General features: G+C 38.9%; 57 protein-coding genes and 1 riboswitch (2 of these 58 running past the window's edge). Of the genes, 13 read left to right on the plus strand and 44 right to left on the minus strand.

Going from position 1 to position 57,671, the window contains the following annotated elements:
* Both BLV55_RS01075 and BLV55_RS01080 read left to right on the plus strand, forming a co-directional pair.
* A protein-coding gene (locus tag BLV55_RS01075; RefSeq protein WP_093310047.1) for a 2-oxoacid:acceptor oxidoreductase subunit alpha crosses the window boundary here: on the plus strand, positions 1-1,311 show its 3' portion. It extends 375 nt beyond the left edge of the window; the window shows 1,311 of its 1,686 coding nt (coding positions 376-1,686); its start codon lies beyond the left edge, outside the window; it ends in the stop codon at positions 1,309-1,311.
* Positions 1,312-2,169: a 2-oxoacid:ferredoxin oxidoreductase subunit beta gene (locus BLV55_RS01080; protein ID WP_093310049.1), complete on the plus strand. Its 858-nt coding sequence runs from the start codon at positions 1,312-1,314 to the stop codon at positions 2,167-2,169.
* Positions 2,170-2,222: 53 nt separating this feature from the next.
* On the opposite strand, the gene grxC is transcribed toward BLV55_RS01080, so the two are convergent.
* From grxC to BLV55_RS01095, 3 genes are read right to left on the minus strand one after another with little or no spacing between them, the layout of a single operon-like run.
* Positions 2,223-2,474: a glutaredoxin 3 gene (gene grxC, locus BLV55_RS01085; protein WP_093310051.1), complete on the minus strand. Its 252-nt coding sequence runs from the start codon at positions 2,472-2,474 to the stop codon at positions 2,223-2,225.
* A 50-nt stretch (positions 2,475-2,524) separates the two neighbouring features.
* Positions 2,525-2,968: an acyl-CoA thioesterase gene (locus BLV55_RS01090; RefSeq protein WP_093310054.1), complete on the minus strand. Its 444-nt coding sequence runs from the start codon at positions 2,966-2,968 to the stop codon at positions 2,525-2,527.
* A 12-nt stretch (positions 2,969-2,980) separates the two neighbouring features.
* Complete coding sequence (locus tag BLV55_RS01095; protein ID WP_093310545.1) at positions 2,981-3,337, minus strand: RidA family protein; 357 nt, start codon at positions 3,335-3,337, stop codon at positions 2,981-2,983.
* A gap of 219 nt (positions 3,338-3,556) precedes the next feature.
* Between BLV55_RS01095 and BLV55_RS01100 the strand changes: the two genes are divergently transcribed.
* From BLV55_RS01100 to BLV55_RS01120, 5 genes are all read left to right on the plus strand, one after another.
* Positions 3,557-4,801 (plus strand): deoxyribodipyrimidine photo-lyase, encoded by a 1,245-nt coding sequence (locus BLV55_RS01100; RefSeq protein ID WP_207645997.1) that lies wholly within the window; start codon positions 3,557-3,559, stop codon positions 4,799-4,801.
* Between the two features lie 263 nt (positions 4,802-5,064).
* On the plus strand, positions 5,065-6,084 hold the full coding sequence (gene hutG / locus BLV55_RS01105) for a formimidoylglutamase (protein WP_093310057.1): 1,020 nt from the start codon (positions 5,065-5,067) through the stop codon (positions 6,082-6,084).
* A gap of 133 nt (positions 6,085-6,217) precedes the next feature.
* A complete protein-coding gene (locus tag BLV55_RS01110) occupies positions 6,218-6,526 on the plus strand; it encodes a PadR family transcriptional regulator (protein ID WP_093310096.1) in 309 nt (102 codons plus the stop codon).
* 23 nt (positions 6,527-6,549) lie between these two features.
* Positions 6,550-7,476 carry a PfkB family carbohydrate kinase gene (locus BLV55_RS01115; RefSeq protein WP_093310099.1) on the plus strand — a complete coding sequence of 309 codons (927 nt, stop codon included), beginning with the start codon at positions 6,550-6,552 and terminating at the stop codon, positions 7,474-7,476.
* Positions 7,473-8,423: a pseudouridine-5'-phosphate glycosidase gene (locus BLV55_RS01120; protein WP_176968199.1), complete on the plus strand. Its 951-nt coding sequence runs from the start codon at positions 7,473-7,475 to the stop codon at positions 8,421-8,423. Before BLV55_RS01115 ends, BLV55_RS01120 begins: the two co-directional genes overlap by 4 nt.
* A 111-nt stretch (positions 8,424-8,534) precedes the next feature.
* Here the strand turns inward: BLV55_RS01120 and BLV55_RS01125 are convergent, their stop codons facing one another.
* Positions 8,535-9,455 (minus strand): AraC family transcriptional regulator, encoded by a 921-nt coding sequence (locus tag BLV55_RS01125; protein WP_093310101.1) that lies wholly within the window; start codon positions 9,453-9,455, stop codon positions 8,535-8,537.
* Between the two features lie 239 nt (positions 9,456-9,694).
* Here BLV55_RS01125 and BLV55_RS01130 point away from each other — a divergent pair, with 239 nt between their 5' ends.
* Together BLV55_RS01130 and BLV55_RS01135 are read left to right on the plus strand one after the other, a co-directional pair.
* A complete protein-coding gene (locus BLV55_RS01130; protein WP_093310103.1) occupies positions 9,695-10,348 on the plus strand; it encodes an ABC transporter ATP-binding protein in 654 nt (217 codons plus the stop codon).
* A complete protein-coding gene (locus tag BLV55_RS01135; protein ID WP_093310105.1) occupies positions 10,336-11,121 on the plus strand; it encodes an ABC transporter permease in 786 nt (261 codons plus the stop codon). The genes BLV55_RS01130 and BLV55_RS01135 overlap by 13 nt, the downstream gene beginning before the upstream one ends.
* Before the next feature lie 20 nt (positions 11,122-11,141).
* On the opposite strand, the gene bioA is transcribed toward BLV55_RS01135, so the two are convergent.
* Genes bioA through BLV55_RS01150 form a run of 3 tightly spaced genes read right to left on the minus strand, consistent with a single transcriptional unit; the run spans position 11,142 to position 13,856 of the window.
* Positions 11,142-12,518: an adenosylmethionine--8-amino-7-oxononanoate transaminase gene (gene bioA / locus BLV55_RS01140; protein ID WP_330386548.1), complete on the minus strand. Its 1,377-nt coding sequence runs from the start codon at positions 12,516-12,518 to the stop codon at positions 11,142-11,144.
* Between the two features lie 24 nt (positions 12,519-12,542).
* Positions 12,543-13,250: a dethiobiotin synthase gene (gene bioD, locus BLV55_RS01145; protein ID WP_093310107.1), complete on the minus strand. Its 708-nt coding sequence runs from the start codon at positions 13,248-13,250 to the stop codon at positions 12,543-12,545.
* A 36-nt stretch (positions 13,251-13,286) separates the two neighbouring features.
* On the minus strand, positions 13,287-13,856 hold the full coding sequence (locus BLV55_RS01150) for a biotin transporter BioY (protein ID WP_093310110.1): 570 nt from the start codon (positions 13,854-13,856) through the stop codon (positions 13,287-13,289).
* Positions 13,857-14,054: 198 nt separating this feature from the next.
* Here BLV55_RS01150 and bioB point away from each other — a divergent pair, with 198 nt between their 5' ends.
* Positions 14,055-15,011 (plus strand): biotin synthase BioB, encoded by a 957-nt coding sequence (bioB, locus tag BLV55_RS01155; RefSeq protein WP_093310112.1) that lies wholly within the window; start codon positions 14,055-14,057, stop codon positions 15,009-15,011.
* Between the two features lie 667 nt (positions 15,012-15,678).
* Positions 15,679-16,977 carry an anaerobic C4-dicarboxylate transporter family protein gene (locus BLV55_RS01160; RefSeq protein WP_093310114.1) on the plus strand — a complete coding sequence of 433 codons (1,299 nt, stop codon included), beginning with the start codon at positions 15,679-15,681 and terminating at the stop codon, positions 16,975-16,977.
* 68 nt (positions 16,978-17,045) lie between these two features.
* Here the strand turns inward: BLV55_RS01160 and BLV55_RS01165 are convergent, their stop codons facing one another.
* The 12 genes from BLV55_RS01165 to BLV55_RS01225 form a co-directional block, all read right to left on the minus strand.
* Positions 17,046-17,831, minus strand: a complete 786-nt coding sequence (locus BLV55_RS01165) for a response regulator transcription factor (RefSeq protein WP_093310117.1) — start codon at positions 17,829-17,831, stop codon at positions 17,046-17,048.
* Positions 17,832-17,849: 18 nt separating this feature from the next.
* Complete coding sequence (locus tag BLV55_RS01170; protein WP_093310120.1) at positions 17,850-19,583, minus strand: cache domain-containing sensor histidine kinase; 1,734 nt, start codon at positions 19,581-19,583, stop codon at positions 17,850-17,852.
* Positions 19,584-19,701: 118 nt separating this feature from the next.
* The gene (locus tag BLV55_RS01175; protein WP_093310122.1) at positions 19,702-21,477 is read right to left on the minus strand and encodes a flavocytochrome c; all 1,776 of its coding nucleotides are present in this window, start codon (positions 21,475-21,477) and stop codon (positions 19,702-19,704) included.
* Positions 21,478-21,609: 132 nt separating this feature from the next.
* Positions 21,610-21,837, minus strand: a complete 228-nt coding sequence (locus BLV55_RS01180) for a DUF2798 domain-containing protein (RefSeq protein WP_093310125.1) — start codon at positions 21,835-21,837, stop codon at positions 21,610-21,612.
* A 63-nt stretch (positions 21,838-21,900) separates the two neighbouring features.
* The gene (locus BLV55_RS01185; RefSeq protein ID WP_093310127.1) at positions 21,901-25,155 is read right to left on the minus strand and encodes a type I restriction endonuclease subunit R; all 3,255 of its coding nucleotides are present in this window, start codon (positions 25,153-25,155) and stop codon (positions 21,901-21,903) included.
* A 345-nt stretch (positions 25,156-25,500) separates the two neighbouring features.
* Positions 25,501-26,772 carry a restriction endonuclease subunit S gene (locus BLV55_RS01195; RefSeq protein WP_093310130.1) on the minus strand — a complete coding sequence of 424 codons (1,272 nt, stop codon included), beginning with the start codon at positions 26,770-26,772 and terminating at the stop codon, positions 25,501-25,503.
* Positions 26,762-28,285, minus strand: a complete 1,524-nt coding sequence (locus BLV55_RS01200; protein WP_093310132.1) for a class I SAM-dependent DNA methyltransferase — start codon at positions 28,283-28,285, stop codon at positions 26,762-26,764. The genes BLV55_RS01195 and BLV55_RS01200 overlap by 11 nt, the downstream gene beginning before the upstream one ends.
* A 44-nt stretch (positions 28,286-28,329) precedes the next feature.
* The gene (locus BLV55_RS01205) at positions 28,330-28,923 is read right to left on the minus strand and encodes a helix-turn-helix domain-containing protein (RefSeq protein WP_093310133.1); all 594 of its coding nucleotides are present in this window, start codon (positions 28,921-28,923) and stop codon (positions 28,330-28,332) included.
* Between the two features lie 301 nt (positions 28,924-29,224).
* Positions 29,225-30,592 (minus strand): 23S rRNA (uracil(1939)-C(5))-methyltransferase RlmD, encoded by a 1,368-nt coding sequence (rlmD, locus tag BLV55_RS01210; protein WP_093310135.1) that lies wholly within the window; start codon positions 30,590-30,592, stop codon positions 29,225-29,227.
* Between the two features lie 66 nt (positions 30,593-30,658).
* Positions 30,659-31,423 (minus strand): class I SAM-dependent methyltransferase, encoded by a 765-nt coding sequence (locus BLV55_RS01215; RefSeq protein WP_093310137.1) that lies wholly within the window; start codon positions 31,421-31,423, stop codon positions 30,659-30,661.
* Positions 31,424-31,440: 17 nt separating this feature from the next.
* Positions 31,441-31,992: a DUF6648 family protein gene (locus BLV55_RS01220; RefSeq protein ID WP_093310139.1), complete on the minus strand. Its 552-nt coding sequence runs from the start codon at positions 31,990-31,992 to the stop codon at positions 31,441-31,443.
* Between the two features lie 137 nt (positions 31,993-32,129).
* A complete protein-coding gene (locus BLV55_RS01225) occupies positions 32,130-32,645 on the minus strand; it encodes a CDP-alcohol phosphatidyltransferase family protein (RefSeq protein ID WP_093310140.1) in 516 nt (171 codons plus the stop codon).
* A gap of 200 nt (positions 32,646-32,845) precedes the next feature.
* Between BLV55_RS01225 and fba the strand changes: the two genes are divergently transcribed.
* Entirely contained in the window at positions 32,846-33,775 is a 930-nt protein-coding gene (gene fba / locus BLV55_RS01230) for a class II fructose-1,6-bisphosphate aldolase (RefSeq protein WP_093310142.1), read from the plus strand.
* A 3-nt stretch (positions 33,776-33,778) separates the two neighbouring features.
* On the opposite strand, the gene BLV55_RS01235 is transcribed toward fba, so the two are convergent.
* From BLV55_RS01235 to BLV55_RS01270, 8 genes are all read right to left on the minus strand, one after another.
* The gene (locus BLV55_RS01235; RefSeq protein ID WP_093310144.1) at positions 33,779-34,468 is read right to left on the minus strand and encodes a metallophosphoesterase; all 690 of its coding nucleotides are present in this window, start codon (positions 34,466-34,468) and stop codon (positions 33,779-33,781) included.
* 16 nt (positions 34,469-34,484) lie between these two features.
* Entirely contained in the window at positions 34,485-35,306 is an 822-nt protein-coding gene (locus BLV55_RS01240) for a GTP pyrophosphokinase (protein WP_093310146.1), read from the minus strand.
* A gap of 155 nt (positions 35,307-35,461) precedes the next feature.
* Positions 35,462-36,478, minus strand: coding sequence for a type I glyceraldehyde-3-phosphate dehydrogenase (gene gap, locus BLV55_RS01245; protein ID WP_093310148.1), 1,017 nt, complete (start codon positions 36,476-36,478; stop codon positions 35,462-35,464).
* A 149-nt stretch (positions 36,479-36,627) separates the two neighbouring features.
* Entirely contained in the window at positions 36,628-37,047 is a 420-nt protein-coding gene (locus tag BLV55_RS01250) for a hypothetical protein (protein WP_093310150.1), read from the minus strand.
* A 106-nt stretch (positions 37,048-37,153) separates the two neighbouring features.
* Positions 37,154-38,077: a tRNA modification radical SAM protein MnmL/YtqA gene (locus BLV55_RS01255; protein ID WP_093310152.1), complete on the minus strand. Its 924-nt coding sequence runs from the start codon at positions 38,075-38,077 to the stop codon at positions 37,154-37,156.
* Positions 38,078-38,098: 21 nt separating this feature from the next.
* The gene (locus tag BLV55_RS01260; protein WP_093310155.1) at positions 38,099-38,485 is read right to left on the minus strand and encodes an adenine nucleotide alpha hydrolase family protein; all 387 of its coding nucleotides are present in this window, start codon (positions 38,483-38,485) and stop codon (positions 38,099-38,101) included.
* A 102-nt stretch (positions 38,486-38,587) separates the two neighbouring features.
* Positions 38,588-40,201 (minus strand): peptide chain release factor 3, encoded by a 1,614-nt coding sequence (locus tag BLV55_RS01265; RefSeq protein WP_176968200.1) that lies wholly within the window; start codon positions 40,199-40,201, stop codon positions 38,588-38,590.
* 71 nt (positions 40,202-40,272) lie between these two features.
* Positions 40,273-41,187 carry a DMT family transporter gene (locus BLV55_RS01270; RefSeq protein ID WP_093310158.1) on the minus strand — a complete coding sequence of 305 codons (915 nt, stop codon included), beginning with the start codon at positions 41,185-41,187 and terminating at the stop codon, positions 40,273-40,275.
* Between the two features lie 147 nt (positions 41,188-41,334).
* On the opposite strand from BLV55_RS01270, the gene BLV55_RS01275 reads away from it, so the two are divergent.
* Positions 41,335-42,546 (plus strand): 6-phosphofructokinase, encoded by a 1,212-nt coding sequence (locus BLV55_RS01275; RefSeq protein WP_093310159.1) that lies wholly within the window; start codon positions 41,335-41,337, stop codon positions 42,544-42,546.
* A 4-nt stretch (positions 42,547-42,550) separates the two neighbouring features.
* Here the strand turns inward: BLV55_RS01275 and ndk are convergent, their stop codons facing one another.
* The 17 genes from ndk to BLV55_RS01360 all read right to left on the minus strand — a co-directional run.
* The gene (gene ndk, locus BLV55_RS01280) at positions 42,551-42,961 is read right to left on the minus strand and encodes a nucleoside-diphosphate kinase (RefSeq protein ID WP_093310161.1); all 411 of its coding nucleotides are present in this window, start codon (positions 42,959-42,961) and stop codon (positions 42,551-42,553) included.
* A 28-nt stretch (positions 42,962-42,989) separates the two neighbouring features.
* Complete coding sequence (ribH, locus tag BLV55_RS01285; RefSeq protein WP_093310163.1) at positions 42,990-43,451, minus strand: 6,7-dimethyl-8-ribityllumazine synthase; 462 nt, start codon at positions 43,449-43,451, stop codon at positions 42,990-42,992.
* Between the two features lie 25 nt (positions 43,452-43,476).
* Positions 43,477-44,685, minus strand: coding sequence for a bifunctional 3,4-dihydroxy-2-butanone-4-phosphate synthase/GTP cyclohydrolase II (locus BLV55_RS01290; protein ID WP_093310165.1), 1,209 nt, complete (start codon positions 44,683-44,685; stop codon positions 43,477-43,479).
* A 13-nt stretch (positions 44,686-44,698) separates the two neighbouring features.
* Positions 44,699-45,340 (minus strand): riboflavin synthase, encoded by a 642-nt coding sequence (locus tag BLV55_RS01295; RefSeq protein ID WP_093310166.1) that lies wholly within the window; start codon positions 45,338-45,340, stop codon positions 44,699-44,701.
* Entirely contained in the window at positions 45,325-46,443 is a 1,119-nt protein-coding gene (gene ribD / locus BLV55_RS01300; protein WP_093310169.1) for a bifunctional diaminohydroxyphosphoribosylaminopyrimidine deaminase/5-amino-6-(5-phosphoribosylamino)uracil reductase RibD, read from the minus strand. Before ribD ends, BLV55_RS01295 begins: the two co-directional genes overlap by 16 nt.
* Positions 46,444-46,561: 118 nt before the next feature.
* Positions 46,562-46,678: riboswitch (FMN riboswitch) on the minus strand.
* A gap of 58 nt (positions 46,679-46,736) precedes the next feature.
* Complete coding sequence (gene recO / locus BLV55_RS01305) at positions 46,737-47,477, minus strand: DNA repair protein RecO (RefSeq protein ID WP_093310172.1); 741 nt, start codon at positions 47,475-47,477, stop codon at positions 46,737-46,739.
* A gap of 11 nt (positions 47,478-47,488) precedes the next feature.
* On the minus strand, positions 47,489-48,379 hold the full coding sequence (gene era / locus BLV55_RS01310) for a GTPase Era (protein ID WP_093310174.1): 891 nt from the start codon (positions 48,377-48,379) through the stop codon (positions 47,489-47,491).
* The gene (locus BLV55_RS01315) at positions 48,369-48,791 is read right to left on the minus strand and encodes a cytidine deaminase (RefSeq protein ID WP_093310177.1); all 423 of its coding nucleotides are present in this window, start codon (positions 48,789-48,791) and stop codon (positions 48,369-48,371) included. The genes era and BLV55_RS01315 overlap by 11 nt, the downstream gene beginning before the upstream one ends.
* A 20-nt stretch (positions 48,792-48,811) precedes the next feature.
* Entirely contained in the window at positions 48,812-49,948 is a 1,137-nt protein-coding gene (locus BLV55_RS01320) for a DUF3048 domain-containing protein (protein WP_093310180.1), read from the minus strand.
* 37 nt (positions 49,949-49,985) lie between these two features.
* Positions 49,986-50,687, minus strand: coding sequence for a diacylglycerol kinase (locus tag BLV55_RS01325; RefSeq protein WP_093310182.1), 702 nt, complete (start codon positions 50,685-50,687; stop codon positions 49,986-49,988).
* Positions 50,688-50,705: 18 nt separating this feature from the next.
* Positions 50,706-51,164 carry an rRNA maturation RNase YbeY gene (gene ybeY / locus BLV55_RS01330; RefSeq protein ID WP_093310185.1) on the minus strand — a complete coding sequence of 153 codons (459 nt, stop codon included), beginning with the start codon at positions 51,162-51,164 and terminating at the stop codon, positions 50,706-50,708.
* Position 51,165: 1 nt separating this feature from the next.
* Positions 51,166-53,304, minus strand: a complete 2,139-nt coding sequence (locus tag BLV55_RS01335; protein WP_176968202.1) for an HD family phosphohydrolase — start codon at positions 53,302-53,304, stop codon at positions 51,166-51,168.
* A gap of 30 nt (positions 53,305-53,334) precedes the next feature.
* Entirely contained in the window at positions 53,335-54,291 is a 957-nt protein-coding gene (locus tag BLV55_RS01340) for a PhoH family protein (RefSeq protein ID WP_242869994.1), read from the minus strand.
* Between the two features lie 158 nt (positions 54,292-54,449).
* Positions 54,450-54,950 carry a hypothetical protein gene (locus BLV55_RS01345; RefSeq protein ID WP_093310190.1) on the minus strand — a complete coding sequence of 167 codons (501 nt, stop codon included), beginning with the start codon at positions 54,948-54,950 and terminating at the stop codon, positions 54,450-54,452.
* 12 nt (positions 54,951-54,962) lie between these two features.
* Entirely contained in the window at positions 54,963-55,961 is a 999-nt protein-coding gene (floA, locus tag BLV55_RS01350) for a flotillin-like protein FloA (RefSeq protein ID WP_093310192.1), read from the minus strand.
* Between the two features lie 12 nt (positions 55,962-55,973).
* The gene (locus tag BLV55_RS01355) at positions 55,974-57,281 is read right to left on the minus strand and encodes an NfeD family protein (protein ID WP_093310195.1); all 1,308 of its coding nucleotides are present in this window, start codon (positions 57,279-57,281) and stop codon (positions 55,974-55,976) included.
* Between the two features lie 138 nt (positions 57,282-57,419).
* A protein-coding gene (locus BLV55_RS01360; protein ID WP_093310198.1) for a GatB/YqeY domain-containing protein crosses the window boundary here: on the minus strand, positions 57,420-57,671 show its 3' portion. 195 nt of this gene lie beyond the right edge of the window; the window shows 252 of its 447 coding nt (coding positions 196-447); its start codon lies beyond the right edge, outside the window; it ends in the stop codon at positions 57,420-57,422.

Raw genomic sequence — 57,671 nt, forward strand, 5'->3', positions numbered from 1 at the left:
TTAGGTTTATTGATTACATGGTATGGCTTAAATCCAGAATCAATGGAAAAAATGATCTCACAAGCATTTCAAGACCGATCACCTGAAGCCAATATTAATGCTTATCGACTAGGCACAAAGTTAACAAAACCATCTGTAGCCTTACCAGCAGGAAAAGTTACTGATCAACTATTATTAAACGGTAATCAAGCCATTGCTTTAGGTGCCATTGCTGCAGGTGTAACCTTTTACAGTGCGTATCCAATGACACCTTCCACCAGCATCATGAATTATCTAGCTTCAAAACAAGAGGCGGCCGGTATCGTAGTTGAGCAGGCAGAGGATGAAATTGCGGCTATCAACATGGCCATTGGTGCTAACTATGCCGGGGTTCGTGCAATGACCGGCACTTCCGGTGGTGGCTTTTCTTTAATGACAGAAGCCCTGGGATTATCCGGAATTACAGAAACCCCTCTCGTAGTGGCTAATGTTCAACGACCTGGCCCCGCAACCGGACTCCCTACTCGAACAGAACAAAGTGACCTCAGTTTTTTATTAACAGCTTCTCACGGTGAAACCCCAAGGATGATTACGGCTTTACGTAACCCAAAGGAGTCGTTTTATCAAACCGCAAGAGCTTTTAATCTTTCAGAGAAATACCAGTTACCGGTCATTCTATTAAGTGACCAGTATTTAGCTGATTATACGGTTACTACCGATACCTTCGATCTTTCTGATGTAACCATCGAAAGACACCTGTCCAGTTCCAACCACTATCAGGAGGATTTTTCTTATAAAAGATATGCTTTAACGGAAAATGGTATTTCGCCCAGACTCATCCCCGGAAAAGCGACAAACCAAATTGTATTAGCTGACAGCGATGAACATGACGAGGCTGGTCACATTACAGAGTCAGCAACCACCAGAATAGCAATGATGAAAAAACGAATGGGAAAAATGGATTTACTGCAAGAAGAGATTGAAGAACCCTGGCATTGGGGCGTAGATCAACCGGAAGTTTTATTATTAGCTTGGGGATCCACGGCTGGACCGTTACAAGAAGCATTATCCTTACTACAGGAAGATAATGATTTCCCTGCTACGGCGGCCCTTATTTTTGGCGATTTATGGCCATTACCGGTTCAACGATTAGAAAAGCTGGCAAAAACAGCAAAAACCATCGTGAATATCGAGCAAAACTATACCGGTCAACTGGCAAAACTGATTCGGCAAGAAACTGGCATTAAATGTCAGCATAGTTATCTGAAATATGACGGAAGACAAATGACACCAGAAGAAATTGTTATTGCCTTAAAAAAGGAGGTACTATAAATGACCGATGTAAAATGTTTTCATTCCACTGACCCATCTGCATGGTGCCCCGGCTGTGGAAATCATGCTCTTTTAGCTGCTTTGAAGGAAGCCCTTGCCCAGCTTAATAAAAATCCCCACGAAGTACTTGTATGTTCCGGCATTGGCCAAGCTGCTAAAACACCTCATTATATTAACGCTAACGGGTTTAATGGATTACATGGTCGAGCATTACCACCAGCCTTCGGCGCCAAAGTTGCTAATAAAGACTTGACTGTCATCATTAATACTGGTGATGGCGATTCCTACGGCGAAGGTGGAAATCACTTTATCCACAATATGAGACGAAACCTTGATGTTGCCCATTTCGTCCACGATAATATGATTTACGGACTTACCAAAGGCCAAGCTTCTCCTACGACCGAAATAAGCCATACAACAGAAATTCAGACAGAAGGGGTTACTCTGGATCCAATAAAACCATTAGCATTAGCGATCACCATAGGAGCTACTTTTGTTGCCAGAGGTTTTGTCGGAGAAAGAGAACAGTTAATCGATTTAATGAAGCAAGCAATAACACATCCTGGATATGCCTTACTGGACATTTTCCAACCCTGTGTTGTCTTTAATAAAATTAATACGTTTCAGTGGTATAAAGAAAAAACCTATAAACTGTCCGAAGATTACAATCCCAGCGATAAACAACAGGCACTCCAGAAAGCATTTGAGTGGAAAGATGGCATTCCTCTGGGCGTTCTTTACCAAGAAAAAAGACCAACCTATACGGAACAACGAAAAGTTCTTAAGGATGGTCCAGCTTTAGTGGATCGAGATCTTTCTCCAGACCGAGTAACTGCTTTCTTTGATGACTTCCGATAAGCATCGGCAAAAAGCCAGAGCGAAGAATACGCTCCGGCTTTTTATATACCTTATCAACGAAAAATGTCTTCTACTTTTCCCTCTCTCTCAATCTGTAGCAGTTCATCACAGCCACCTATAAATTCATCTTCAACAAAGATCTGCGGTACCGTATCGCTACCTGTGATTTTGGTTAACCGCTGCATTTCTGCTTGATCATTTTCAATGACAATTTCTTCAAATTCAATACCGTTCTGAACCAACACTTCTTTAGCCCGAACACAGAATGGGCAAAAAGTCCAACTATATAGTTTTACTTTTTTCATTTTTTGCTACCTCCTATCTATTTCCAACTGCTTTTTTCTTTTTCTGTTGACTAAAACCCTTCAAACAAGCGGATTTTTTCTTCAACAAATGCCGGGATCGGACAAGACAATTCTTTTTCAAAATCATAACTTACATGAAATATTTCTCCCTCTAATACTATTTCTTCTGTGCCTTCTTTGCAAACAGTAAAATGGATAGGAATACTTTTATTACCTAGTTTAGGCACCCGTACATAAATATCCAGAACTTCATCGTAACGAGCTGGTTTTTTATACTCCATTGTTACTTTCGCAACAACAGAATCAAATTCATGGTTTTTTAACAATTCGCCATAATCCAGCCCTATATTCCTCAAATATTCAACCCAGGCCATATCCAAGTAAGTTAAATAGTTAGCATTAAAAACAATTTGCTGCATATCTACCTCTGGATACCTTACCCTGATTTGATGATAAAATCGATAATCTTTAACCGCCGAATGAACCGGCTGCATACTATCCCCCCTTTACTTCCCAGGATCCTTTACAGCTGCTATAATAGTCACTTCTACCAGCAAATCCTCCCGGGCCATTTTTGCCTCCACGCATGTTCTAACTGGTTCAAATTCATCTTCAATCCAAGCATCCCATACTTCATTCATATCACTAAAAAATGACATGTCTTTAATGTGGATAAGGGCTGAAAGTATATGTCTTTTATCAGATCCATATTTTTCTAAAAGATCCTGAACTTTTTCCAGTGTTTTTAACGTCTGATCTTTCACGCTTTCTCCAGCACTAACCTGCCCACATAAATATACCGTTCCGTTATGAATCACCGCTTTGCTCATTCTACCATTTCCTTCATACCGTATAAGCGACATCTCTTCCTCATCCCTTCTAAATGTTTTCTGCTTTTTAATGATACCAATTTCTAATGATAGCAAATCTCTTTTACTTCAAGTTTTTTCACGACAATTTTTTCAACGTTCATTTCCTCAAACATACACCATATTATCTCCGGTATCAAGTGTTGCCGTCTTTATTTTTCATCCTTTATTAGTTACAATAAACGTATACGAATCATCAAAGGAGGATTTCCTGTGAATCTTAAAAGAGTGCGCCTATATAAAAAGTCAGATCAACAACCAGGTCCAGTCGTCTATTGGATGAGTCGTGACCAACGAGTTCATGATCATTGGGGTCTTATTTTTGCACAAAAATTAGCTAAACAGTATAACGCTCCTCTCTGTGTGGTTTTTTCTATGGTGCCTGATTTTCTTGGTGCTGCCTTACGACAGTATGACTTTATGCTAAAAGGGTTGGAAGAAGTAGAAGAAACACTCAGTCAGCATAACATCTCTTTCTTTTTATTGTTAGGAGCAGCACCTGAAACCTTGCCCGCTTTTATCGATGAGCACCATATATCCGCTTTAGTAACGGATTTTAGCCCCTTAAAAATCCACCGAAGTTGGCTTCGAGCTTTGAAAGAAAAAATTTCTATCCCAATCTATCAAGTGGACTCTCATAATATCATTCCCTGTTGGGAGGTTTCTAAAAAACAAGAATATGCGGCTTACACATTACGACCTAAAATAAAAAAACTCTTACCTGAGTTTCTTGAGCCTTTTCCAGAATTAATGGTGCATCCTTTTTCATGGCCAGCCAGAATAACCTTTACCGACTGGACCAATATTCGTAGTACCCTTGATGTGGATCCTCAGGTTCCTCCTGTCGATTGGCTTGTTCCAGGCGAAACCGCCGGAAAAGCCATGCTAAACCACTTTATTGAGAGCCGCTTGCCACGATATCATTCGCACCGCAATGACCCTTTAGGTAATGCTGTTTCCAACTTATCACCTTATTTTCATTTTGGGCATATTTCACCTCAACGAGCAGCACTGGCGGTAAGCCAGCAAGAAAAATACCCTTCTTCAAAAGAAAGTTTCTTAGAAGAATTGATTGTCCGGAGGGAGTTATCCGATAATTTTTGTTACTATAACACGGATTATGATAACGATCTTTCTTTTCCCAACTGGGCAAAATCATCACTTTTGGCCCATATAAATGACGATCGGGAATATCTTTATTCTTTACAGGAATTTGAAAACGCAAATACTCATGATGAACTTTGGAACGCTTGTCAGCGCAATATCATTTTAACCGGAAAATTGCATGGTTACCTAAGAATGTATTGGGCAAAGAAAATGCTAGAATGGAGCCCCACCCCAAAATCAGCCCAACAGAACGCTATTTACTTAAATGATAAATATTGTCTTGACGGTAGAGATCCTAATGGTTATGCTGGTATTGCCTGGAGTATTGGAGGTATTCATGATCGAGCATAGTTTGAACGGCCTATTTTTGGTAAAGTCCGGTATATGAACCAAAACGGTTGCAAAAGAAAATTTGATGTTGATGCTTACATCCATCAAATCAATGCTCATTTGGAATAATAAAAATCCCATCTTGTTTATGGTGGGTTTTTCTTATCATCATACAAAGAATAATCCGAAAATATTCAAAATCTATTCTCGTAGGAACCATCATTTTACGCATATGTGCAAAGAAATCATATGACGCAGAAACAGTCTTTCGAAAGGGGTATTTTATGTTAGACCGATATAAACCAATGAACCCATCACACTGGAACGGGAGAATTGACAGCTTGGAAAATTTTTCAGCTTATCGTTGGCATCAGTGGGTTCAGCCTTTAGATTTAAGGGATGATCTCTCCGCCTTCTCACCCAAAAGCGGATTTGCCTTTTTAGGTTTTAAGTGTGATGAGGGAATTCGACGCAATGGTGGACGACAAGGAGCTTCTAAAGGACCTGACAGCATCAGAAAAGAACTTGCTAATTTACCATGCTACTTCACCGAAGATATTACTCTATTCGATGCCGGAGACATTTTATGTGAAGATAACAACTTGGAGGAAAGCCAGCATCAACTTGCGCAAGCGGTTAATCAAATGTTAGCCCTTAATCTATTTCCTATTGTTTTAGGAGGCGGCCATGAGTTAGCTTATGGTCATTACAACGGAATATTAAAATCTGTAAAAAAAAGGAAAAACTATCCTAAAATTGGTATTTTTAATTTTGATGCTCATTTTGATTTGCGCCCTTATCCTGATGGCGGAAGTTCTGGCACTATGTTTAAGCAGATCGCCGATGAAAACACTAAGGAAGATCTTCCTTTCTCCTACTTCTGTGCTGGCCTTCAGAAGCATAGCAATACGATTCAACTTTTCAAAACGGCAGATGCTCTTGGTACTGATTATCTACTGGCATCAGAAATGATTCAAGATGACCACTGGCATATTGTAGAGAAGGTAGAAGGATTTATTAATCGAAATGAATACCTTTATCTTACTGTCTGTTCGGATGTTTTTTCCACTGCTTTTGCACCTGGTGTTAGTGCTGCCCAACCTTTAGGTATTGACCCCGAGTTAGCAATAAAGGTGATCAAACTACTGCTACGTTCAGGAAAAGTGTTAAGTTTTGATATTGCCGAAGTATCTCCACGCTTTGATCTGGATCACACAACTGCCAGTTTAGCCCGAGTCATTATCTTTTCGTTGGTAAATACCCTCTGTGAATCGTGGCAAAAAATTCAATGGCATGCCTATTAGAATCCAGCGAAATATTATCTAGTGGACGCTTATTGTTCATTGATGAATTATATGATAGTATTTTATCGATATTTGATATCGATTTTCGATATTTTTGAAGGTTGCGTTGAATGATGAAATAGAGGTGAATGCGATGCAAGACAAAGTACTCCGCAAGTTTTTTCTTGGCTTTATTCAGATTCATATTCTACATCATGCTAAAAAAGAAGCTTTTTACGGTGCATGGATGATCGAAGAATTAAAAGAGCATGGCTATGAGATGAGTCCTGGCACGCTATATCCTCTACTTCATAATATGGAGTCCAACGGTTTGATTAAAAAAACCGAAAAAACAGTAGCAGGAAAAATTAGAAAATATTATCAGATAACCCCCCTGGGGAATGATATTTTAGCAGAAGCTCGGCAGAAAGCATTGGAATTATTAAAAGAAATAAACGATTAAGATAAAGATAGGAGGATTGCATAATGAGTCAATGGGTTGCTGCCATCGGAGCTTCCAATATTGATATCCATGGTTTTTCAAATGAGCCTGTCATCATGGAAGATTCAAATCCTGGGAAAATCCACACCTGCCCCGGGGGAGTTTCAAGAAATATCAGCGAAAATCTGACTCGTCTGGGAGTTCATACCAAGCTGATGACAGCCCTTGGCGATGACATAAACGGACTACAGATCCGCGAATCCTGCAAAAATCTAAACATTGACCTTTCCATGAGCCTCGAGGTTCCCGGCCATCATTCTTCTACTTATATGGCATTGATGGATACGGATGGAGAAATGATTTTAGCCCTTTCTGATATGCGAATTCTCGATAAGCTAACGGTTTCCCACCTAAAAAAGCATCATGATGCACTGGTAAACTCCTCTGCCATCGTTATGGATGCCGGCTTACCAACAGAAACAATGCATTATATCACGTCTACTTATTCATCCAAAAAAACTTTTTTGGATCCCGTTTCTGTTAAAAAGTGTTACCGTATGGAAAAATTCACTGGTCAGTTTTACTGTCTGAAGCTCAACAGACTGGAAGCTAGCTATTTATCCGGCATTACTATTAACAACGAAAAAACCCTTCAAGCATCAGCTGAATCACTGCTGAATCTTGGTGTTAACCGAGTTTATATCTCCTTAGGAGCGGATGGTATCTTTTATGCCGAAGCTGGTAACTCCGGTTTAATTTCTGCACCAACTGTCAAAATAGCCAACGCCACCGGTGCCGGTGATGCGGTTACAGCCGCCGTTATCTGGGGTGAGTTGCAGGAATGGTCAATGAGAGATATCAGCCGGTTTGCCATCGGAGCTGCAACAATTACTATTAGCTGTAACAAAACCGTTAGTGAACATATGAATACCCAAAAAATTAAAGAACTGTTAAAGGAGAAGATACGATGATCCATTCAGAGAAAAATATATTAAATACCAATAACTGGATCCAATTGTCCAGTGAAGTTGAAAATGCATTAAAAAATGCCGAGCCTATTGTTGCTTTAGAATCAACTATTATTAGTCACGGCATGTCCTACCCTGAAAATATTGAAAGCGCATTAACCTCCGAAGAAAAAATAAGACAACAAGGTGCGATCCCTGCCACCATTGCCGTTATCAAAGGTCAGATCAAAGTAGGATTAAGCGCGGAAGAATTAAACTATTTAGGTGAAAACAATGATATTCGAAAAGCAAGCCGCCGAGATTTGCCAATGATCCTTGCTAGTAACAGCAGCGGCGCCACTACTGTTGCCACCACTATGATCGGTGCTTCTATGGCAGGTATTAAGGTTTTTGCCACTGGTGGTATCGGTGGCGTTCATCGAGGAGCTAGTGAAACTTTTGATATCTCAGCCGATCTATTGGAACTAGCTAAGACAGAAGTTGCTGTTGTATGCGCCGGTGCAAAATCAATTCTTGATATAGGCTTAACTTTAGAAGTATTAGAAACCCATGGTGTACCTGTCATTGGCTACCAGACAGACGCTTTCCCCGGTTTTTATGTAAGAGACAGTGGCTTTGGTGTTGATGATCGTGCCGATGATTTAGCGATCATTGCCAGCGCCATGCATTACAAATGGCAATTAGGTCTTGGTGGTGGTCTCGTTGTAGCAAATCCTATTCCCAAAGAAGATGAAATGGATCCAACATTGATTGATAATGCCATTACCAATGCTGTAGTAGAAGCTGAAAAAAATGGAATTAAAGGAAAAGAGGTCACTCCTTATATTCTTGCAAAGCTTCATCAAGTAACAGAAGGCAAAAGCCTTTATGCAAATAAGCAGCTCGTGTATCATAATGCTCATGTTGCAGCAAAGTTAGCAATAGAGTATGCCCGTATAAACAATCGTTAAGGCATTTATATATACTACCAATACTTTTTCTGTATACATTTTTCACACACAAAAAACCACTTGATAGAGAAACTCCACGTCCTATTAAGTGGTTTTTTCTTTGATTATCGACTAAGAATTCTGCTTAGACTCCGGTTTTACCCATATTTCCATATAAGCGTTCTCTAACCTGTTATTATCATATTTTTCAACTAAAAAAGGCCTTGTTACTAACCCACGATTTGCCAGCCAGCTATTTAACAAGTAATTTATCGCTTTTCCTAAGGCGTCTCCAACCAACTCATCGATAGTTTCTGCTTCTACGCAACAAACAACATATTCTCCAGCAGGAAGTATCCATTTATCAAATCCTTCGGGAATGTCTAAGTCATTTTTTGTTACAGCACCAGCAAAATAATTAAATTCGCCATCTTTCTTCCCCTCATTAAAAGATACACCAACTTCGACGCCTAGATCGATTTCATTTCTTAGCCTTACCTTGTGTTTATGAAAAGAATCCCACACACTTCCAGGAGAGTCAATTCCTGTTACAAAACCGACTGGTGCTTTATCTGATGGTATCGGTGAAGAAAGACCGATATAAACTTCTGGCAACTTAACACTTTTTCTAGTAATTTCCAAGACGATACCTTCTGTAATCAAAGGCACATCAATCTCTATCATTGTATAGTTGAGCAACAGTTCCGGCTTTGAAAAATGGTTTAATCGAGTAGGTTTTCTACGGTACTGATCAGGCGTTACTTCATATGCTTCTTTAAAAGACCGTGTAAATGATTCATGAGATGAAAATCCCACTTCTAAGGCAACATCAATGATTCTTTGTTCCGTCCTTATTAGTAAATCAGAAGCTCGAGCCAGACGTCGTAATTTAATATACTCTTTAACCGGTTTTTTAACTAATCTTTTGAACAAACGTTGAAAATAAAACGGTGATAAAGCTGCGATCTTTGCCAAAGCTTCAATTTTGAGCTCTTCGCCAATATTTTCCTCAGCAAAATCTATGGTTTTTTGTATTGCTTCCCATGCGTGCATCGTAAGCACCTCCTTACAGATAACATAACATACTCTTACGTTAAAACACTTGACCTCCAATGCCCTCTTGTTTTCCAGAAAAGAATATAGATAAAAACCTTGTATCCTTCTCTCTTTCATGCTAATATGACATCATAATTTGATATCGTTTGTTGATATCGTTTATTGATATCAATAGTTGGTATTATGTGTTTCGCTGCTTCTTCCCTTAAAAAAAGATTAAAAAGGAGATGATAGCCATGTTTTTCTTTAAAGAAGTTATATACAAAAATATTCTGGATATCGAAAACCTTCATATTAAAAAGCATGCCGTCACTTGCATTGTAGGCGAAAGTGGTAGCGGAAAAACAACGTTGCTACGCCTTTTAAATAGGTTAACCAGTTATGATAGTGGCACCATTTTTTATCATAAGCAACCGTTAAGTGATATCAACCCTACAGAATTGAGACGGGAAGTTGTTATGCTGTCACAAGCTCCCGCTATTTTCGATGGAAGCATCAAAGACAATCTATTAATAGGTCTTAGGTTTTCCGAAAAACCATTAGTCCCTGATCATCAGCTTTATGACATATTAAATCTAGTAAAGCTGCATAAAGATCTGGCCCAGGATGCTGAGAAGTTATCTGGTGGCGAAAAGCAACGGGTCGCTCTGGGCAGAGTAGTCCTAATGAAACCAGAGGTGCTATTGCTTGACGAACCTTCTTCCGCACTCGACGAAACGACTGAGCATATTATTATTAATGCTTTGATCAATTATACGAAAGAAAATAATAAAACCCTTATTATGGTTACCCATTCTAAGCAAATAGCAAAAGAGTTTGCGGACGACATCATTATTATGAACAAAGGCATGATAATCAGCGAAAGGTGGAATAAAGAATGGAAGGTGTAATTGATTTACCACTATTGCAAATGGCATCCGCCTATATTTTTGTTGTAATCCTTTTATTTATTGTAAGGAAACGAGGAATCTCAAGAGAAAAAGAAATTCTCATTGCTTCTATCCGAATGACAGTCCAACTTACATCCGTGGGGTATCTGCTTGTCTATTTATTTAATAATATTAATCCATTAAATACCATTGTAGTCATTGTGATCATGGAAGCGTTTGCCATTCATAATATTTATAAACGAACAAAACCATCTATTTCCAGTTCCTTAAAGAAGATCATCGCCCTATCAATGGTATTTGGAACTGTGTCCACCCTTGTATACTTCTTACTGGTAGTCATTAACCTTTCTCCCTGGTATGATCCCAGATATTTCATTCCTATCGCAGGAATGCTTATTGGTAATTCTATGACAGGTATCTCCCTCGGAGTAACCCGGCTTATCGATGGCATGCATTCTGAAAAGCATCTTGTTGAATCAGCATTAATGCTTGGTGCAACACCTAAAACAGCTGCCAAGCCCATTGTTGATAAAGCTTTTGATGCGTCCATTCTTCCCACCATAAACGCTATGATCGGAATGGGTATCGTATTCTTACCCGGAATGATGACCGGACAAATTTTATCTGGAATATCTCCTGTTACAGCCATTAAATACCAAATAGCCATCATGCTTGGTATTCTTGGCAGCGTTGCTCTAACTGTTATATTATTTGTTCAGCTAGGTTATCAAACTTTTTTTACCGAAGAAGATCAATTAATCATCAAAGACTAAAACATTACTATTGCTGTCTTTTAAGGACAATGCTCTTTTGACCTTTCCTTAAAACACTCAAGGATTGACTCTTTTGCCGCATGAATCATCATGTCCATTTCCTGTTCATTAATAATATAGGGGGGCATAAAATAGATCACATTTTGCATCGGTCTTAAAAGAACCCCTTTTTGTAGTGCTTTTTTATAAATCCTGTCGGCGATTCGCTCTTTCCAATCAAAGCACTCCATCCTTTCTTTATTTTGCACTAACTCAATAGCACCGATCATCCCTATTTGCCTGTATTCGCCAACCCAAGGTATTTCATCAATGCCTTTTTCAACTTTTTGTTTAAGCATTCTTGATTTTTCTTTATTATTTTCGATGATATTCTCCTCATCAAATATGTCTAACGTAGCTACAGCGGCTCTACAGGCTAACGCATTACCTGAATAGCTATGACTATGTATAAATGCTTTTGATGTTTCATAATCATCATAAAAAGCATCATATATGCGATCGGTAACTAAGGTTAATGCCATTGGTAAATAACCGCCTGTAAGCCCTTTCCCTATTGTCATAAGATCAGGTGCCACATCTGCATGCTCGCAGGCCCACATTTTTCCTGTTCGTCCAAATCCAACAGCAATTTCATCGGCTATAAAATTTATAGCGTATTGATCGCACAGTTTCCTAAGTTTTTTAAGATAGACCGGTGAATATATTTTTAGCCCCGCTGCTCCCTGTACAAGTGGTTCGATGATAATTCCTGAAATTTCTTCATGCTTTTCTTTCACTAACACTTCCATACTTGCAAAGCACTCCGCTTCACAGGAATCCCTGTCTCCACCATACCGACACCTTAGACAATCAGGTGCTTCAGCCCTAAACACATCAAATAAGAGAGCCTCAAAAATATTACTATATTTACTTACGCCACTCAGAGAAAGAGATCCGACAGTTTCACCATGGTAGGCATTTTCCAGAGCGATAAATTTCTTTTTCTTTGTTTGTCCCTTTTGTTGGTGATATTGAAAACTTATCTTTAAAGCCACTTCCACCGCTGAAGATCCATTTTCACTAAAGAACATTTTGTTTAGTTTTCCCGGTGCCTTTTTTGCCAATCTTTCTGCCAGCTCTATGGCAGGTTCATGAGAGAAATTAGCAAATATGACATGTTCAAGCTTATCTAATTGATCCTTCAGTGCTTCATTAATTCTTTTATTAGAATGTCCAAACAGATTCACCCACCATGAGGATACGGCATCTAAATATCTATTTCCTTTCAGATCCTCCAAAAACACCCCCTCACCTTTTTTCACTATAATCGGTGGAAAGCTTTCATAATCTTTCATTTGAGAACATGGATGCCATATATGCCTTAAATCTTTTTCCTGCAAGTTTTTTATGATGTCCAACTTGACTCCCCCTTCAAAATTGCTTTATCTTATCATATCCAACATATCCTCAACGTCTAATTTATTTCTATATTCAGCCTTTATCCTTTCAATAAAGGCTTCTCCCCGTTCCACCTTACCTAACGTAAAAATTTTTTCTATCCCAGACATGGCTGATATAACTTTTACATTATCTTCTTCATAAAAAGTTCCCTGATAGGCATTGACCACTATTCCTTTTATTTCTATCCCCTTGGATTGTAGAAATTCAATTGTTAGCATTGTGTGGTTGATAGTTCCCACATTCGCTCTTGTCACCATAAGTACCGGTATCCTTAAATCCTTTATCAAGTGATGGATGCAATATTCATTTCTTTTTATAGGAACTACTACTCCTCCAGCACCTTCAACAATGACATAATCATATGTTTCTACTAGTTTTTGATAATGATTTATTAGCTTCTCGGTTTCAATCTCCTTCTTTTCTATTTCGCTTGCAAGATGCGGAGATACAGAAGCCTCAAAACAGTAGGTGTTCATTCTTTCGTATGATTCCTCTATTTGCGCTACCTTCCTGACAAATTGAACATCACCTGATTGTACCGCACCATTTTCATAGATTCCTCCACTTTGAACCGGCTTAAAAAAACAAACACCATGACCATCTTTGTTAAGCATGTAAGCAGCGCCAGCTGAAACAAAGGTCTTCCCTACTTCTGTATCTGTCCCTACAACAAATATTCCTTTCCCCAAATCGACCCTCTCCTCGCTTGACTATTTCTAACCGATCTACTGTTTTATTGACTTCACAAGACCGGATCTTCTCAGTACCGGTACCACAGTGACCGCTGTAAAAGCAATAACACCGCTTAAAATCAGATCCGGAGCTATATAAGGCATAAAACCAACCATCAAAGCTTCTACCACTGACATTTGCCTCCCCACATACAAATTTACAATCATGTATAAGTAAGAAACCCCTATTAAATAGACAAAGAACAGTCCTGTTAAAACAGGGGTAAGTACATTAAGAAAGCTTATTTCTTCAAGGCTTTCTGTTCGTTTGCCAATGATAAAGGCACACATAATAAACCCTATCAGATATCCAAAAGTTGGTTGTAATAAATATGCCGGCCCACCACCATTTGCAAAAATAGGTATTCCAACAAGCCCAATTCCTACGTACAAGAGTTGAGAGTACAATCCATGTTTAGCTCCTAAAAAAATCCCTGCATAGGCACAAAATAAAAACTGTAGCGTAAACGGTACTACTGGAGTAGGGATTTTAATAAAAGCTCCTATTGCTGTTAATGCCGTAAACATGGATATCAACGTCACCTCTCTGGTTTTTAGTCTCATTCATTTCACTCCTTTTTTTATTTCTAACACAAAATTAGTATATAGACACCGACGCCAACTGTCAACCTTTAATATCTTTTAGGTTGACAGTTGGCGGTCTATCCCTTATAATTGCTTGCAAATATTCAATATCAGGCGTCACAGACTTATTGATATAGAGTCTGTGACGCTTAACTACTTGTAGAAAGAAGGGTTTCTATGAATATCAACCACCTAACGCAAGAAATCATCGAAGGAAGAATCTTGAAACGCCACGAAGATTTACGTTTCTTTGCTACTGTGAATTTAAGAAAACTTTGTGAAGGCTCAAACGCGATTCGCCAAGCATTGTGCGGGGACAGCGTTGACTTGTGTTCGATTATTAATGGTCTCAGTGGCAAGTGTCGTGAGGATTGTAAATTTTGTGCCCAAAGCAGTCATCACCACACAGAAGTCGAAGAATACCGTTTCTTAGACAGCGATACTTTGATAGCTGACTGCAAAAAGCACGCTGATAAAGGGGTTCATCGCTATTCTATTGTAACAGCAGGACGCAAATTAGAGCCTAAAGACCTAAAAGCGGTTTGTTATGCCTACAAAACAATGAGTAAGCATAACAATATCAATCTATGTGCTTCACACGGTTTGCTATCAGAAGAAGATTTTATCGCTTTGAAGGAAAGCGGCGTAACAATGTATCACGCAAATATAGAAACTTCAAGAAGAAATTTTCCTAATGTTTGCACCACCCATACCTATGAAGACAAGTTAAATACCATTAAACTAGCACAAGGATTAGGTTTCAAGGTCTGTTCCGGTGGTATCATTGGCATGGGTGAAACCTTTGAAGATCGATTGGATATGGCCCTCAGCTTATCAGAGCTACAAATACCATCGATTCCAATCAATGTTTTGATGCCTATAAAAGGAACTGTCTATGAACATATTGAACCACTGACAGAAGATGAGATACTAAGAACCATTGCCATGTTTCGATTTATCAATCCGACTGCCAGGATTCGACTAGCGGCTGGAAGAGGTCTGATGAAGGACTCAGGAAAACAAGCATTCCTTGCAGGTGCTAACGCAACAATCACCGGGGATTTGTTAACCACCTCTGGTAATAATATCGATCAAGACAAAAGAATGCTCAAACAAATGGGATTTCATATATAACCCTTATGAATCATTATGGTTCTATATCCAGCAAAGAAAGAGCTATATTTTTTCATTCTTGTCCTTTTCACTTTGAAAATCAGTTAAAAATATAACAACAAAGGCGCCACACAGAAAATAGTTAACAAAAAGAAGTTATCAACTAATGCTTTTTGCAAAGGCACCCAAACCCCTTCTCCTATGTATCTTCAAAGATCATACTTATTAGTTCTTCCAGCTTAAGTGCTCTTCAGACATTTAAAATGATTTCGTTGAAAACAAATAGGTAAAATGTTACAATGTACGAGTGTTTGAATTTCATATTGGTAAACATGTTGCAAAATGAGCATTTTGCAAAACAAAAAAGGGATTCATCTCTGGTCTAGTACCGTATCTAAATGTACTTAAAACGCTTCTCAAGGATAAGTGCGTTCCCTCACTTTGTATATTTAATAACAAGTCGCTTATCGCTTTTTTCAGACCGTTGGCAAAGATGAATAAGATGATGATTGTTTCTCTTTATATTCATGTCATCCTTTTGTAATATCTAACTTGAGAACCTAATATGAAATTCATTCAAGTAACTGCTTGATTTCTTTCGCGCGATATGAAAAAAACATCGAACCAAAATGGTTATCGAAAAATGGTGTGAAAATTAGGCAAACAATACAGAAAAAGAGGTGGAGAAATGTTTTTACAATTTGCAATTGTACTTTTAGCTATTTTTATTGGTGCTCGTATTGGTGGTATAGCGTTAGGTGCTATGGGGGGATTAGGTCTTGCTATTTTATCCTTTGTTTTTAATATGCAGCCAACCTCAGCTCCTATCGCTGTTATGTTAATGATCTTTGCAGTGGTGACGGCAGCAGCTACCTTGGAAGCAACCGGAGGTATGAGCTATTTAGTCAAAGTAGCCGAAAAAATTCTTAGAAAGAACCCAGGCGCTATTACTTATATGGCTCCCATAGTTACATATGTTTTCACTGTTTTTGCAGGAACAGGTCATGTGGCTTACTCCGTTCTTCCAGTGATAGCAGAAGTGTCCAGAGAGCAAAAGGTTCGTCCAGAAAGACCGCTCTCTATAGCTGTTATTGCCTCACAGCAAGCCATTGTAGCCAGCCCTATTTCCGCTGCTACAGTCGCTTTACTGGGTATCCTATCACCTTACGACATTACCTTAAATCAGATTTTAATGGTTACCATTCCAGCAACTTTTGCCGGTATCATGATTTCTGCATTTTTAATCAGAAATAAAGGTGCAGAACTAGAAGATGATCCAGAATATCAAAAAAGGTTAGCAAAAGGTCTTGAAGCTCAGAGCAAGAATGAAGAAGTTGTTATTACCTCTAAAGCAAAAGTTTCCGTTCTATTGTTTTTATTAGGAACGATCAGTATTGTTTTATTCGGAAGTTTTGACCAACTGCGTCCTGTTTTTGAAGATGGAAGTGTTATGGGGATGGCAACCATCATTCAAGTAATTATGTTAAGTGTAGCTGCATTAAATATATTAGTCTGTAAAGCCGATGTGGAAAAGGTTGCTTCCGGCGGTGTGTTTAAGGCAGGTTCTGTGGCTATTGTTGCCATATTCGGCATCGCATGGCTAGGTGATTCTTTCTTTAGTGCTCATATAGATACCATCCAACCATCTATTGAAGGCATGGTAGAGTCTGCTCCATGGGTGTTTGCCTTTGCCTTGTTTATCATGTCAATCCTACTAAACAGCCAGGCCGCTACCACAGCCGCACTAATGCCTGTAGGCCTTGCAATAGGCATTAGCCCTATGCTCTTAATTGCAATGTTTCCAGCTGTAAACGGATATTTCTTTTTGCCAAACTATGGTCCCATTATAGCCGCTATCGGATTTGATCGGACAGGGACTACAAAAATTGGTAAATATATCTTTAACCATAGTTTTATGATTCCTGGTTTATTAGCTACCGTTGCTTCGTTAGTCATAGGATTTATTTTATCAGGAATATTGTTATAACTAATTTAGCCCCGTGATGTTTTAAACATCACGGGGCTTTTCATAAGGCTTAATCAAAGAAGGTTTATTCAAAACAGTTCCCAGTCTAACAAATTGCATTTTTCCTTGCGATATTGAAGAGGCGTTAGTCCCACATTCTTCTTAAATGTCCTGCTGAAATAATGTTGACTTTTATATCCGATTTTCCTTGCAACATCGTACATTCTTACATTAGTCAAATCTTGTTCCAGCAGCTCTTTAGCACTATTAACCCGTATTTTCGTTAGATATTCAGTAAAAGAATATCCTGACTCTTCTTTCATCAGCTTGGACAGGTAGTCCTTATGGACATTTAAGATTTTAGCCGCTTTTTCTAAGGATAGATTAGGATCACTATAGTTTTCTTTAATATATTCCTTACCTTGCAACACTACTTGCGAACATCCACCACATTTATCTTTGATTGGCTCGTTTCTTTGTATTTGCCTCTCAGGATAGATATCCCTTAATGCTATATTTGCTTTTTTTAATAGCTTAAAAAAATCACTTTGCGGTACTGGTTTCAATAAATAATCAAAAGCTTGCAGTTTAATGGCCTCATGAGCATACTCAAAATAATCATATCCTGTAATGTATACGATAAGTGCGTTAGGATTTTCTCTTTTAATGAGTTTCCCTAAGTCAAGACCATTTAATCCTTCCATGTGAATATCCAACAAATATAAATCCACCATCATGCCTTGCTTATTTTTCAAACATTCTTCTCCACTTTTTGCTTCAAAAGAGCATTCGAAACATTTACTCTTATCCAAAATCCACTTTTTCAAGCCTCTGCGAATTTTAGGTTCATCATCTACAATTGCAACTTTCCACATGCTCTTACTCCCTTCCTACTAGCCTTCCAAAATGGGATGTTTCATAATCACCCTTGTTTTTTCTTCTATCCGTTCAAAGCTGACACCATAAGAATGTCCAAAAGTTAATTTTATTCGCTTGTTGGTACTGTATAGACCAAATCCAACTTCCTTACCTGGCTTTGACTGCCTTTTAAGGCATCTCTGAATTTCTTTGAGCTTAATAGGATCTATTGCATCTCCATCATCTTCTACCACTATCATTAAATCCTTATCTGCTTTTTTTACACTAATCTGAATCAAAAAAGGTTTTCTGCTTTTTTTTCGAAACCCATGGATGAGAGCATTTTCTACCAACGGTTGCAAAATCAATTTTAATACTGGGCATTGTAATAACGTTTCATCGTAGCAGACCATATATTCTAGTTCCTCTTCATAGCGAGCTTTTAACAATTGAAGATAACTTTCTATATGATCCATCTCTTTTTCTAATGTAATTCTTTCTGCTCCCTGACTCAGTCCGATTCGATAATAGGTGCTTAACGCCTCCAAAAGCTCAACAGATTGCTCTGTTTCCTCTTCCAACACGGACCATCGAATCGTATCAATGGTATTATAAAGAAAATGTGGTTGCACCTGAGCATGAAGAATTTGAAGCTCGGCTTCTCTTTTTTCTTTTTGCTCCTTCTCAAACAAAGCCTTTAAGTCTTTGATTTTTAGGATCATTTGATGAAACCTTTTTTCTAACTGTCCGATTTCATCTTCTCTTGTGCTTTCATTAGGTAAATCTAAGTTTCCAGTTTCGACAATCTCCATTTTTCGTTGCAAATCAACGATAGGCTCTGTAATGGTCTTTGAAAATCTTAGAGATATAAACAACTGCATTATAAGAACCGCAATCCCTAATAAAAAAACGGTATAGATTAATGTATCCGTATCTTCCATCATAAGTGCTTTAGAATAGTCAATCCCTAAAGACCAACCATTGGTATAAGGAATAGGTGCATACACCACCATTCTTTCCTGACCGTGTGGTGTCTTGATTTCCTGTATGCCACTCTTGTTATTTGAAATGTTATCCTTCAACGTATCGACAGCTAAATGATCTGAGCTTTTTAGATTAAGTAGGTTCATCCAATCCTTATGCAGATCGCCTCTAGTGGTAAATAAGTTAGAGGTCGAGTCAACTAACCAAGCTTTTCCATCATATATCCTAATGTCATGAGCAATTTTAGTAAAGTTTTCCAAATAAATAGCTCCATTTATATAACCTATTACCTTTCCCTCAGCGCTATAAATCTTATGTATGACAACAATAATAGGCTCTTCGTTTGAGCGAGAAAGGATGGGATCACTGATGGCATAATCATTTTTAGATTGTTGAATTTCATTAAAGTAAGGCCTTTCAGAAATGTCGATATACGTATCGTTTGTCACCCAGGCATGTCCTTCCAGGTTTACAATAGCGAAGGATTCATAGTCTTTTTTATGCAATTGGTCCATTCTTCGCATAAAAGGTTTGTACGTCATTTTATCCATGGATGATAATGCTTCCGTTTCTGTTAATATCCTTAGTTCGGCAACTCTTTTGTTAACCCAGCCTCCCAACTCATCAGCTTTTACCGTAATAATCTGCTGATTTAGGTCTTTTGTTAAGGGAATATTAGTATTCGCAATTTGTGATTGTATCAGAATAATGCCTATCGAAAATAGCAATGTTGTCACAACACCAAAAAACAATAAAATTTTTCCCCGCAAGGATTTTCTAAGCATTTATTTCACTACCTTTGTAAGTACTTTGATAGATTACATTATCTTTTATCATTTCTTTATGTAAAAAACAGCACCCACTGTTAAAGCAGGTACTGCCTTATTATACTATATTTTTAACTTATTGCGCCGCGTTTCTTCCAGCTATTCTTCCGAAAACAATCAGGTCAGAGATAGCATTTCCTCCCAATCTGTTTTTACCGTGAACGCCGCCGGTTACCTCACCTGCCGCATAAAGACCTTCAATCCATTCACCTTCTGTTGAAATAACTTGAGCATCTCCATTGATTCTTAACCCACCCATGGTGTGATGAATCGCCGGTGTTACCTGTTGAATATAGTACGGTCCTTCTTTTAGAGCAGCTAAATTGCCTCTTCTTTGGAAATCTTCGTCTTCCCCTTTTTCTACAAAACCGTTATATCTCTCGATGGTGCTTTTTAAGGTTTCAGCATCAATCTCAAAAAATGCGGCGGCTTCTTCGATAGTATCAGCCTTAACCACTAACCCATATTTTTCTAAGTTCTCAAATTCTGTTAAATAGCTATCCATATTGCTGTTATTTCTAATTGTCTCATCCCACATAAGGTATCCAAATGTATCTTCCTGAGCTAAAATTGCTTCAGAAATCACATCTCTTCGGTCCATTTCTTCAACAAACCGCTCTCCACCTTTATTCACTAAAATAGCTCCATCAAACCTTGTATCAGCAACATATGATAAGTGGCCTGTCAGTGGGTTACAGGTCGGGTAAGTTTGTACAAATGCCATATCGGTTACATCTGCTCCAACTTCCTGAGCCATATAAACCCCGTCGCCAGTAGCTCCCTTTTGATTGGTGGATTTATAGCGATCATCAATCACATCATTATATTTTTGAACCATTTCTAAGTTCGCACCAAAACCACCAGTGGTTAGTACTACACCATTTGTTCCATAGAAGTTAATCATGTTTCCTTCAGGATTTTCAGCACTAACTCCAATAACTCTGTTATTTTCATCCACTATAAGGTCGTTTGCTTTCGTTTTTGTGTAGAGTGGGATTTCCATCTCATGAACTTTTCTTTCCAATTTCTGAATTAACTCAATACCAGAGCCTCCAATAGGATATATGGCTCTTGGTACAGAATGCCCTCCAAAGTGCATAAGATAGTCTTCAATAAACTCTACTTCAACATAATCTCTCAGCCATTCTCCGTCTGCTGAAATGTTTTCTGCCATGATTCGAACTAATTCTTCATTACCTTCATAATCTCCACCGCTTAAGGTGTCTTCAATATATTGCTCTACACTATCTTCCACACCCATCAATTCCTGAACCCAGCTATTAGGTGCGTTAAATTCGCCTCCCGAAACCAAGGTGTTTCCTCCCACAAATGGGTTTTTTTCTATAATTGCAACATTTACTCCCTGAGATTTTGCTTCAATAGCAGCAATCATTCCTGCTCCACCAGCCCCTACCACTACCACATCATATTCTTTTTCTTCATCAGCAACGCCGAAACGTAGGCTAATCTTTTTTCCTTGTTCCAGGTATTCGTCCGTTGCTCCTGCCTGTTCTAAAGCATTTCTTACCGCATTACGAAATCCTACGGAAGTGATCGTAGCCCCAGACACAGTATCAATATTGGTACTATTGTGTTCTACCATCATATCCTTCAACTCGCCAAAGATAGAGTCCGATAAAACCGGTGTTTCTTTATGACTTATTACTTCAATGTCTTTAATTTTTCCATCCTCAACCGTTACTTCTGTTTGGATTTCTGCATTGTGGCCTTGGCCAACACCGCTAAAAACGCCATCTTCCAATTGTGCTACTGTAGACGAGCCACACCCAGCCATTACGGTTAGTAATAACATCATCATCAATAAAAAAGATATTTTTTTCACATTCCTCATCAAAAACCCTCCTGTAATAGATATTTGCTTCTCTATTATTTTAACCAGAGATTCTGTTTCTGTATTTACACTTAAAAGAGGTTTTTTGACTTTTTCCTTACACTTTGCCTTCAAGAGTATTTTCGATTTTTTTCACTCTTCAACCACTTTCCTTACTATTCTCTCCGTCAGTGGTATAAATATATTGGCTAATGGAATGGATATGGCTGTCCCCGCCAAAGCCGATTTCAAAAAAGCCATTAAAAATCCTGCCCTGAATCCATAGTTGATAATAACCATAATAAAGGATATAGGCACTGAGATAAATATGGCTGCAAGGCATGAAAAAACAATTCCTTTATACTTTTTATCTATTTTCATTAGCGCTACCCTCCCAGTAGAAAAATCCGTAATCCATTGAATTCATCTGATTTCAGGCTTTCATTAATCAACACGATACTCTTCTGGTTTTTCTGCAACCTGCTCAGACCAGATAACTTCTTCATAGAGATTTCCAGCCATTTTTTCTGCTTGTCGCATAACGATATCCATCGCTTTTAATGCTTGATCTGGCGGATATTTATAATAGTTAAGAAGCCTTTTAATCACCCGTCTCATACTGGCTCTAGCACTTTTCCGAACACTCCAGTCAATAGTGATATTCTTTCTGATAGCCACAGTCAGTTCATGAGCAATTTTCTTAAGGGTCTCATCTTCCATAAATTCTTTTACAATATCATCTGCTGTCAGTGCATCATAAAAAGCAATTTCATCCTCACTTAATCCGAGTTCTGCCTCTTCTTCATGCATTTTTTTGATATCGTGAGCCATTCGAATAAGTTCTTCGATGACTTCTGCATTAGTCAGGGCCTGGTTTCGATACTTGTTTAGAGCCTTTGTAAGCCTTTCAGAGAACTTTTCTGACTTTACAAGGTTTCGCTTTTCCATGGTTTTGATATTACCTTCTAATAGTTTTTTAAGCATCTCCACCGCTAAGTTCTTCTGTTTCATTCCCTGAACTTCTTTTAAGAACTCTTCAGACAGGATTGAGATCTCCGGCCTTTTGATCCCCATAACATCAAATACATCAATAACCTCTTCTGATATAATGGAACGTTCCAGCATTTGATGAAGTCTTGTTTCAATTTCCCCTTTTGTTAATGGTGTTTTCTCTTTTTCCTTCAGCTTAACAAGACTGGCCTTAACAGCTTTGAAATAACTGGCTTCAAGGGCCTTTTCTTTCCCTTTTTCAGTAGCAGCACATAGTGCATGAGCCTTACCTAATTCAAGCGCTGTCTTTTTAAATTCCTTCTGCTCTTCTTCTTCCTTTCCGAGAATAAAGTCCATACCACCTACGATGGTACGCATTCTTTCCACTTGTGAGTTCCCCATATATTTCGAGTAATCATAGCCATGCATCATGTCTCTTAAGATTTCCAGTTTCTCAAGCATAACAGCAACAGCAACATCCGTATCAATGCCGGTATTTTGGCGATCCGTATTGGTGTATTGTTTTAAGGCACTTTTTAAGCTTTCTAAAATTCCAATATAGTCAACCACCACACCGCCTGATTTTTCTTTAAACACGCGATTAACCCTTGCAATGGCTTGCATCAGGTTATGCCCTTTCATTGGCTTGTCAATATACATAGTATGCATGGATGGCACATCAAATCCAGTAAGCCACATGTCACGAACAATCACTATTTTAAGTTCATCACTATTATCCTTCATGCGTTTTGCAAGTAAGTCCCTACGCTGTTTACCCCCTAAGTGCTTCTGCAGCTTTTCATTATCTGCTGCACTACCGGTCATAACAACTTTGATTTTCCCTTTATCAATATCATCATTATGCCAATCAGGTCTTAGGGCTGTTATGGCATCATAGAGTTCAACACAGATTCTGCGGCTCATGCAGACCACCATGGCTTTGCCATCGATGCTCTTTGCTTTTTCTTCATAGTGATTGACAATATCTTCAGCAAGCTTCTTGATTCTGTTTGGAGATCCCACGATGGATTCCATTCTGGACCATTTATCTCTGTTTTTATACTTCTCAAATTCTTCCTGACCTTCTGTGATTTCTTCGAATTCATCATCGATTTTGGTCAGTTCTTCTTCATCTGTTTCCAATTTTATGATGCGGTTTTCATAATAAATCCGAACCGTCGCTTCATCTTCTACCGCCTGGGTCATATCATATGTATCAATGGTATGACCAAATATGGCAACAGTTGATCGATCTTCAAGATCAATTGGCGTCCCTGTAAAGCCGATAAAAGAGGCATTGGGTAGTGCATCTCTTAGGTATTTTGCGTAGCCATAATTCACTTCACCGGTTTTAGAGTCCACTTTGGCCTCTAGGCCATACTGGCTTCTGTGAGCTTCATCGGCGATGATGATGACGTTTTTACGGTCAGTGAGTACTGGCATCTCGCCTTCTTCTGGTTTGAACTTTTGAATGGTGGTAAAGATAATCCCGCCGGACTCTCTATCATTTAAAAGATCATAAAGCCCATTAACCTCAGTGCTATTCCCATTGGCATAATTCGTTCTTTGGTTATCTGAAAGTTTCCTTACGGTCGCTTGTTTTGGTGTCTGACGCAGAATGTCTTTTGATTTGGTGAAGGTTGTAAATAGCTGATCATCCAGGTCGTTTCTATCGGTTATCACTACGATAGTTGGATTATTCAGTTCTCGCACAAGTCCACCGGTATAAAACACCATAGAAAAACTCTTGCCAGAACCTTGAGTATGCCAAATAACACCGATCTTTCGATCGCCGTCTTCCTTTGTCGCTTCTTTTGTTTTTTCAATCGCTTTCTTAACAGCAAAGTACTGGTGATATGCTGCTAAAATTTTAATGATGGACTTTTTATCCCCTAGCTTCTTCCCATCGATATCCTTCTCAGATTCTTTTGACTCCTGGAAAAGAAGAAAGTTTTGAATCATATCAAGTAATCTGTCCTTATGGAACATACCATTTAGCAACACTTCATACTGAGGCTGAGATAGTGGTGCGATATCTTCTCCATCAACGGTTCTCCAGTTCATAAACCATTCTTCATTAGAAGTAATGGTTCCAGCTTTTGCATTGATCCCATCTGAGATGATACAAAAAGCATTGTAGTTGAAAAGGGATGGAATATCTCGTTTATAGGTCTGTATCTGATTATAAGCACCATCAATCCCTACATTTTCATCACTGGCAGACTTTAATTCTATAACCACAAGAGGGAGGCCATTCACAAAGACAATAAGGTCTGGTCTTCTTTCTTCATTTTCAATAATGGTAAATTGATTGACGACCACGAACTCATTATTACTCATATTTTCAAAGTCTATGATATAGGCTCTCTTGGTGCGAATATGCCCACCTTCACTAAAGGATACTTCTATCCCTTCTGTCATTAACTGATGAAAATATCGATTGTTTTCTTCCAGCATTGGGCTATTGAATGTAATCAGCTGACGATAGGCATCATCTAGTGCCTCCCTTGGAAGTTCACGATTGATCTTAAAGAGTGCGTCTTTGACTCTATTTGGAAGGATCACCTCACGATAATCTTTACGTTCTTCATAATCTCCACCTAAAGAAATATCTGGGCCGAAGGCATAATCGTAGCCAAGACCCTGCAATATTTCTATAGCTGCTTCTTCAAGCATCGCTTCTGTAAAAATACCATCTCCACTACTCATCATTACCACCTCCCAGACAATCTTTTATTTCCAAAGTAGCCCTCTGATTTACTTCTATTTTTTTATTGATCACCCCACACCTCCACTTCTCCATCCAACGACCCCGCATTGAATGAGTGATTATTTGAACAGCTTTTTAAGCGTCTTGAATATATCAATGGATGTCCGATTATATACTTTGTTGTAAACTGATTTCTTTGGATTCCTAAGAAATCCATATCCCCGCGGCATCTTTAACCCTGCTCGATGCACTACCTGTCTTTTATGCCTGCCTATCGGCGCATATAAATATGCTGGTTCTAGCAGAGATTCTTCTTTTTAAGCTTGGCTTATGGAAGCCAAATTTCATGATGCATCACCTTCTTCGTCCAAGGGAACTCTGATTTCACCGGACATGAGTTTAGGTAAAAGGGAGTCACGGATGTTTGTTAGTTTTTTGCTAGAATCTTCATTTATAGATATCAGCTTTGACATATCTGCAACAATAAGATTGAAGTTATTTATCACATTCTGTGTAGGTAAAACTACTTCAATTTTTTTAAGTTCTCCCCCTGATATTTCTTTAAATGTAGACCCTGATGCTCGGCTCTCTATCTTGTCTAAATTTGATAAAAGTATTCGATAGACAAATTCTGTTCCGTATAATTTTCGAGGTACTATCGACTTAAATCCTTGATTGGTAGTAACAGGATTCTTTGCTATAGCGATGTATCCAATTGGTGCTCTCGAACTAAATAATACTGTCCCTTCAGGCATGAGCTTTGCACTACTATTTTTAAGCCCTTCTTCAGAGATATCTAAGGCTCCTCTATCTATAAATTTATTCTTATTGTTGGATAAGTCCTTAGGTGTAATCCATGGTATCCCATTTTCTGCAAAATAATGTTCTTTTGATTTTGATGGAGTTCCTCCACCAATAATTTCACCAATATCCTTAAGTGTACCAACTTCCCACCCCTTAGGGATCATCCCAAGATCGCTTTCAAACATCTCCCCACCACTGGATTTATAAGGTTCTCCATCTTCATTGGGAAATTCGAAATCTACAAACCATTGCTTGAAAATTACCTGCGCAATATTTTCTAGGGTTCTGTTTATTTGGCTGTTGACTTCAATTTTATCGTCTAAAGTTGAGAGGATGTGCGCGATTGCCTTTTGCTCTTCGAGCGGCGGAAGCATAATTTTAGTATTTTCAACTACATCAGTTTGTGCTCTTTGTCTTCCTGAAGTACCTGTCATAGATTTAATTGCTGTATCCCGAATATATTGTGACAATGCTAAATAAAAAATATAATTATTATCCGTAATCTCTTTCTTATTTCTCAACACAATGTACTCAGTAGAACCAAAGGCTATTTCATCATCATCTAAAATCGTTACTTGAGCTGTTTTACCATTCTCTAAGCAAGGGGTTATTCTAGCGAGAAGAGTGTCACCATTTCTGAACTTTGATCCCCCTGTAAATGCCTCCAACTCAAATCCATCAATTCTTCTTTGGAATGGTGCTAATTTATCCATTCCAATTTTCTTAGTTAATGTACCTTTTTTAATCGATTCTTTAGGATTAAAATCAATAACATCCTTTAGTACTACTTCTCTCCATTCATTAAAACTCATAACCAATACCCCCAAGATTCTTTCTAATCTCATCTTCAAGGTGTCGGGATTTAGCAAAGAGTTCAGCCAACTCAGCAGTCATATTTTCCATCTTCTCATCAAATGGAACACCATCATCTTCTACATCTTCAATTCCTACATATCTTCCAGGTGTTAAGACGTACTCATGTTCTCTGATTTCTTCAATCTTAGCTGATTTACAAAATCCCTTAATGTCTTCGTATTCTCCGTCAATATTTCGCCATTCATGATATGTTTCAGTTATCTTGCTGATATCTTCCTCTGTCAACTCTCTATGTCTTCTATCAATCATTTCTCCCAATTGTCTTGCATCAATAAAAAGGACTTCGTGCTCTCGTGTTCTGAACTTCGGATTATCCTTCTTGTTTCTATTAAGGATCCATAGTGACACGGGAATACCTGTAGAATAAAACAATCTATCAGGAAGGGCTACAATGGCATCGATTATATCCCCTTCTAACAAATTCTTTCTGATTTCGCCTTCGTTTGAAGTGTTTGTACTTAGTGATCCATTCGCAAGAACAATCCCCGCACTACCATTAGGCGCTAAGTGGTAAACCATATGCTGAAGCCATGCGTAGTTCGCATTTCCTGCAGGCGGAATACCAAATTTCCATCTCACATCATCCGTAAGTTGATTACCTCCCCAATCACTAATGTTAAATGGTGGATTGGCAAGGATATAGTCTGCCTTTAATGTCTTATGAAGGTCATGATGGAATGTATCATCGTGGTGTGGTCCTAGATTGGCGTCAAGCCCTCTAATAGCTAGGTTCATCTTACAAAGCTTCCACGTTGTAGAGTTCATTTCCTGACCATAGATAGAGAGGTTTTCAACTTTCCCTTGATGGTCTTCTACAAACTTTTCACTCTGTACAAACATGCCGCCGGATCCACAGCAGGGGTCGTAGACTCTACCTTGGTATGGCTCGATCATTTCAACCAAGGTCTTAACTACGCTGGTTGGCGTGTAGAATTCTCCACCGCCTTTTCCTTCAACGCTGGCAAACTGGCCAAGGAAATACTCATACACTCTACCAAGTAAGTCCTTCTCTCCATTTTGATGAAGCTTAATGGTTGAAATAAGATCAATTAGTTCTCCCAGTCTTCTCTTTTCGATTTCTGGCCTTGCATAGCGTTTATCCAGCACACCCTTTAAGGATGGGTTCTCTTTTTCAATAAGAATCATGGCTTCATCAATATACTCACCAATTTTAGAATCTTTCGCATTGTCTTTGATAAATGACCATCTACCTTCTTTAGGAACCCAAAAGATGTTTTCTGCTTCATATTCATCTCGGTCCTCTTCAAAGCCTGCGCCTTCTTCTACAAGTGCATTAAACTTTGTTTCAAATTTATCGGATATGTACTTAAGGAAAATCAGTCCCAATACCACGTGTTTATATTCACTGGCATCCATACTGCCTCTCAGTTTGTCTGCCGCTTTCCAAAGTGTCTCTTCAAATCCAATGTTTCCTGTATTCTCAGCCATTTATATTCCCTCCAAATGTTTTAACTGCGCCTTAGGCAGGTAGTTTAATAGTTGTGATCATCAAAGACTTCAAAAATTTCACTTTCAAAACCTTCTTGTTCCGGTTCGCTGCTTACCCAGTCAGGCAAGACTTCATAATAATGGGCCAGCGCTTCAATCGTTTTGTGTAGTACTGATTCATGCTGCACTTTTTCAAGTAGCTCTACGATGAGCTTATAGGTCTCCAAGTATGGATTATTATCTACTATATCCATTGCTGATTTAAATTTTGATACAAGTTTGGCTTTCTCAATATCTCGCTCTATAGTATTTATTTCTTCTTTATTATAGACGGGAACTTCAACAAGATCGTTAATCTCTCCTAAAGAAAACTGTTGTTCATGTTTTTTAATTACAGGTTTCAGATCGCTTTTTAACTTTTCTTTCTGGATTTCTAGCTGATCAATTTCTGTAAGGTTGCGTCCAAAGTAGGACTGATCAATACCAAATAGCTCTTCTAATACTGGTAGATATTTCTTTGGAATATTCTGTCGCCCTTTCACCCACATGTTTATATTTTGTTTTTTAATGCCAAGTTTTTCTGCAAGTTCTATATGTTGAAGGTTATAGAGGTTTAAAATATATTCTAATCCTATCAAGTTCTCACCTCCTGGTGCAGGGCTATAATCCCACCTAATATTTATTGTACTTAATTTTATTGTCTTAGTCAATATAAAGTGTAAATGTTTTCTAAATTTTTGACAATAATTCTATCAACTCACCACGTTTTTGACAGCCATTTCATCAACTCACAATCCTTAAAGTCAATCTAACCACTCAACCTTACATTCTGCCATTCTTGGACAAGTTCCCACAAAGTAAAAAACCGTGATTATCCTTCCGACTTGGAGCCAGATCTCAAATCACGGAAAGTGCTTATTTACTCACATTTCTACACTTTTACTTTTCTGCCCTTGATAGCAATACAACCGTCTCCATATGCGGTGTTGCTGGGAATAAATCTATGCACTGAGCTTCTTTAACCTTATAACCACTTTCTATGGCTTGCTGTAAATTAGCTACCAGCGTCTTGGGATTACAGGAAACATAGATGATTTTTTGCGGGTTCATATTCAGAAGATCTTGCATTGCGTCTTCGTTGACGCCTGGTCTGGGTGGATCTAGCACTAACACATCTGGCTTTGTAGTTAGGTGATGAAGTTTGTCTTTTACATCTCCAGCGATAAAGCGACAGTTTTCTATGCCGTTTTCTTTAGCACTTTCCCTGGCTTGTTGTATTGCTTCGTCTACAATATCAATCCCTGTAACATGGTTGGCATTCTGTGCTAGAATCTGTGTAATCGTTCCTAAGCCACAATATAGATCGAATATTTCTTCGTCATTTTTCTCTAATTTCTGCTTCAGGATTCCGTACAGTTCGTTGGCACCAGTGCTATTGGTTTGAAAAAAAGAAAAGGGAGTAATTCGAAAATCTAATCCTTGGAGCTTTTCTTTTATTTCATAATTTCCTTCTAGTAAGATGGTTTCGTCACTTTTAACCGCATCTGCAAAAGAATCGTTTTTTGTCCATAGAACGGATTTGTTGACCCCTTTCAACTTTTGATCCAAGATTTCTTGTTTCCATTGATAAATAAGGGATTCATCAATAGCTGATGTGGTAATGAGATGCGTCATTATTTCCCCTGTATAATGACCTTTCCGCAATACAAGGTTTCGCAAGGTTCCTTCACGACTTATTTTGTGGTATGGTTTTTCTTTTGTGTTTCTAAAAAAATCAGCGGTTGCTGTGCGTATTTTTCTAAAATCGGCATCGATTAATCGACAATCATATGTATCCACAATATCAAAACGCCGACCTCTTTGATGCATGCCAAGGGTCAGTGGTCCATCCTTATATTCATTCCCAAAGGTAAACTCCATCTTATTTCGATACTCGCTTTCCAAAGGACTTTTGATAGGATCCAACCAGTGAGGTACTTCTATTTTTTTGGATCGGAATAAGGCTTGTACTTGTTGATTTTTTAAGGCTAACTGATAAGGATAGTTGGTTCCCTGCATGGAACACCCACCACAAGCTTCTGCATGAATGCAAGGTGTCTCCGTTTCCTCTGGTGATTTTTCCAGTAACCTCACCGTTGTGGCTTCCAGCTTGCCTGGACGCTTTTTCTTTACTCTCACCAAAAGTTTTTGACCCGGCAACCCTCGATCAGTAAGCACATGGTTTTCTCTAGTATGTCCTTCTGCTCTACCACCATAAAAAGTGTTTTCTATCAGTAGTTCAATTTCTTGTCCTTTCTTAATATCCATCAAATCTCTCCCTTAAAGATCGAAAGAAGCCCGGAACGAATTGTCCGGGCATAGGATCTTTCTTGATTATTTAGAGGCTTTCATAATATAGGCTGGTGCTGAAAAAGATTTTTCTTGTTCGAGTTCTTTCACCAGTTTTTCTGTCATTTCAACAAACCCTTTGGTTAAATGATCGTTATCGATATCATTATAACCTTTTAATAGTGTTTGTTTGCGTTTATCAAGAAATTTTGTTGCTAAGGATGAATCGATTGCTTCTTTAAATTCCTGATATTGAACTTCTTGATAATTTAAGGTTTTGAGTGTTTCTTCTAAATCATTGGGATGAATTTCATTAAAGTGAGCCATTGCTTTTAAGATGCTGATGCTTTTGATAACCCTTAGTCGTTGTGACCAATAGGGGTAATCACGGTGTTCAACTGCCCAAAGCGGAATTTCTTCCATAATAACAAGCTGCCCACCTGGTTTTAAGGCTCGGTGAAATTCTTTTAGCACGGTTACAGCTCTTAACGGAAACTGATTTACGGAGGATAAGGTGTAATTGCATATGATAGCATCTATCGAGTTATCTTCAATAAAATCCAGTTTGCTTAAATCACCTTTCCGTAAATCTAATGCGTCGAAGCTTTCAGATAATTTTTCTTTAATCTCATCAAAATGACTGTCATCAATGTCTACTGATATTAATTTTGTTTTCCATTGATGCTCTTTTACTTTTTCTGCAATCCGCCTGGTTGTATTTCCCCAACTGGTGCCGCCTTCCAATACGGTTTTTCCATCAAGGTTGAGACCTTCCCATAAATATTGATCGGCCGTATAGATTTGATACATCAAACCACCCCTCTGCTTTAATATTTTTCGTTTACATACTGTTCAATAACAGATCTTTTGGTAGTATTTGCAAAGACACCTTCTCTTTCTAATCTTTCCCGAAGCCAGCGACTTTTAGAGTGAAAAACCACATCAGGATGCTCATGAAAAATGATTTCATAAAGCACTTTTTTAAGTTGTACAGAACTTACTTTAATATAATAAGCTTCCAGATCATAATAATCTTTCAGTTCTACAGCTCTCAATGTCATTTTATCTTTCAAATGGTAATGTTTATCTCTTTTTTCACTATACTGCCTTGCTAACTCAGGATGTTTTGCTGAGGTTTTCAGCATTTCACTTTTCATGTGAAAATATTTTGCCATAATATTGTAATACTGGTAGTTAAAAACGGCTTTTTCAAAAGCATCTACATTTTTGAAGGGTTTTACATCTTGATTAACTAGATATGCATGACTTTCTTCAATATATTCACGCTTATTCAAGTCTCCCTTCTTATACTGAAAAATCAAGCTTTCTCTCTGTGCAAAAAATTTTTCGAAGATATTTTCTCCCGGTATATATTGCATTCTTAACATCCTTTGTAACGAAAATAAACCCTAGCAATGTATTCTCACCGAAACAAGGTTTTCCACGAAATCTATTTCGCACCTGCCTACCGATGGTTCACCATTTCCAGGGTATCCCCACTTTCTTTACCAACCTTTTAGCGTTTTTTCAGCTTAATTCTTTTACTTACCATTGCATAAGACAATAGAATCATAATAAAGCCTAATACATAGATATTGGTTGTGTAATTAACAGAATAAATTGCCATCAGGGCTACAATACCTCCACACATCGTTATTGGGAAGCCCATGTAAACACCATCAAACTCCATTATATTGAAAAAAGCAAGACGATAAGCTCCACTAATGGCAAAAATAACCATAATGACAAAACCTGCCACGCCAATATCAGCCAGATGAAAACTCCACATCAAAACCGCTGGTGCTACTCCAAAAGAGATTAAATCGCATAAAGAGTCTAACTCTTTCCCCAACTCACTTTCGACATCAAGTTTTCTGGCTAAGCTGCCATCAAAACGATCTGTCAAAGCTGCCAAAATTATCAAAGACGCTGATAACAAGTACCGTTCTCCAATAATACAAACAATCGCCAGTAAACCAAGTGTTAAATTAAGAAAGGTAACCATATTGGGTAAATTTGATTTAAGTTTCATGTCAATCACCTCATTTCAGCCAATGGCCAGTAACGTACTGGTGCATATTCACTTCTATTTTACCTTATTTTACATAAAATTAATAGTCTTGTATATAAAAATCCGCTTCCATGCCTTCAGGCCAAATGCAATTGCACCTTTTATTCCTCTATGATAAAATGACAATGCATTAGACAAAATTCTGACAAGGAGTGTTAAGTATGCCTCTGGTGACCAGTAAAGATCTATTTGAAAAAGCATATAAAAAGGACTATGCTATCGGTGCTTTTAATGTCAACAACATGGAGATTATTCAAGGGATTGTAGATGCGGCTAAAGAAGAAAGGTCTCCCCTTATTCTTCAAGTATCGGCAGGAGCAAGAAAGTATGCCAATCCTGTTTACTTAAAAAAATTAGTGGAAGCGGCTATTGAAGATTCCGGACTTCCTATTGTTTTGCATTTGGATCATGGGGAAAGCTTTGAAGTATGCAAACAATGTGTTGATGATGGTTTTACTTCTGTAATGATCGATGCTTCTCATCATCCATTAGCTGAAAACATTGCCATTACAAAGAAGGTTGTTGAGTATGCCCATGCACATGGGGTTGTTGTTGAAGCAGAGCTAGGTCGGCTTGCAGGAATTGAAGATGCTGTTAATGTAAGTGAAAAGGACGCTGCTTTCACCAATCCGGATGAAGCACTTGAATTCGTTGAAAAAACTGGTGTTGACTCTCTAGCGATTGCTATCGGAACCAGCCATGGTGCCTATAAGTTTAGCGGAGAACCAAAGCTGGATTTCGATCGTCTAAAAGAAATCGATCATAAGCTTAAGGGAACGCCTTTGGTGCTACATGGCGCTTCAACTGTATCAGCAGAGTTTGTTGATTTGTGCAATCAACATGGAGGAACGATTCCTGGTGCGCAAGGTGTTCCTGAGGAAATGATTCGTAAGGCTGCCAGCATGGGCGTGTGTAAGGTTAACATAGATACAGATTTGCGTTTAGCCATGACAGCGGCTATCCGCCGCGAATTATATGAAAACCCGTCTAATTTTGATCCAAGAAAATATTTAGGCCCAGGTCGGGAAGCCATTAAAAGGATGGTTCAACATAAACTAGCGAACGTACTTGGTTCTACCAACCTTGTTTAGCTTTCAACTAGTAATAATCTGCGGTTTGAACTTAAGGTAGTCTGAGGATACCAGTTCATAAGTAATGCCTTCTTTGTCACCTACAGGCGCATATATCCACGAATCTTCTCCATGAAGATGCCCAAAGACCACTTTTTTTACCTTGTAACGTTCTAGTAGTCTTGTAAAGTCTGATGGTTCCCGCTTATCGTTCATTGGTGGATAGTGCATCATCACGATAATGTCGGTGTATCCAGCATTGTGAGCAGCATCTAAAGATGTTTGCAACCTTAGTACTTCTCTTTGATATATTTTGTTATCTTGTTGAGAAAACTCGGAGAGCCCGGGCAATATCCATCCTCTGGTTCCACAAATGGCATATTGGTCATGGGCAAAGAATTGGTTTTGTATGAAGTGAAGTGTCTCAAACTGTTGATTCATTTTTGTAATGCTTTTCCACCAGTAGTCGTGATTTCCACGAATTAAATACTTTTTACCGGGCAGATTTTCTATCCATAATAAATCTGCCCGGGCTTCTTCGGTGGTCATTGCCCAGGAAATATCACCGGGGATCAGCACCGCATCTTTAGGGGTTATTGCTTTTTCCCAGTTTTCTTTTATTTTGTTATGATGATCAATCCAATCATCCCCAAAGATGCACATTGGCTTTTTAACAGAATGACTGAGGTGCAAGTCACCAATTGCATAAATCATACAAATCCTCCCATTATCATTCAGGCTTTTTCTGCTCTTCATTGAGATCATATTGATCGACAGCCGCCCTCAGTTTATAAGCCAGTTTTTTCAGTTCAATCATCTCCCCTTGTTCCCAAAGAGACTCGAATTCACTGTAATATTTTTCAGCCTGACTATGCAAACCCCTTACTCTCAGTTTTTGTATCAAGCTTAATACATTAGAAACAATATTGGATTTTATCTCAAACATTTTCTGTGCTTCTCTTATTTCATATCTTATTTCTGACATTTCCTGGTCTAATACCATTGCCGCATCCGCCGCTTTTTTCAGTCTTTTTGTTACGTGGTCAGGTATTCTTTTTTTGTACTTATAGTTTAAGGAGTGCTCGATGGTTGCCCAAAAGTTCATTGCCAGGGTTCTTATCTGTATTTCAGCCAGTATTTTTTTGTGACCAAAAGCTGTCTGTATAGGATATCTTACGACTACATGATAGCTTCTGTAGCCACTTTCTTTTTGATTGGTGATATAATCTTTCACTGCCACAATTTCCATATCTTTTCCTTCACGTTCGTAAATATAATCCATCACCGTATAAATATCTTCTACAAACTGACACATAATCCGAATGCCGGCAATATCTTCGATTCCATTTTCTACCTCATCCAGCTCAAGGTCAAGCAGTTTGGCTTTCTCTAGAATGCTTGATACTTTCTTTACTCTGCCAACCACAAACTCTATCGGTGAGTAGGCACCAACAATCAATAATTCCGACCGAATACTTTTGAACTTTACTTTCAGCTCTTCAACGGCATTTTCATACGGAATTAAAAATTTATTCCATTCAATATTCTCCAATTTCATCACTCCCTGCACGCAGAATCAGACGAAGTCGATATCATTATACCTTAGTTGTTTCAAAAATACCAGAAAACAGAAAGCCAGCATGCTTCGATTTCAAAGAAGGATGCCGGCATTTCTTAATGTTATACTCTTTTTCTTCGTTATTCTTTTTATAGGCCCTTCTTCGCTACAAATGTAAGAAAATCGATCAGACGCTCTGAATAGCCCCATTCATTATCATACCAGGAGACAACTTTAACCAATCTAGGGCCATTCATCATGGTTAATAACCCATCCACAATACTAGATCGTTTGTCTTTTTTATAATCAATGGAAACCAAAGGAATGTCGGAATATCCTAATATTCCTTTCATCGAACCATTAGCCGCTTCCATCAGCTTTTTGTTGACTTCTTCTTCTGTTGTTTCTTGTGATAAGGTTGCAACAAAGTCAACCACTGAAACAATCGGCGTAGGTACTCGCATGGCAAATCCATTCAATCGGCCTTCTAGCTCAGGGATCACTTTTGTTACTGCTTTAGCTGCACCTGTGGTTGTTGGAATGATTGACATGTGAGCGGCTCTGGAACGTCTCGGATCTTTATGAGGCAAGTCCAGTAAATGTTGGTCATTTGTGTATGCATGAACCGTTGTCATCAACCCATGCTCAACTCCAAAGGAATCGTTCAGAACCTTAACTACCGGAGCAAGGCAGTTAGTTGTGCAGGATGCGTTTGATAATATATGATGTTGCGCCGGATCATAGGTGTTCTCATTTACTCCCATAACTACCTGCTTTACATTTCCATCTTTTGGCGGAGCTGATAAAATAACTTTTTTTGCGCCTCCCACCAAATGTTTTTTCAGTTCTTCTTCTGAAGTGAATTTTCCAGAACACTCCAGAACAATTTCTACTCCCATCTCAGCCCACGGAATTTCTTCCGGGTTTCGATAAGCCGTAAAGATTATCTCTTTATCACCAATAAGGAACCTCTCTTCTGTTGCTTTTACTTCTTGAGGAAGTGTGCCGTAAAGGCTGTCATACTTAAACACATGCGCATGCTTAACCGGTCCGCTGGTACTATTTATTGCAACAATTTCTATTTCTCTTTCGTTCTCTAGCCAAGCTTTTAATGCCGCCTTTCCAATGCGGCCAAATCCATTGATCCCAACTTTTGTCGTTGCCATTGTATACCTCCTTCAAATTAGTTACAGGAACCTTTCACCCTTTGTAAGCCGGATGATTTTTTTCCAAAGATATCTTTGCACCGCATTCGAGTATACCATAGGTACCAGTTGGTTACAACTTATGACTAGCTTTCCAAGTTTTCAGTCTTTTATAACTTATCTATTCTATATCGCCCTAAGTATTCTGGCGTTATCTCATCTTCCCAGCTTATGCCAATAACAAAAGTAATATTAAACTTCTTCTCTAATTTATCTAAACGATCAAAGAATTGATCCATGTTTTCTAATTCTGTCTCGCTTATTTGCATTAATCCGTCAATAAAAATGTGATCGATATCATAGTTAGATGCCACTACTCCACATAAAAATCCCAGAAATTCATTTTCGTTAGCAATATTGTATTCATTTAAATGCATAAATCGTGCCCGATAATCAATTTGAAACATACGGCTCGTATCGTAATCAATAAATACCACATGTCCTTTTGTTTTCTTTACTGCCTCATTGGCCATTTCGACCATTCTCTTCGTTTTTCCACTACCTTTTTTACCCACAACTAATTTTATCATTTGGCACCCCTCCAAAAAGAATGTTTTTTTTGACTATTTGCTTTATTATATTATTCGTGATGATACCCTAAAATCCTTTTATCATTTGCAAAAATTACAAAATATTTTAGAATTTTGAAAATTTCCCTTGATAAGTGCCTTCATGGTTCATCCTATGAATGATCTCATCTCTGATTTTCCACCAACTTGTATCCCAGTTAACAAAGAGACTGTTTTCTTTTGGCGCTCTGCCAATAAGCCTTTGTACGGCAATATGACCACTTAGATGTTCCAGGAATAATATGACGCGTTGTTGATAATCTTGCTTTGTTATAAGTTTTATTTTACCTTCTTCGTATTGACGGCCTAAGGCTGTGTTTTTCATGATATAGAGTGCATGAATTTTCACCTGATCTACCTTTAAGGCGGATAAAATTTCTGCTGTTTCCATCATATCCAAATCTTCATCACCCGGAAGATTTGCAATAATGTGTGCACATGTTTCCAGTCCTCTTTCTTTTGCTTGAATCACCGCATTAATAAAAGCAGCCAACCGATGACCTCTGTTAATCTTTTGAAGCGTATGGTAGTTTGCTGTTTGAAGTCCTAGCTCCAATACAATGTTCTTACCATGTTTTTCACGGTATTCTTTCAAATAATCTAACTGTTCTGGTGATAAACAATCCGGTCTGGTTGATATGGCTAATTCGATTACCTGCTCATGTTCTATTTGTTCTAAATACCCTTTAAGCGCTTCTAAAGAAAGGTACGTATTCGTATAGTTCTGAAAATAGGCAACAAACTTTTGTGCTTTATACCGGTTGCTAATATACGCTATATTTGATTGAAGCTGACTTTTAATGTCCATTGAAGAAGGAAGGTTCTCAAAACCAGCTCCTTCCGGGGCACAAAAATCACACCCATTAAACCCTAAGGTACCGTCTCTGTTAGGACATGTTACCGGTAGATTAATGGGTATTTTATAAACTTTCTCACCATACTTATCCTTCTGATAATCTGAATACGGATAGTACGGTAGCTTTGTTTTCAAAAAAAACACCTTCCTCGTTAGTTAAACTGGTACTATTTTAATCTCTGTCTCTTTACCCAATCGCTTTTGCAAGTCGGTTACAATGGTATTCTCCTTAGATGGCCGCAATGATTCGCCCAATACAATAGTGGTAATTTCGTTTTTCTTTGCAAAGGTTTCTAGTGTATCAATGGTGTCTTTAGATCGAATCACGGTCATCTCCGCTGACATAGACTTTGAAATTTCATATAGATAGTCCAAAGCTTCTGGTTGATGGTAGTTTCCCAGAATCTGAAGTGACGTAGGTGTCACATGAATTACCATCAGTTTCCCACCTACATCATCTCTTATTTCAGCACCTTTTCGAATGAGTCTCTCACAGGTCTTTTGCTGGGTAACACAAACCATTACATTTCCTTTTGTAGCCATTCATTTCACCTCTTTGACTCAATAGTCTTGCCAATTGTTTTTCGTTTGCACCTGTTATTCTATCATAGTCTATTTATACGCTAAGTTTCTCGATTCAAACGTTTATTTGAAGCTGTTTCTTTCTGAAATGGTATGAAGAACCACGCCTTTATTACGATCTTCTACTTTTTCGACAGTCCATTCATTTTGGTATAAAAGAACAGGTGCCCCAAAGTCGTCTATTGCTAATATTGAATCCATCGTCAAGCTAAAGTTTTCAGCTTCAAATTTCTCCGTTTCAATCCAACGTACATGTCGATAGGGTAATGAATGCATCTTGATTTGCACATTGTATTCATTGGTGAGACGATATTCCAATACTTCAAATTGCAAATTTCCAACAACGCCTACAAATATTTCTTCGATCCCCGTATTGAGTGGTTTGAATATTTGAATAGCACCCTCCTCTGACAATTGCTGGATTCCTTTTATAAACTGTTTCCGTTTCATGGTATCAACAGGTGCCACTCTCGAAAAATGTTCTGGAGGAAAGACTGGTATTCCTTTATATTCGATATTTAAATCTTTTTCTGTTAATGTATCGCCAATTTGAAACAGTCCCGGATCATGAATCCCTATAATATCTCCAGGCCAAGCTTCTTCAACCGTAGCTCTGTCCTGCGCAAAAAACTGTTGCGGTTGTGCTAATTTTATCTTCTTTTGATTTCGGCTCAAATAGACAGACATTCCTTTGTGGAATTTTCCTGAACAAATTCGCATAAAAGCAATACGGTCACGATGGGCCGGGTTCATATTAGCTTGAATTTTAAAGATAAACGCCGTAAAATCCTTTCTTTCCGGCTCTATTTCTTCTTCCTTGCTAATTCTTGGTGCCGGAGGGAGGGTCAGTTCAAGGAATGATTCTAAAAAAGGTTGAACTCCAAAGTTTGTCATTGCGCTACCAAAAAAGACCGGCGTTAACTCTCCTTTAAGGATTCGTTTATGGTCATATTCGTTACCAGCTTCGTCCAACAGTTCAATTTCTTCCATCAACTGTTGGTGAAGCTGTTCGCCCATTAAATCCCCAAAGACCTCATCCTCTATTTTCCCTGTAATAGCCGATGTTTTTGCTTGGCCATGATGCCCGCCTTCAAAGATTTCCATCTGAGACTTCACCCGATTATAGACGCCCTTAAAATTCCCATCGGTTCCAACAGGCCAGTTCATTGGGTATGCTTCTATATCAAGTATTTTTTCAATTTCCTCCATCAGTTCAAAGGGATCTTTTCCAGCTCTATCCATTTTATTAATAAATGTAAAGATAGGAATGTTTCTCATTTTGCATACTTGAAATAATTTTTTTGTTTGTGCTTCTACTCCTTTGGCACAGTCGATTACCATAACGGCATTATCAGCCGCCATCAGGGTTCGATATGTGTCTTCACTAAAGTCTTGATGACCTGGTGTATCTAAAATATTAACAACATGATTTTCATATTCAAACTGAAGCACACTGGAGGTCACCGAAATACCACGTTGTTTCTCTATTTCCATCCAGTCAGAGACAGCGTGTTTTTGAGCTCTTCTTGATTTCACTGAACCAGCAAGCCTAATAGCGCCACCAAATAGCAGTAGTTTTTCTGTTAACGTGGTTTTACCAGCATCTGGATGGGATATAATGGCAAAGGTTCTTCTTCTTTTTACTTCATTGATCCGTTTTTCATCATCGGTTTTCATAGGCAACTCCTTTTTTACTATCTGTACATATACGTAACCTTTCGAATTGTATCCTAATATAGCTGCTAAAGTCAATAGGTTGTTGGTTTTGAAAAATAGTTAGTACCCCATACACCTGCAATAATCAACGTACCTCCAATAAGGTGGTACCAATAAAAAGGATCATTCAGAATCACTACGCCAGCTATAATCGTAACAATGGTTATCAGGTTGCTAAACACAGAAGCCCTTGTCGCTTCGACCTTTGAAAGCATATAATTCATCATAAAAAAACCAACTACTGATGATAAAAAACCAAGATAAAAAATGCTTATAAGGGCTTGCGGGTGTCCTAGCGGCTGAAAAAAATTCATCAAATTATCTGCTAAAATATGTTGTGCTACCGAGATGGTGCTAAAAACAAGGAATCCTACGGTCATCATCACATAGGTTATTTCTATGGAAGAAAAATGAAGAGAGGATTTTCTAGCCAGTATATTATAGGTTGCGGCTGCGAATACAGCCCCTAACAAAATAATCATTCCTACAAAGTTATCCCCGACATCTACACTTCCAGCCATGGCCATAATGAAAAAAACACCAAATACGGAACATGCAACAAAAAATAATTGCATTTTGCTGGGACGTTCTTTTAATACTAATACCGCCATAATCACTGAAGCTACCGGAATGAGCGCAATCATCATCCCGGCTTCCGAAGCAGTGGTCTTACTTAATCCTATCATTTCACAAATAAAATAGATTACTGGTTGGAATAAGGATAGAAAAAACAGGGTTTTCATACGCTTATTTTTTAGTTCTATTTTAATGATCTTAAAATACCTCAGTACATTTAATAGAAAAACAGCCGCTGCAAAACGAAAGGTTAGTAGATGAAAGGGGTCTAATACATCGAGTCCTTCTTTTGAAAAGATAAAAGACAAACCAAATAGTATGGAAAAACACAGGCCTGCCAGATAAGGAAAAAACGATTCATACTTGCTCACGTAACCCGCTCCTCTTTGATGATCGATTTTCTGTACTCTTAATTCTAGCACATAATGAAACAGCTTCTCAACAAGAATAAGCAATATGTTCTGTGTGATTGCTTGTTCTTCGGGTACAATATTAAAAAGTAAAATGGAGGTGAGGTTATGAAGCTGGAAGGAAAGGTATTGGTTGCTCAGGGTGGCGGTCCCACAGCGGTCATTAATCAATCGATGGTGGGTGCCGTTTTGGAATCAAGAAAGTTTTCGCAAATCAGCTTGGTATATGGGGCCATTAATGGAGTGAATGGGATTATCAACGAGAATTTTATCGATTTAACGCAGGAAACCACTCATAATTTAGAACAAATCGCCGGCACCCCTTCCTCGGCCCTTGGTTCTACCCGGGATAAGCCGGATGAAAAATACTGTCTGGAGATATTCAAAGTACTTCAGGCCCATGAAATTCGGTATTTCTTTTATATAGGTGGTAATGACTCTGCTGACACGGTACGCATTGTAAATGCTTATGCAGAGAAATCAGATTATGATTTCCGAGCCATTCACATTCCAAAAACCATCGATAACGATCTGCTTGTTAATGATCACACTCCGGGTTATGGCTCTGCCGCAAAATTTGTTGCCCAGGCTTTTACCGGCGTGGATTTAGATAACCGCAGCTTGCCAGGTGTTTATATTGGAGTTGTCATGGGAAGACATGCCGGCTTTTTAACAGCGGCATCTTCTCTTGCAAAAAAGTATCATGATGATGGACCTCATTTAATCTATCTTCCCGAAAGAACTTTTTCTTTGGATACTTTTTTATCCGATGTTCAGGCTATCTTAAAAAAACACGGTCGTTGCGTTGTTGCGGTATCGGAAGGGATTTCTGACGCTAATAAAGTACCTATCGCTACCACATTAATGGATCGCATTGAGAAAGACGCTCACGGCAACATCAGTCTTTCTGGTGGTGGTTTAGGTGATTTATTAGCCAGATATGTAAAGGAGCATTTATCCGTAAGTCGGGTGCGTTCTGATACTTTTGGCTATTTACAACGCTCTTTTCCACTGGTTGTTTCTAGTGTTGATCAGAGTGAAGCCCGGGAGGTAGGAGAGAAAGCGGCTCAATTTGCCATATGGTATGATGCTGACGGTTCTGTCACGATCCATCGTTCTGGTGATTATTCGGTTGACTATCATTTAACCCCCTTGGAAAAAGTAGCCCGACATACCAAACATATGCCGGACCTTTTTATTAATGAAAAGGGCAATCATATCACGGATGATTTCAAGCTCTATGCTCGACCACTGGTTGGATCCTTACCTTATGCCGCACGTTTGAGAGCTCCTACTGTAAAAAAAGTCATCACTTATTAAATAGCTACGCTTCGTATTCAGGAAACCAAATAGATATTTCTCTTTTCGCACTGTCAATGCTGTCAGCACCATGCACCACATTATGCTCTATTTCTAACCCATAGTCCCCTCTGATACTCCCGGGTGCTGCTTGTATCGGATCTGTCGCTCCGTTCAGCGAGCGGACAGCCACGACAGCCTCTTTCCCTTCCAGCATCAATGCAACTACTGGTCCTGATAGCATTGTTTCTACTAAACTATGGTAGAAAATTTTTCCTTCATGTTCTTCATAATGCTTTTCAAGTTGCTTCCGAGTTGGATTTACCATTTTTAGCGCTGTCAGATTCAGGCCTTTTTCTTCGTATCGACTGATGATCTGACCGCTTAATCCTTTCTTAACCGCTTGAGGTTTGATCAGTACCAAGGTTTTTTGCATAGAGTTCTCCCTTCCTCCTAGCATTTATTTATAATTGTTTGAACAAACTTGCCATTTCAATAGCCGAAACGGCTGCATCCCACCCTTTGTTCCCTGCTTTTGTTCCAGCTCTTTCAATCGCTTGTTCGATCGTATCCGTCGTCAATACACCAAAGATTACCGGAATACCAGCATCCAGAGAAACTTTGGCAACTCCTTTTGTTGTTTCGCTGCACACATAGTCAAAATGTGGTGTTGATCCACGAATCACCGCACCTAAGGTAATAACAGCATCATATTCTTTTTTCATAGCCATTCTCTGTGCGGCCAGTGGTATTTCAAAGGCTCCCGGAACCCAGCATACATGGATGTTTTCTTTATCGGCTCCATGTCGTACCAAGGCATCTATCGCACCATCCAGTAGTTTACTTCCAATAAACTCATTAAATCTCCCTACCACAATACCAAAGGTAAACTCTTTCGCAATTAAATTTCCTTCAAAATGTTTCATTTTTTCTCTCCTTCCATATTATCGTTTATTGGTGGAAAAGATCATCCAATAAATGGCCCATTTTTGTATGTTTGGTTTTCATATAATGCTCATTTTCTAAACTGCAGGGAATTTCAATAGGAACTCTTTCAACAATTTCCAAGTCGTATCCCTGAAGCCCCACTAACTTGCGGGGATTGTTTGTCATTAGTCTTATTTTTCTAGCACCTAAATCTTTTAGAATTTGTGCGCCAATTCCATAATCTCTCATATCTTCAGGAAATCCTAACATCAGATTGGCTTCCACTGTATCTTTACCCTGATCCTGCAATGTATACGCTTTAATTTTATTGACCAGGCCTATCCCACGACCTTCCTGCCGCATATATAACAGTATTCCATTACCTTCTTTACTAATTTGATCCATTGCGTGTGCTAGTTGGTTTCCGCAGTCACAACGTTTTGATCCAAAGGCATCACCTGTCAGACATTCTGAATGCACCCGCACCAGAATTGGTTTTTCTGAATTAATTTCACCAGCAACCAGTGCTACATGATGTTCTTTATTCATGGTGTTTTCATAAGCAACGATCTTGAAATTTCCGTATTGGGTTGGCATATCTGCTTCAGCTGCTCGCTCAATCAGTTTTTCAAACCGGCGCCGGTACTTAACCAGATCAGCAATGGTAATAATGGTTAGGTCATATTCTTCAGCAAATTCCATTAGCTGAGGAACTCTTGACATGGTGCCATCATCATTCATTATTTCGCAGATTACTCCCACCGGTTGTAATCCAGCCATTTCTGCCAGATCCACAGCTGCTTCCGTATGGCCCATCCGACTAAGCACTCCTCCCGGTTTAGCAATCAAGGGAAAAATATGTCCCGGCTGAAAGAAGTGGTCTGGCTGTGCATTGGAATTTGCCAAAGCCTGAATCGTCTGCGCTCTTTCAAAGGCCGATATACCGGTTGTAACCCCACATGCATCAATAGAAACAGTAAAGGCCGTTTCCCTACTATCGGTGTTTTTTAATGTCATAGGATTCAGCTCAAGATGATGGGCTTTTTCTGGTTTTAATGGACAACATATTAATCCTCTTCCATGCTTAGCCATAAAGTTAACGGCTTCTGGCGTGGCATATTCGGCAGCCATCAAAAGATCACCTTCGTTTTCCCGGTCTTCATCATCCACTACAATGATCATTTTTCCTTCTTTAATTTCTTTTATCGCTTTTTCTATGCTATCAAATTTCATATTATTTCTCCTTTCAAAATCCGTACCTTTGAAGTTTTTCTACGGTTATCCCTGTATTTTCTGATTCTTTTCCCATCATTAATTTCTCAACATATTTTCCGATAATATCACACTCCAGGTTAATAACAGCGCCTATGTCTTTTTCCGTAAGAATGGTCATTTCTGCTGTATGAGGTATGATGGAGACCGCAAAAGCATCCTTCTCTACTTTTGCAACGGTTAAACTCGTTCCATCCATAGCGATGGATCCTTTGTGTACGATGTATCGCATGATTTCTGTTGTGGTTTTAATATAAATCCAAATAGCGTTTTTTTCCTGATATTTTTTAATCATCGTGCCAATACCATCAATATGACCTGTTACAATATGACCACCTAACCTACCATTAACCGGAAGAGCTCTTTCCAAGTTTACTTTTTTTCCAGGCTTGGCTTCACTTAAACTGGTGCTTCTTATGGTTTCCGGCATAACATCTGCTTCCATTTGACCGGCTGTGAAGTTGGTAACTGTCAGGCATACTCCATTTACAGCAATACTATCTCCTAGTTGCACATCTTGTAGCACTTTTTGACACTTTATTTGAAGACTAATGCGATTTTGTTGACTTACCAAGTTAACCACTTCGCCAATTTCTTCCACTATTCCGGTAAACATTTCTCTGCTCCTTTCATGTAGCCAGTCATTAGCCAGTCTTCGCCAAGCTGGATAGTTTCCATTTCCGTTATAGGCAGTGCCTCTTTCATATGAAGGATACCTTCTCCTCCAATAGGTCCAGGTGCTTTGTTTCCACCGATTATTTTAGGTGCGATATACCATAATAGCTTATTGATCATTTTTTCAGATATAAAAGATGCCATCACACGGCTTCCGCCTTCTACTAACACGCTGTCTACTTCTTTTGATGCGAAATAATCGATTAATGATTGAATATCAACCTGACCCTGTTTATGAGGAAATCGGACTACTTCAACTCCTTCTAGCAACAGTTTTTTTTCAAGATCCACTGGCATTTGATCCGTTGTTGCAACCATTGTTTTTATTTCTTTTGCCGTTGAAACTAGCGTTGATGTTAGTGGGATATTCCCTTTACTGTCTAAAACCACTCGGAGTGGCTGATTTACTTTATCCAGAGGCAGTCGTACCGTCAGTTGCGGATTATCAGCTATCACGGTATTCACTCCCACCAGAATGGCCGAAACTCTTTGTCTCACCCAATGTGCATGATTCCTTGCTTCTTCTCCTGTAATCCATTGTGAATGCCCTTGCTTTGTTGCAATTTTCCCATCTAAGCTCATAGCTGCCTTTGCGATCAGGTAAGGTTTTTTTTCTGTGATATAGTGCATAAATATTTCGTTTTGTTTTCTTGCTTCTTTCTCCATCACGCCAGTTATTACTTCAATGCCTGCTTTTCGAAGCATTTCTTCTCCTTTGCCGGCCACTTTTTCATTGGGATCTCCGGCAGCAATAATCACTTTTTCAACCCCGGCTTTAATGATTGCTTCCGCACAAGGAGGGGTTTTGCCGTAATGACTGCAAGGCTCTAAGGTTACATACATAGTACTTCCTGCTGAAGCGTCTCCTGCCTTCTTTAACGCATTTATTTCCGCATGAGGGCCACCTGCATATTCATGATATCCTTTTGAGATCAATTGGTCTTCTTTGGTAATAACAGCGCCAACCAAAGGATTTGGATTGGTATTCCCCCATCCTTTTTCAGCCATTTTGAGTGCTTCTTTCATCCATTTTTCATGTGGCATTACCCGTCCTCCCTGTTATTTTTCATTTGTTTAGCAACACACTATTTTTTGCTACAAAAAAAGTTCCCGAACAAAATGCGTTCAGGAACGTAAGGATACAAAAATCATACCTACTATGCTCATACTTCTTTCATCCAGACTTTAACTGTCGGCTCCGGAATTTCACCAGATCAGCCAATATGGCTCGCGGGCTTTAACCGCCGGTAAGGAATTACACCTGTCCCTGAAGTTATTTTATTGTTATGAAAACATTTTACCAAACTCAAAAAAAATGTCAATCTATCTTTACTTTTCTAATCCGGCAAATGACGTAAGCTTTTCGGTGCAAAATAATCAAAATGGTAGCGAATATATCCTTCTATCAGTTGTTGCAGTTCTTTGTTGATATCTTCCGGTACGGTTAACCGAGCCGCCGCTTTAAGGTCATGCTGCAGATAAAACCGTGCTAACTTTACGATTTGACAGGAAACAGGTTTCAGATCTTTTGCCTCGTGATCTTTGCTTGCACACACCATACCTCCCTGAGAGTTGCTGAAAAAAGGCATTGAATCGGATAAGCGGCTCCCACACAGAGAACAGGAAATAAAGTTGGGCTGATATCCATAGCTCGTTAACATCTTCAACTCAAAAGCCCTAATCAAAGAATCTATCTTAGTCTCTTCTCGGCACATTAAGGTTAAGGTGTTACCAAAGTTTGAAAAAGCATCGCTGTTTCCTTGTCCTTCTAAGGCTTCCAACATAACCAGTTCAACACTGTAAGCTGCAAAAGCTAAGCGGTAATAGTCTTCTCTTAATGGATAAAAACTATGTCGGACTTCCACCTGGCTAACCGTATACATATTTTTACCTTTATAGAGCAAAAACTCAGCGTGGGTAAAAGGTTGTACGCCAGCCAGCATTTTACTTTTTGGTTTTCGAGAACCTTTTGCAATCGCACTCATTTTTCCGTGTTGCCGACTATATAGTGTCAGCAAACTATCCGCTTCTCGATATTTTTGACTCTTGAGAACAAAAGCTTCCGTACTTAATAACATCGATTTCACCTTTACTCTTTATACCCAAGATCTTTCAGTATATTATCCTGATCTCGCCATCCTTCTTTGACTTTTACCCATAACTCCAGGTGGACCTGATGGCCCAATAAATCTTCAATATCTTTTCGTGCCGCTTTTCCGATACCTTTAAGTTTCCTGCCATTTTTCCCAATAATAATCCCTTTATGAGATTTTTTCTCACAAAAGATAGCTGCTTGTATTTCCGTAAGGTTTTTTTCTTCCCGATAGGTCATTTTTTCTGTTATAACAGCAACGCCATGAGGAATTTCCTGTTCGAGATACTGAAGTACTTTTTCTCGAATTAATTCTGCCACCATCGTTCGTTCCGGTTGATCCGTGTATTCATCTTCAGGAAAATAATGGGGTCCCTCTGGAAGATAGGCTTCAATGGTTCGTATCAATTGATTTATGTTTTCGCCAAGAGTCGCCGAAATAGGTATGATGGATTGAAAGAGACCTGTTTCATCATACTGCTGAAAGCAGATTTCCAGTTCTGCCGAATTGCTCATATCTATTTTGTTGATCACCAGAATAATGGGCGTCTCGGTTTTTTCTAACAACTCCATAATATAGCGATCACCTGGACCAATCCGTTTTTCCGGCTCCACCAGATATAAAATAGCATCGGCATCTTGCAATGTATTCAAGGCACTTTGCACCATATAATCTCCAAGCTTTGATGCCGGCTTGTGCAGACCAGGCGTATCGATTACTATCATTTGGCTGTTTTCATTGTTGATAATACCTCTAATGTTATGACGGGTTGTCTGAGGCTTGGGAGACATAATGGCCACCTTTTCGCCTACCAACCTATTCATCAAGGTTGATTTGCCAACGTTTGGACGTCCAACTACTGCTACAAATCCAGATTTAAATGCCATAATTTTCCTCCTGTTGACTGGTTTTTAGGTCTGCTGGCGTGAAGGAGTGAGGTAATATTTCGCTGAGGGTATATACCTTGTACTCATCTTCTGATTTTGCCACAATCACTTTCAGTTCCGTTCCAAATTCGACCAATACTTGACGACAAATTCCGCACGGAAAAGTGTACTGCTTTGGATCACCTGTCACAGCAATCGTTTCAAATTCACTTTCCCCTTCAGAGATTGCCTTAAAAACGGCCGTTCGCTCTGCACAATTAGTAGCGCCTAATGATGCGTTTTCTACATTACAGCCTGTATACACTTTTCCTGATTTTCCTAATAAGGCCGCCCCTACCTTAAATTTCGAATAAGGTACATAGGCGTTTTCTCTTACCTGTAATGCACTTCTGATTAACTGTTGTTCTGTCACAAAGAACATCCTTTCACTCTCTATTGGTTAATAGCTTTCTTCTGAAATGAAACTTCTAGGTTCTGCGGTAGGATTCCTATGTAGGTTTTCCCTGGGTTTAGCTGAATAGGTTTTCCTGACTTTTTTTCAATATACTCAGTCGCCGTACCATGGTTTGATTTCTGCCACTCAATAGCAACGGCCCGACCAGACGAAATAAAGTATCCCGTACCACTTCCGATAACCGCCACTTCTCTTCGACCTTCCGTATCTCCTGGTATTAGGTGAATCTTAGTGCGTTGGAGAATTAAGTTGGTAAACATTAGTGGTTCATTAATTTCTTCATCTAGATGATAGTTCCCTGACTGGTATTTTACATATTTTTTTGTTTCTGCATCGAAATCAAAGGAGGAGGTATAGGAAGCGGAGAAGGGAACTGTCACATAATCAGCCCGTTGACCCCAGGGGATTATTTCCTCACCTTCTTTTACAAATTCCAAGCCAGAGGAAAAGTTTTCTTTCAATTCTTTTCTTAATTCTCTTCGTTCCCAGCCATCTTCCAGATGTTTTTGATTTGTATATACGCTGTGTTCCAACATCCTGGGTATCGCTCTACGTTCCGGATCTCTCCAGCATACAATTCCATCAAGCCAAGAAAGCCCATCTAAATTAGGTGCTTTTGTTTGCTGAATATAGCTATAGGCTTGTGGACTGCCACCATAATGCATATAAACAGCATCGTGATTCGCTGCCATATCAAGAAAATAATGCCGGGCACTTCGTATTGGCCCTATCTTTTCTGAATCATATACATGGAATACAGCCATCAATCTGGTGATATTTCCTTCGGCAAGGGTTTCGTAAAGAATGTCTGCCTGAGCAATACCGCTTTGTGGATATGCCGCAAGACTATTGTTTATCTGAAGGGCGATAGGTCTTTTATTTGCAGCTTCTTTCGGAATCCACTTGCCATTAAAAGGACTCTGTACCTTTCCTTCCGGAATAAAAGGGCCCTCTTCTTCTTCCGATGGATTTAATTGTTCACTATCTGCTTCCAAGTCATTAATACCCTGCTCTACATTTTCTGAATCAGATTTGCATGCCGTAACAATCATCATTAGTAGAATGAGCATGAGAATACAAATGCTTTGTTTATTTAATCGTTGCCTTATGGTCACTAATTTTCCTCCCCTTGCCTATAGGATATGTCCTCTCTTACGAAACTAAAAGTTGAAATATGATGGTTGTCATTAAAATACCTAGGATAGCGCCTACCAGCACTTCCAACAAATTATGAATCTTACCCTCCACCCTGCTCTGTGACACTAATAAGGCTAGAAACAAAGATAGGCCACTCACCAAAATGTTTGCTGTTATAAGACTAATGGCTGTTGCCGCAGAAAAAGCAAGGGCAGCGTGTCCACTTGGCATTCCTCCGGATAAGGGAGTTCCTTTTCCAAAATATACTTTTATTCCGATAATCAACACCGTAACCACAATAAATACAATAAAAGTAATGTGAACATCTGACTCTCTGATTGCAAAAATAACTTGTTGTGAAGCTGGATTTAAATGAGCTGCAAACAGAAGGTATCCGATAATCACTGCGTTAATTGAAGTGACAAGAACAGCTCCAGCCGCAACATTTTTAGCAATTTTTGCAAATATATTATACTGATCTGTCATAAGGTCTACGGTTGCTTCTACGGCCGTATTAACCATTTCGCAGGCTATGACCATGGTGATCGTCACGAACAAAATCATCATTTCCCATCGATTCAATCTAAAAAAAAGGCTCATGATCAACACAATAGTCGCTATACTCACATGAATCCTCATGTTTCTCTGTGTCCGCAATGTATAGATAATCCCCTGAAATGCATAATTAAAACTGTTAATCAGTTTTTTGGCTTTCATTATGAAACCTCCAGATACTTAGTCAGAAGAAAGATTCATCAGGGACATTACCTTTTTCTCTTGCTGCCGCATAATTTGCTTATCGCTATCGATCATATGGTCATATCCCATCAAATGAAAAACACTGTGTATGATCAAATAAATCATTTCACGCTTAACGCTATGCCCATACTCGATGGCTTGCTCCATCATTTTATCCGCTGAAATAACGATGTCGCCCAATAATTTTTCTTCCAGCTCCGGCCCCTGAAAATCCATAGGAAAGGAGAGAACATCTGTCGCCTCATCCTTCTGTCGATAGTGAAGATTAAGGTCATGTATTTCCTGATTGCTGACAAAGGATATGCTTAGCTGATATTCACAGGAATATTCTTCCACCTCATAACAATAGGCAACGGCTTTTTCAATTAACTTAATTTCTTCTTCCGTTACATCAAATACATCTTGCCTGTTATCGATATCAATTAAAATCGTCATTTCACTTCCTACCTTTCAATTCTTTGATATCCATTTCCGGATATTTAATTCTTTCATGCATAATCCCTGCCAGCATTTTCGCAAATACCTGTCTGATATCTTTCAACTCTGTAAGGGTTAATTGGCTGTCCTCCAGTTGGCCGTCTTCCAGTTTTGACTGAATGATTTTTTTGATCACTTGTTCTATTTTGTCTCTATTAGGACTTTCAAGACTCCTAACAGCTGCTTCTGCTGAATCAGCCAGCATCAAAATAGCCGTCTCTCTTGTTTGTGGTATCGGCCCCGGATAACGATACATCATTTCATCTATCGTTTTAGGGTCTTCACATTCTGACTGTGCTTTATGATAGAAATAAGCAGCCAGCGTGGTCCCATGATGTTCTTTGATAAAAGCAAGGATCTCATTTGGCAGTTTATTTTTCTCTCCGATTTCAATGCCATCTTTAACATGGCCTGTAATAATCAGGGCACTTAGAGATGGTGCCAGTTTATCGTGGGGATTCTCTGATGTAAACTGATTCTCTTTGAAAAAGTAGGGTCTTTTCACTTTTCCTATATCATGATAAAAAGCCCCCACCCGAACGAGCAAACCGTCTCCACCGATCTCGTTAACAGCCGCTTCTGCCAGATTACCCACCACGATGCTATGGTGGTACGTTCCTGGAGCTTCCATCAGAAGTTGTTTAAGCAACGGATGAGATGGATTGGATAATTCTATGAGCTTGACAGACGTTAAAATTGAAAAACTGTATTCCCAGAAAGGCAATGTGCCAATCGCTAATATGGCACAAAGAATACCGTTAAACAGACCCATTCCTGCATCCTGTAAAACATGCAGGGTTTGATGGTTGCCAATAAGACCAAAGCTAGTAATAATAATCACATTGGATATCCCTACCATTAATCCAGAAAAAAATATTTTCCCTCTCTGTTTTGTGTTAATCATACTTAGAACAGCCACCGTGCCACCTGTCAGCCCCATGACTAGAATCATCAGGTCATTCCCTGCCATAATGGCAATAAGAATACTTAAGACCGCATTAGCAATTAAGGCAAGCCTAGCTTCCAGCAATAATGTTAATAGCATTGCTCCTGTAGCAATGGGGATCAGGTAAATGGTTAACACCCCAATGGGTTTTGCTGATATCAGGACCAGTAACATGATAATCACCAGCAGTAAGATTCTTTTGGTTTTATAGAAATACTCAGGATGAAAAAGCCATATATAGCCTGTCATAATGGCCATTATTAGCAAAATAACAGAGGATATACCGCTATATAACCTGGCATCTGGACGAAACTCGCTTTCTATTAAGCCTAACTCTTTCATGATAACAAAAGTGTCTACTGAAATTCTTTCTCCTTGCTCTGCTAAAATATCTCCTCTTCGAATTACTACTGGCGTAATTGCTTCTCTGGCTTCTTCTCTAAGCTGCTCCGTTGATTCAACATCCATAAACTGATTTGGTCTGATGGTAGCGTTGATCACAGCTATTGCTGATTCTTTTAAGGGTTCGTCCAGTTCTGTTAAAGAATTGAAAAAATCTCTGATTTCACTTTTTTCTTCCTGAAGTTCCGCTACCTTGATGCCACTATTCATGCCTTGAGCAGCAATTTCGTAAAGATAGTTTTCAACACTGTTTAATCGTTCTTCTGGCGCTTGTAAAAACGCCTGTAAATGAACATCCGTAATTCCAAGATGGTTATCTTCCATCTGATTTAACTGTTCTCTAAGTGCTTCCTCTTCTTGTTTTACTTGGTATAGTTTTTCAAAAAATTTTTCAATATCATTTTTCACTTCATTAAAAACAGCAGAGTCCGTCCGATAAACGGAGGTGATTTCTTCAGCCGCTTCTCGCCTTAAGTTTTCCGTAGTATGCGTATCGATAATCATTCTGGGTGAAGTAATGTTCTCCGGTGCTATCTGACCGGCCCTTAACTGATACTGCACCGGTTGAAGACTGATTAACAGCAAATAAAAAGTCGTAACAAAAAAAAGCATACCTAATAGAACATAGTGCCATGTTAGTTTTCGTGATAGAATTTTCTTTTCATCATGAGCTGATAGCTTCTTTTTTTCCAGTATTCTTTTCTTTTGCATCCTGGCTCTTCGCTGACTTAATTTTTCAAAAACTCCCATGGAAACCCCCATTTTTATGCGATCAATAAGTTATTTTTTGTTTTCATAAGCATTAATAATTTTTTGAACAAGTGAGTGTCTCACAACATCTTGCTGCGTTAAATAAACCCGTCCTATTTCACTTATGTCTTTCACTATTTCCAGAGCCTGTATCAGGCCAGATGATTTTCCCCGAGGTAAGTCAATTTGTGTCACATCTCCAGTGATAACCGTTTTGGAACCTATTCCCATACGGGTTAAAAACATTTTCATCTGTTCTTCTGTTGTATTCTGTGCTTCATCCAAAATGACAAAAGAATTCTCTAATGTCCTACCTCGCATATAGGCTAGTGGTGCTACTTCTATTAACCCTCTTTCCATATATTTTTGAAACTTTTCATATCCTAATATATCAAAAAGAGAATCATACAAAGGTCTTAAGTAAGGATCTACTTTTTCTTTAAGATCGCCTGGTAAAAAACCTAAGTTTTCACCTGCTTCAATAGCAGGACGGGTAAGTATTATTTTGTTTACTTCTTTCAACCCAAAAGCTTTTACCGCCATTGCAACCGCTAAATAAGTTTTTCCTGTTCCAGCAGGTCCAATGCCAAAAGTTAGGTCTTTTTCTTGCATAACAGAAACGTAATATGACTGTCCAACGGTTTTAGGTTTTATCGTTTTTCCTTTTGCTGTCATATAAATCGGTTCACTAACAAATTCCTGAACACTATTTGAATTGCCCTGAATCAACTGTTGAAGAAAGTATTCTACTTTTTGAGAAGTGATATCGCCGCTTATTTTCTTTTCTTGCATTAATAAGGACAAAAGTTCTTCCGCCAAAGAAACATTGACAGATTTTCCTATTAAGAGTATGTTGTCATCACGATTAATAAGTTCCACACCTAGGGTTTTTCTAATCATTCTAGCATGCTTATCTTGAATGCCAAATAATTCGCGCACTAATGCGGCATCAGGTATGCGAATCGATTTTTGTGCTTCTGGTGTCAAAGAATAACCTCCATTTCTTTGTAATAAAAAGATTTCTCTAGCCCATTATACCTTATTATCTGTCTCCACTCCACTTTTTTTCATGAAACGGACTCTTCGTCCGGTAATCGCTGATAATAAAAGGAGCGCCCAAGATCAGCGCTCCTTTTATTACTTTTTTAATTTTTTCGATGTCCTTTTGGTTTTCCAAGTATTTCAGAAAACACGATCCCATTATAAATACTTTGTTGATTCACTTGAAGTCGTCCTGCTGAAAGACCATCCTTAATTTCATTGGCATAAATAGGACTCTTTTGCTTTGCTTCCTTTGTTGGTTCCGGTATTGATTTTTTCTTGTGTTCTTTTTTAGTGCTTTTCTCTTTGTGAATCGGGCTTGTTGTATTTTCTTTGCTTTTTTCTTCTTTACGTTCTTTTTCTTGAGACCCTGATTCCAATTCTTTTTGCATTTCTCTAAAAATATCTTGAAGTGTGCGTTTCCCTTTAGGTTGCTTAGATTTTTGAGAAGATGTTTCAACTGGCGATGAAGCTGTTTCTATATCAGACTGACGAGTGGTGACTGTCTGTTGTTTTTTTCTTTGCTGCTGAGCCTGCTTTCGCTTATTAGTAAGGGAAGACAGTGCAATTAAAACCACAAATATGAGGATGCTTTCAATTTGCATACCATCACTTCCTTATTTGTCCGTTTGATCATCGTTTGGTGACTGATTAATTTTAGAAATAGCATTTCTCATTTCTGTGTCAGACATTACATTTTTCATGTTGTAATAATCCATCACGCCTAAATTACCGTCTTTAAGAGCCTGAGACAGCGCTTTTGGTATTTCGGCTTCGGCTTCAACTACTTTTGCTCGCATTTCTTCGACAGCTGCTTTCATTTCCTGCTCTTTTGCTACTGCCATTGCTCTTCTTTCCTCTGCTTTTGCCTGTGCAATTCGTTTGTCTGCATCTGCCTGATCTGTCTGAAGCTGAGCACCAATGTTTCGACCAATATCAATATCCGCTATATCAATGGATAAAATTTCAAAAGCAGTTCCTGCATCCAGTCCTTTTGTCAGAACCGTTCTGGAGATTAGGTCCGGATTTTCCAAAACATCTTTATGTGCATCCGAAGAACCTACAGTCGTAACAATACCTTCTCCAACACGCGCAATAATCGTTTCTTCACCAGCACCCCCAACCAGACGCTCAATATTTGCACGTACAGTCACCCGTGCCTTAACCATCACTTCTATCCCATTTTTTGCAACAGCGGCAATTTTAGGTGTTTCAATAACTTTAGGGTTTACGCTGACTTGTACTGCCTGCAACACATCTCGGCCTGCCAGGTCAATGGCTGCTGCCCGTTCAAATACCAGGTTAATTTCTGCTCGTTGTGCTGCAATCAAGGCGTCTACCACCCGATTGACATCTCCACCAGCTAAAAAGTGAGCTTCCAGCTTGTCTGAATTCATCTCAAGACCAGCTTTTGTTGCTTTAATGAGTGGGTTTACAATACTAGAGGGCCTAACTCTTCTAAATCGCATTCCTACCAGCGTGAAAATTCCTATCCTCACTCCGGAAAACATAGCTGTTATCCATAATCCAATCGGGAAAAAGCTTAAGAACACCGATAAGATCACCAAAATAACCGCCAAAGTAATAATAAGACCAATTAATGTTTCAATGGGCATCATTCATTCCTCCTAATCCATTTTTTTTACAACAATTCTTCGACCTTCCATGCGTATCACTTGCACATTGGTTCCAGCTTCCAGGTAAATCCCCTCGGACACAGCATCAATTCTTTCACCATCCACTTCCACAGTACCTGATGGACGCAAGTAGCTGGTAACAATGCCTTTTTTCCCAACTAAATCTTCCCTTCTTTCAGTACTGATATAACCTGAATCTGAAGTCATTTTAATCCCAAGGGTAAGCCTGTCAAAATAACTGCTTTTTGGTGCATGTTTTATTATTAAAATCAGTGCAATAATCGACATAAGGAAAGCAACTACTAAAGAAACAACCGCTACTCCAGTAGTGCTAGACGCCATTACAACACTGACAATAATTAGAACTAAACCTCCAAGACCAGCGATACCAAAGCCTGGTGCCATCGCCTCTATTAGCAGTAATGCAATGGCCGCAAGAAAAACAAGGATCACAGCCATTCCTGTGTTGCCTGCTAAAATACTTCCACCAAAATATAAAGAAAAAGCAATAAGACTCATCGTTCCACCTACACCAAAACCAGCTGTCATTACCTCAACAATCAATCCGATCATTCCTAAGGATAGCAGGAGTGGTGCTACCAATGAACTTGTTAATACCTGAGCTATTCTGACAGCCCGGCTAATTTCCAGCTCCACTGTATTTGCGTTGCTCAGTTCCATCACAGCCAACACTTCACTAATCCCCCTTGCTGTATAATCAGAAAGTTCCAGATGGAGGGCTTCTGCTGCCGTAAGATTAAGAAGTTCTCCTTCTTCAACAACATCTTGAATCGCTATTCTTTTATCGGCCATTGCGGCAACTAATTCCGGATCCCGACCCTTTTCCTGTGCAACAGATCTCAGTTCGCCGGTCCAGGCTGACAAGGCTTTTTCTGTATCAGGAATGGTTTCTGCTGAACCAATATTACTGCCAGGAGCCATGGTAACATAGTCTGCCGAAATGGTCAGCAACACACCGGCCGAAATAGCTCTTGGGGTAACAAAGGATGCGGTTTTTACAGGAATATCAATGATCATTCCACTAATATTTTCAGCACTATCCACTCGTCCACCGTAAGTATCGATTGTAAAGATGATTCCTTGGGTGTCCGGATCTTCAAGGGCCGTCGAAACAGATCCAGCCACGAATTGTTCCATAGCAGGCCCCACTTCACCCTCTAGGGGTATAATATATACATTTCCTTCTCCTTCAGCAAATGTTACCACCGAAGATAACAGGATAATACTAAGTATCGCCAAGATCATTCGATTGTATCTTCTGAGTCTTTTTTTATCCATTCTTTATCTCCTTTTTTATTCTGTAACACAAAATATCGCTCACTCTTCTTTATATCATAACTATTTCTATTATAACTTTCTTTCTAAAGAATAGCTATCATTTATATACTTAAAAACCCGGCTAAGCCGGGTTTTTTGTTATGATTGGAGCTTTTGACGCACCAGCTGACTGACAACCTTTCCATCTGCTTTTCCCTGAGTCTCTTTTTTCACTATACTCATAACAGATCCCATGTCTTTCATGGATTGAGCACCGGTTTCATCAATCGCTTTTTGGATGATTAAATGTAGTTCTTCTTCAGACAATGGCTCTGGTAAATAGGTTTCCAGAATAGATATCTCCGCTTCTGTCTGCTCTACCAAGTCATTTCTGCCGCCATTTCGAAAAGA

This window comes from Tindallia californiensis, from assembly GCF_900107405.1.
Taxonomy (GTDB): Bacteria; Bacillota; Clostridia; order Peptostreptococcales; family Tindalliaceae; genus Tindallia; species Tindallia californiensis.

Excerpts from the sequence above, each read along its gene's own strand:
- BLV55_RS01200 (WP_093310132.1), bottom strand. The coding sequence starts at position 28,285 with ATGGCTGAGAATACAGGAAACATTGGATTTGAAGAGACACTTTGGAAA.
- BLV55_RS01195 (WP_093310130.1), bottom strand. The coding sequence starts at position 26,772 with ATGAGTTTTAATGAATGGAGAGAAGTAGTACTAAAGGATGTTATTGAT.
- BLV55_RS01135 (WP_093310105.1), top strand. The coding sequence starts at position 10,336 with ATGGAAGGTGTAATTGATTTACCACTATTGCAAATGGCATCCGCCTAT.
- BLV55_RS01250 (WP_093310150.1), bottom strand. The coding sequence starts at position 37,047 with ATGATAAAATTAGTTGTGGGTAAAAAAGGTAGTGGAAAAACGAAGAGA.
- BLV55_RS01090 (WP_093310054.1), bottom strand. The coding sequence starts at position 2,968 with ATGCAGCCGGTTCATTCGGCGGTTAAAGATTATCGATTTTATCATCAA.
- BLV55_RS01225 (WP_093310140.1), bottom strand. The coding sequence starts at position 32,645 with ATGAAACTTAAATCAAATTTACCCAATATGGTTACCTTTCTTAATTTA.
- bioB (WP_093310112.1), top strand. The coding sequence starts at position 14,055 with ATGAATATCAACCACCTAACGCAAGAAATCATCGAAGGAAGAATCTTG.
- era (WP_093310174.1), bottom strand. The coding sequence starts at position 48,379 with ATGGCATTTAAATCTGGATTTGTAGCAGTAGTTGGACGTCCAAACGTT.
- grxC (WP_093310051.1), bottom strand. The coding sequence starts at position 2,474 with ATGAAAAAAGTAAAACTATATAGTTGGACTTTTTGCCCATTCTGTGTT.
- BLV55_RS01185 (WP_093310127.1), bottom strand. The coding sequence starts at position 25,155 with ATGAGTAGTGGAGATGGTATTTTTACAGAAGCGATGCTTGAAGAAGCA.
- ybeY (WP_093310185.1), bottom strand. The coding sequence starts at position 51,164 with ATGACGATTTTAATTGATATCGATAACAGGCAAGATGTATTTGATGTA.
- gap (WP_093310148.1), bottom strand. The coding sequence starts at position 36,478 with ATGGCAACGACAAAAGTTGGGATCAATGGATTTGGCCGCATTGGAAAG.
- BLV55_RS01335 (WP_176968202.1), bottom strand. The coding sequence starts at position 53,304 with ATGGGAGTTTTTGAAAAATTAAGTCAGCGAAGAGCCAGGATGCAAAAG.
- BLV55_RS01125 (WP_093310101.1), bottom strand. The coding sequence starts at position 9,455 with ATGCACGCATGGGAAGCAATACAAAAAACCATAGATTTTGCTGAGGAA.
- BLV55_RS01295 (WP_093310166.1), bottom strand. The coding sequence starts at position 45,340 with ATGTTTACCGGAATAGTGGAAGAAATTGGCGAAGTGGTTAACTTGGTA.
- BLV55_RS01130 (WP_093310103.1), top strand. The coding sequence starts at position 9,695 with ATGTTTTTCTTTAAAGAAGTTATATACAAAAATATTCTGGATATCGAA.
- BLV55_RS01160 (WP_093310114.1), top strand. The coding sequence starts at position 15,679 with ATGTTTTTACAATTTGCAATTGTACTTTTAGCTATTTTTATTGGTGCT.
- BLV55_RS01325 (WP_093310182.1), bottom strand. The coding sequence starts at position 50,687 with ATGAAAGCCAAAAAACTGATTAACAGTTTTAATTATGCATTTCAGGGG.
- BLV55_RS01115 (WP_093310099.1), top strand. The coding sequence starts at position 6,550 with ATGAGTCAATGGGTTGCTGCCATCGGAGCTTCCAATATTGATATCCAT.
- BLV55_RS01165 (WP_093310117.1), bottom strand. The coding sequence starts at position 17,831 with ATGTGGAAAGTTGCAATTGTAGATGATGAACCTAAAATTCGCAGAGGC.
- BLV55_RS01175 (WP_093310122.1), bottom strand. The coding sequence starts at position 21,477 with ATGAGGAATGTGAAAAAAATATCTTTTTTATTGATGATGATGTTATTA.
- hutG (WP_093310057.1), top strand. The coding sequence starts at position 5,065 with ATGTTAGACCGATATAAACCAATGAACCCATCACACTGGAACGGGAGA.
- floA (WP_093310192.1), bottom strand. The coding sequence starts at position 55,961 with ATGCCCATTGAAACATTAATTGGTCTTATTATTACTTTGGCGGTTATT.
- BLV55_RS01220 (WP_093310139.1), bottom strand. The coding sequence starts at position 31,992 with ATGCAATATATACCGGGAGAAAATATCTTCGAAAAATTTTTTGCACAG.
- BLV55_RS01120 (WP_176968199.1), top strand. The coding sequence starts at position 7,473 with ATGATCCATTCAGAGAAAAATATATTAAATACCAATAACTGGATCCAA.
- BLV55_RS01095 (WP_093310545.1), bottom strand. The coding sequence starts at position 3,337 with ATGTCGCTTATACGGTATGAAGGAAATGGTAGAATGAGCAAAGCGGTG.
- BLV55_RS01290 (WP_093310165.1), bottom strand. The coding sequence starts at position 44,685 with ATGAAATTTGATAGCATAGAAAAAGCGATAAAAGAAATTAAAGAAGGA.
- BLV55_RS01215 (WP_093310137.1), bottom strand. The coding sequence starts at position 31,423 with ATGTATCAAATCTATACGGCCGATCAATATTTATGGGAAGGTCTCAAC.
- rlmD (WP_093310135.1), bottom strand. The coding sequence starts at position 30,592 with ATGGATATTAAGAAAGGACAAGAAATTGAACTACTGATAGAAAACACT.
- ndk (WP_093310161.1), bottom strand. The coding sequence starts at position 42,961 with ATGCAAAAAACCTTGGTACTGATCAAACCTCAAGCGGTTAAGAAAGGA.
- ribD (WP_093310169.1), bottom strand. The coding sequence starts at position 46,443 with ATGCCACATGAAAAATGGATGAAAGAAGCACTCAAAATGGCTGAAAAA.
- BLV55_RS01180 (WP_093310125.1), bottom strand. The coding sequence starts at position 21,837 with ATGAAAATAGATAAAAAGTATAAAGGAATTGTTTTTTCATGCCTTGCA.
- BLV55_RS01080 (WP_093310049.1), top strand. The coding sequence starts at position 1,312 with ATGACCGATGTAAAATGTTTTCATTCCACTGACCCATCTGCATGGTGC.
- BLV55_RS01345 (WP_093310190.1), bottom strand. The coding sequence starts at position 54,950 with ATGCAAATTGAAAGCATCCTCATATTTGTGGTTTTAATTGCACTGTCT.
- BLV55_RS01275 (WP_093310159.1), top strand. The coding sequence starts at position 41,335 with ATGAAGCTGGAAGGAAAGGTATTGGTTGCTCAGGGTGGCGGTCCCACA.
- BLV55_RS01150 (WP_093310110.1), bottom strand. The coding sequence starts at position 13,856 with ATGAGACTAAAAACCAGAGAGGTGACGTTGATATCCATGTTTACGGCA.
- recO (WP_093310172.1), bottom strand. The coding sequence starts at position 47,477 with ATGTTATTAAGTACGGAAGCTTTTGTTCTCAAGAGTCAAAAATATCGA.
- BLV55_RS01260 (WP_093310155.1), bottom strand. The coding sequence starts at position 38,485 with ATGGCTACAAAAGGAAATGTAATGGTTTGTGTTACCCAGCAAAAGACC.
- BLV55_RS01110 (WP_093310096.1), top strand. The coding sequence starts at position 6,218 with ATGCAAGACAAAGTACTCCGCAAGTTTTTTCTTGGCTTTATTCAGATT.
- BLV55_RS01235 (WP_093310144.1), bottom strand. The coding sequence starts at position 34,468 with ATGATTTATGCAATTGGTGACTTGCACCTCAGTCATTCTGTTAAAAAG.
- fba (WP_093310142.1), top strand. The coding sequence starts at position 32,846 with ATGCCTCTGGTGACCAGTAAAGATCTATTTGAAAAAGCATATAAAAAG.
- BLV55_RS01355 (WP_093310195.1), bottom strand. The coding sequence starts at position 57,281 with ATGGATAAAAAAAGACTCAGAAGATACAATCGAATGATCTTGGCGATA.
- BLV55_RS01170 (WP_093310120.1), bottom strand. The coding sequence starts at position 19,583 with ATGCTTAGAAAATCCTTGCGGGGAAAAATTTTATTGTTTTTTGGTGTT.
- ribH (WP_093310163.1), bottom strand. The coding sequence starts at position 43,451 with ATGAAACATTTTGAAGGAAATTTAATTGCGAAAGAGTTTACCTTTGGT.
- BLV55_RS01265 (WP_176968200.1), bottom strand. The coding sequence starts at position 40,201 with ATGAAAACCGATGATGAAAAACGGATCAATGAAGTAAAAAGAAGAAGA.